This is a genomic window from Syntrophomonas sp. DTU019 (assembly GCA_913757435.1).
Lineage (GTDB): Bacteria > Bacillota > Syntrophomonadia > Syntrophomonadales > Syntrophomonadaceae > DTU019.
Window position 1 is genome coordinate 748,109 of the sequence record CAJYDM010000001.1, and the last position, 57,671, is coordinate 805,779.

49 protein-coding genes, 3 tRNA genes and 2 pseudogenes (2 of these 54 running past the window's edge) are annotated in these 57,671 nt (G+C 50.8%); 49 read left to right on the forward strand and 5 right to left on the reverse strand.

All coding sequences use genetic code 11. The features are described 5' to 3' along the window. From AC15IQ_RS03800 to msrA, 28 genes and pseudogenes are all read left to right on the forward strand, one after another. A protein-coding gene (locus tag AC15IQ_RS03800; RefSeq protein WP_483177360.1) for an adenylosuccinate synthase crosses the window boundary here: on the forward strand, positions 1-525 show its 3' end. The gene continues 753 nt to the left of window position 1, outside the view; the window shows 525 of its 1,278 coding nt (coding positions 754-1,278); its start codon lies off the left edge, out of view; it ends in the stop codon at positions 523-525. A 51-nt stretch (positions 526-576) separates the two neighbouring features. Next, positions 577-651 (forward strand) — tRNA-Val (locus AC15IQ_RS03805). Between the two features lie 248 nt (positions 652-899). Beyond that, positions 900-1,187: a hypothetical protein gene (locus AC15IQ_RS03810; protein WP_483177361.1), complete on the forward strand. Its 288-nt coding sequence runs from the start codon at positions 900-902 to the stop codon at positions 1,185-1,187. A 503-nt stretch (positions 1,188-1,690) separates the two neighbouring features. Beyond that, positions 1,691-2,437 (forward strand): phosphatase, encoded by a 747-nt coding sequence (locus tag AC15IQ_RS03815; RefSeq protein ID WP_483177362.1) that lies wholly within the window; start codon positions 1,691-1,693, stop codon positions 2,435-2,437. 201 nt (positions 2,438-2,638) lie between these two features. Beyond that, a tRNA-Asp gene (locus AC15IQ_RS03820) sits at positions 2,639-2,714 on the forward strand. A 30-nt stretch (positions 2,715-2,744) separates the two neighbouring features. Further along, positions 2,745-2,819 (forward strand) — tRNA-Gly (locus AC15IQ_RS03825). A 390-nt stretch (positions 2,820-3,209) separates the two neighbouring features. Continuing rightward, the gene (locus AC15IQ_RS03830) at positions 3,210-3,716 is read left to right on the forward strand and encodes a DUF6431 domain-containing protein (RefSeq protein WP_483176943.1); all 507 of its coding nucleotides are present in this window, start codon (positions 3,210-3,212) and stop codon (positions 3,714-3,716) included. Between the two features lie 49 nt (positions 3,717-3,765). Then, positions 3,766-5,121 (forward strand): DDE-type integrase/transposase/recombinase, encoded by a 1,356-nt coding sequence (locus AC15IQ_RS03835; RefSeq protein ID WP_483176942.1) that lies wholly within the window; start codon positions 3,766-3,768, stop codon positions 5,119-5,121. Continuing rightward, a complete protein-coding gene (locus AC15IQ_RS03840; RefSeq protein ID WP_483176941.1) occupies positions 5,114-5,914 on the forward strand; it encodes an ExeA family protein in 801 nt (266 codons plus the stop codon). The genes AC15IQ_RS03835 and AC15IQ_RS03840 overlap by 8 nt, the downstream gene beginning before the upstream one ends. Before the next feature lie 341 nt (positions 5,915-6,255). Further along, positions 6,256-8,721: a sigma 54-interacting transcriptional regulator gene (locus tag AC15IQ_RS03845; RefSeq protein WP_483177363.1), complete on the forward strand. Its 2,466-nt coding sequence runs from the start codon at positions 6,256-6,258 to the stop codon at positions 8,719-8,721. A gap of 495 nt (positions 8,722-9,216) precedes the next feature. Continuing rightward, positions 9,217-9,981, forward strand: a complete 765-nt coding sequence (locus tag AC15IQ_RS03850; protein WP_483177364.1) for an SDR family NAD(P)-dependent oxidoreductase — start codon at positions 9,217-9,219, stop codon at positions 9,979-9,981. Between the two features lie 84 nt (positions 9,982-10,065). Further along, positions 10,066-11,499, forward strand: a complete 1,434-nt coding sequence (locus AC15IQ_RS03855; protein ID WP_483177365.1) for an MFS transporter — start codon at positions 10,066-10,068, stop codon at positions 11,497-11,499. 67 nt (positions 11,500-11,566) lie between these two features. Next, on the forward strand, positions 11,567-12,325 hold the full coding sequence (locus tag AC15IQ_RS03860; RefSeq protein WP_483177366.1) for a cyclase family protein: 759 nt from the start codon (positions 11,567-11,569) through the stop codon (positions 12,323-12,325). A 184-nt stretch (positions 12,326-12,509) separates the two neighbouring features. Then, positions 12,510-13,809, forward strand: a pseudogene (locus tag AC15IQ_RS03865) (acetyl-CoA hydrolase/transferase family protein). A gap of 45 nt (positions 13,810-13,854) precedes the next feature. Beyond that, positions 13,855-14,993 (forward strand): annotated as a pseudogene (locus AC15IQ_RS03870) (acyl-CoA dehydrogenase). Between the two features lie 17 nt (positions 14,994-15,010). Then, entirely contained in the window at positions 15,011-15,436 is a 426-nt protein-coding gene (locus AC15IQ_RS03875) for a MaoC family dehydratase (RefSeq protein WP_483177367.1), read from the forward strand. Between the two features lie 27 nt (positions 15,437-15,463). Continuing rightward, on the forward strand, positions 15,464-16,933 hold the full coding sequence (locus AC15IQ_RS03880; RefSeq protein WP_483177368.1) for a 4-hydroxyphenylacetate 3-hydroxylase family protein: 1,470 nt from the start codon (positions 15,464-15,466) through the stop codon (positions 16,931-16,933). A gap of 106 nt (positions 16,934-17,039) precedes the next feature. After that, positions 17,040-17,375: a hypothetical protein gene (locus tag AC15IQ_RS03885; protein WP_483177369.1), complete on the forward strand. Its 336-nt coding sequence runs from the start codon at positions 17,040-17,042 to the stop codon at positions 17,373-17,375. Positions 17,376-17,583: 208 nt separating this feature from the next. Then, entirely contained in the window at positions 17,584-17,730 is a 147-nt protein-coding gene (gene scfA, locus AC15IQ_RS03890) for a six-cysteine ranthipeptide SCIFF (RefSeq protein ID WP_483177370.1), read from the forward strand. 48 nt (positions 17,731-17,778) lie between these two features. Further along, entirely contained in the window at positions 17,779-19,185 is a 1,407-nt protein-coding gene (scfB, locus tag AC15IQ_RS03895; protein ID WP_483177371.1) for a thioether cross-link-forming SCIFF peptide maturase, read from the forward strand. 153 nt (positions 19,186-19,338) lie between these two features. Beyond that, complete coding sequence (locus AC15IQ_RS03900; RefSeq protein WP_483177372.1) at positions 19,339-20,610, forward strand: peptidoglycan DD-metalloendopeptidase family protein; 1,272 nt, start codon at positions 19,339-19,341, stop codon at positions 20,608-20,610. 70 nt (positions 20,611-20,680) lie between these two features. Continuing rightward, the gene (gene trxB / locus AC15IQ_RS03905; protein WP_483177373.1) at positions 20,681-21,589 is read left to right on the forward strand and encodes a thioredoxin-disulfide reductase; all 909 of its coding nucleotides are present in this window, start codon (positions 20,681-20,683) and stop codon (positions 21,587-21,589) included. A gap of 70 nt (positions 21,590-21,659) precedes the next feature. Then, on the forward strand, positions 21,660-22,511 hold the full coding sequence (locus tag AC15IQ_RS03910) for a peptidase MA family metallohydrolase (protein WP_483177374.1): 852 nt from the start codon (positions 21,660-21,662) through the stop codon (positions 22,509-22,511). 8 nt (positions 22,512-22,519) lie between these two features. Further along, positions 22,520-23,767: a UDP-N-acetylglucosamine 1-carboxyvinyltransferase gene (gene murA, locus AC15IQ_RS03915; RefSeq protein WP_483177751.1), complete on the forward strand. Its 1,248-nt coding sequence runs from the start codon at positions 22,520-22,522 to the stop codon at positions 23,765-23,767. A gap of 146 nt (positions 23,768-23,913) precedes the next feature. Further along, positions 23,914-24,984, forward strand: coding sequence for a S1C family serine protease (locus tag AC15IQ_RS03920; protein WP_483177375.1), 1,071 nt, complete (start codon positions 23,914-23,916; stop codon positions 24,982-24,984). A gap of 50 nt (positions 24,985-25,034) precedes the next feature. Then, positions 25,035-25,514 (forward strand): 23S rRNA (pseudouridine(1915)-N(3))-methyltransferase RlmH, encoded by a 480-nt coding sequence (gene rlmH, locus AC15IQ_RS03925; RefSeq protein ID WP_483177376.1) that lies wholly within the window; start codon positions 25,035-25,037, stop codon positions 25,512-25,514. A gap of 117 nt (positions 25,515-25,631) precedes the next feature. Continuing rightward, entirely contained in the window at positions 25,632-27,116 is a 1,485-nt protein-coding gene (locus tag AC15IQ_RS03930) for a methyl-accepting chemotaxis protein (RefSeq protein ID WP_483177377.1), read from the forward strand. A gap of 114 nt (positions 27,117-27,230) precedes the next feature. Further along, positions 27,231-27,773 (forward strand): peptide-methionine (S)-S-oxide reductase MsrA, encoded by a 543-nt coding sequence (gene msrA / locus AC15IQ_RS03935; protein WP_483177378.1) that lies wholly within the window; start codon positions 27,231-27,233, stop codon positions 27,771-27,773. A gap of 169 nt (positions 27,774-27,942) precedes the next feature. On the opposite strand, the gene AC15IQ_RS03940 is transcribed toward msrA, so the two are convergent. After that, on the reverse strand, positions 27,943-28,221 hold the full coding sequence (locus tag AC15IQ_RS03940; protein WP_483177379.1) for a hypothetical protein: 279 nt from the start codon (positions 28,219-28,221) through the stop codon (positions 27,943-27,945). A 188-nt stretch (positions 28,222-28,409) separates the two neighbouring features. Between AC15IQ_RS03940 and AC15IQ_RS03945 the strand changes: the two genes are divergently transcribed. After that, entirely contained in the window at positions 28,410-29,000 is a 591-nt protein-coding gene (locus tag AC15IQ_RS03945; RefSeq protein ID WP_483177380.1) for an RDD family protein, read from the forward strand. A 46-nt stretch (positions 29,001-29,046) separates the two neighbouring features. On the opposite strand, the gene AC15IQ_RS03950 is transcribed toward AC15IQ_RS03945, so the two are convergent. Next, complete coding sequence (locus AC15IQ_RS03950; protein ID WP_483177381.1) at positions 29,047-29,580, reverse strand: hypothetical protein; 534 nt, start codon at positions 29,578-29,580, stop codon at positions 29,047-29,049. 303 nt (positions 29,581-29,883) lie between these two features. On the opposite strand from AC15IQ_RS03950, the gene AC15IQ_RS03955 reads away from it, so the two are divergent. After that, positions 29,884-30,663, forward strand: coding sequence for an MBL fold metallo-hydrolase (locus AC15IQ_RS03955; RefSeq protein WP_483177382.1), 780 nt, complete (start codon positions 29,884-29,886; stop codon positions 30,661-30,663). A 40-nt stretch (positions 30,664-30,703) separates the two neighbouring features. Here the strand turns inward: AC15IQ_RS03955 and AC15IQ_RS03960 are convergent, their stop codons facing one another. Together AC15IQ_RS03960 and AC15IQ_RS03965 are read right to left on the reverse strand one after the other, a co-directional pair. Then, positions 30,704-31,177, reverse strand: coding sequence for a PaaI family thioesterase (locus tag AC15IQ_RS03960; protein ID WP_483177383.1), 474 nt, complete (start codon positions 31,175-31,177; stop codon positions 30,704-30,706). 91 nt (positions 31,178-31,268) lie between these two features. Beyond that, a complete protein-coding gene (locus AC15IQ_RS03965; RefSeq protein ID WP_483177384.1) occupies positions 31,269-31,790 on the reverse strand; it encodes a peptidylprolyl isomerase in 522 nt (173 codons plus the stop codon). 155 nt (positions 31,791-31,945) lie between these two features. Between AC15IQ_RS03965 and AC15IQ_RS03970 the strand changes: the two genes are divergently transcribed. From AC15IQ_RS03970 to AC15IQ_RS03990, 5 genes are all read left to right on the forward strand, one after another. Beyond that, complete coding sequence (locus AC15IQ_RS03970) at positions 31,946-33,079, forward strand: HD-GYP domain-containing protein (protein WP_483177385.1); 1,134 nt, start codon at positions 31,946-31,948, stop codon at positions 33,077-33,079. A 120-nt stretch (positions 33,080-33,199) separates the two neighbouring features. After that, a complete protein-coding gene (locus tag AC15IQ_RS03975; protein WP_483177386.1) occupies positions 33,200-39,403 on the forward strand; it encodes an IPT/TIG domain-containing protein in 6,204 nt (2,067 codons plus the stop codon). 4 nt (positions 39,404-39,407) lie between these two features. Continuing rightward, entirely contained in the window at positions 39,408-41,072 is a 1,665-nt protein-coding gene (locus AC15IQ_RS03980) for a hypothetical protein (protein WP_483177387.1), read from the forward strand. Between the two features lie 52 nt (positions 41,073-41,124). Next, the gene (locus AC15IQ_RS03985; RefSeq protein ID WP_483177388.1) at positions 41,125-42,615 is read left to right on the forward strand and encodes an S-layer homology domain-containing protein; all 1,491 of its coding nucleotides are present in this window, start codon (positions 41,125-41,127) and stop codon (positions 42,613-42,615) included. A 36-nt stretch (positions 42,616-42,651) separates the two neighbouring features. After that, a complete protein-coding gene (locus tag AC15IQ_RS03990; protein WP_483177389.1) occupies positions 42,652-44,118 on the forward strand; it encodes a M1 family metallopeptidase in 1,467 nt (488 codons plus the stop codon). Here AC15IQ_RS03990 and AC15IQ_RS03995 read toward each other — a convergent pair whose 3' ends face one another. Beyond that, positions 44,119-44,484: a hypothetical protein gene (locus AC15IQ_RS03995; protein ID WP_483177390.1), complete on the reverse strand. Its 366-nt coding sequence runs from the start codon at positions 44,482-44,484 to the stop codon at positions 44,119-44,121. Positions 44,485-44,604: 120 nt separating this feature from the next. Here AC15IQ_RS03995 and argS point away from each other — a divergent pair, with 120 nt between their 5' ends. The 14 genes from argS to AC15IQ_RS04065 all read left to right on the forward strand — a co-directional run. Next, a complete protein-coding gene (argS, locus tag AC15IQ_RS04000) occupies positions 44,605-46,287 on the forward strand; it encodes an arginine--tRNA ligase (protein ID WP_483177391.1) in 1,683 nt (560 codons plus the stop codon). Positions 46,288-46,297: 10 nt separating this feature from the next. Next, positions 46,298-46,531 (forward strand): DNA-directed RNA polymerase subunit delta, encoded by a 234-nt coding sequence (gene rpoE, locus AC15IQ_RS04005; protein ID WP_483177392.1) that lies wholly within the window; start codon positions 46,298-46,300, stop codon positions 46,529-46,531. A 2-nt stretch (positions 46,532-46,533) separates the two neighbouring features. Then, entirely contained in the window at positions 46,534-47,169 is a 636-nt protein-coding gene (locus AC15IQ_RS04010; protein WP_483177393.1) for an MBL fold metallo-hydrolase, read from the forward strand. Positions 47,170-47,242: 73 nt separating this feature from the next. Beyond that, positions 47,243-48,868 carry a CTP synthase gene (locus AC15IQ_RS04015; protein WP_483177752.1) on the forward strand — a complete coding sequence of 542 codons (1,626 nt, stop codon included), beginning with the start codon at positions 47,243-47,245 and terminating at the stop codon, positions 48,866-48,868. Positions 48,869-48,944: 76 nt separating this feature from the next. Beyond that, entirely contained in the window at positions 48,945-50,021 is a 1,077-nt protein-coding gene (locus AC15IQ_RS04020; RefSeq protein ID WP_483177394.1) for a lipid II:glycine glycyltransferase FemX, read from the forward strand. A gap of 8 nt (positions 50,022-50,029) precedes the next feature. After that, the gene (alr, locus tag AC15IQ_RS04025) at positions 50,030-51,184 is read left to right on the forward strand and encodes an alanine racemase (RefSeq protein ID WP_483177395.1); all 1,155 of its coding nucleotides are present in this window, start codon (positions 50,030-50,032) and stop codon (positions 51,182-51,184) included. Positions 51,185-51,199: 15 nt separating this feature from the next. Then, entirely contained in the window at positions 51,200-52,096 is an 897-nt protein-coding gene (gene sppA, locus AC15IQ_RS04030; protein ID WP_483177396.1) for a signal peptide peptidase SppA, read from the forward strand. 15 nt (positions 52,097-52,111) lie between these two features. Beyond that, on the forward strand, positions 52,112-52,696 hold the full coding sequence (locus AC15IQ_RS04035) for a YIP1 family protein (RefSeq protein ID WP_483177397.1): 585 nt from the start codon (positions 52,112-52,114) through the stop codon (positions 52,694-52,696). A 71-nt stretch (positions 52,697-52,767) separates the two neighbouring features. Beyond that, on the forward strand, positions 52,768-53,142 hold the full coding sequence (locus tag AC15IQ_RS04040) for a response regulator (protein ID WP_483177398.1): 375 nt from the start codon (positions 52,768-52,770) through the stop codon (positions 53,140-53,142). A 20-nt stretch (positions 53,143-53,162) separates the two neighbouring features. Beyond that, the gene (locus AC15IQ_RS04045) at positions 53,163-54,017 is read left to right on the forward strand and encodes a class II fructose-1,6-bisphosphate aldolase (protein WP_483177399.1); all 855 of its coding nucleotides are present in this window, start codon (positions 53,163-53,165) and stop codon (positions 54,015-54,017) included. Between the two features lie 15 nt (positions 54,018-54,032). Then, a complete protein-coding gene (gene fsa, locus AC15IQ_RS04050) occupies positions 54,033-54,674 on the forward strand; it encodes a fructose-6-phosphate aldolase (RefSeq protein ID WP_483177400.1) in 642 nt (213 codons plus the stop codon). Between the two features lie 25 nt (positions 54,675-54,699). Then, entirely contained in the window at positions 54,700-55,695 is a 996-nt protein-coding gene (gene glpX / locus AC15IQ_RS04055) for a class II fructose-bisphosphatase (RefSeq protein WP_483177401.1), read from the forward strand. Positions 55,696-55,962: 267 nt separating this feature from the next. After that, positions 55,963-57,267, forward strand: a complete 1,305-nt coding sequence (rho, locus tag AC15IQ_RS04060; protein ID WP_483177402.1) for a transcription termination factor Rho — start codon at positions 55,963-55,965, stop codon at positions 57,265-57,267. A 116-nt stretch (positions 57,268-57,383) separates the two neighbouring features. After that, positions 57,384-57,671 carry the 5' portion of a M23 family metallopeptidase gene (locus AC15IQ_RS04065; RefSeq protein ID WP_483177403.1) on the forward strand. Its footprint extends 567 nt past the window's final position, so the window shows 288 of its 855 coding nt (coding positions 1-288); the start codon lies at positions 57,384-57,386; the stop codon falls past the right edge of the window.

The following is a 57,671-nucleotide window of genomic DNA, read 5'->3' on the forward strand; positions in this document are numbered from 1 at the left end:
GGCCCGACCTGCATCGACCGGGTAATCGGGGTGGCCAAAGCGTATACAACCAGGGTAGGGGAAGGGCCATTCCCCACCGAATTGCACGATGCTGATGGGGATATGCTACAGCGGCGGGGCATGGAATTCGGAACTACTACCGGCAGAAAACGCCGTTGTGGCTGGCTGGATGCGGTGATACTACGCTATGCGGTGCGTTTGAACGGATTGACTGACCTGGCCATCACCAAGCTGGATGTTCTGGATGAATTTGCGCTGGTGAAGATTTGCACCGGATATAAATACAAAGGAACCCTTATTAACGAGTTCCCTGAAAGCATAGAGGTTCTGGAAGGCTGTGAACCGGTATATATGGAGCTGCCCGGCTGGCAACAGGACATCACCGGGGCGACGGAATATGAACAGTTACCACCTAACGCACGCCGCTACCTGGATGTGATCTACGATCTCACCGGAGTTAAGCAGACCCTGATCGCGGTAGGGCCCAAACGGAGTCAAACCATCGTGCAGGAACAGATTTTCTGATTATGGTACAGATTTGAAAAAACAGTGCAGAAATGATAAACTATCTAATGCGGGCGCATAACTCAGCGGGAGAGTGCTACCTTCACACGGTAGAAGTCGCAGGTTCGAAACCTGCTGCGCCCACCATAAAAGATTAGCTATACCGGGGTTTTAAAGCCCCGGTATTTGGTTATGGGGGGGAGTAGTTTTCTCTATACCAGGTGCTGTTTAATAGTGTGAATGTTTAGCCTGAGCGGACTTTTTAAAAGCAATATTTAGCGCCATTAGGTATCTGTCCCAGGAGAAAGCAATAATTTGGAGCAAGTGATGATCGGGTTGTTGGGAAATATCCCCGGGCTTGCCAAAGCTGGGTGGGAAAATCGGGGAGGTGGAGTATGCGCAGTGCAATTGGGGAAATCAGCCTTTTAATTGCTTTTTTCATCTTCGGCTGGCTTATCGCCGGATGGAACAGTTTTTTCTATATCGCGGTGGGGCTTATCGTGTTTTACATTGTGCTTATGATAATTTATATGGTGAGCAAGCGCGCAGAAATCGCGGGGTTGGATATGTTGCTGGCGATAATTGCCATGGTGGGGAGGCTGGCTATTGCCTGGGCCATGGTAATGGAAAAGCAATATAATCTCTGGGGTCTCTACAATAGCTCAGCCTTCAAGGGCTTTTAATTTTGGGAGATAACAGGGCAACAATGGGGACGAGGCGGGCTCTAGCTAGGAAATCTAAAGGTCGGACGGCTAAGATTGGTAAAGGAGTCTACGGGCGTTACCAAGCTGGGTTGGGGACATACTGGTGCCAAATGAACGCCGATTAAGCTATAATATAATGAAGCTCAAAATCACATACACTTCAATTGTTATAATCGCTTGTAGTTTAAGAAGATGAATTCATAAGTCACACAATAGAAGCAGCAGGTTCGAACCTGTTGCACTATATTAAGCAAGTATTGCCGGGGTTTTTAAGCCCCGGTATTCTAGTTGCCATGCCCGCGAAGTTGACCGATCTATCAAATTATCCGCTAGTGGTTAAGCTCCATAAAATCCAGGTGCAACAGCCAGCGCTCAGGCTGTCAATACGGTATTTACGGGCGCATATAGGCCATCTTATAAATGAATTACTTTGATATATAAAAAATTAAAAGTGTACGGTAATCGAAAGGAGGTGAAGAAAAATGATGAAAATGGAGGCGGACTTGCACATTCATACTACCGCCAGCGGGCACGGATACAGCACTATAAAGGAAATCGTTATGGCCGCTCGTGAAAAGGGGCTAAAGACCATAGCGATCACCGATCATGGTCCACGAATGCCTGGCGCCCCGCACTTGTATCATTTCACCAACCTGATGTCTATTCCTCGTGTAATGGAGGGAGTTGAGGTTCTGAGGGGTGTGGAGGCTAATATACTGGACTCGCAAGGCAATGTTGATATGCCGGAGCTAGTAATGTCAGATTACCTGGATATCGTTTTGGCCGGATTTCATGATGGCACTGGATACACCGGAACCACTGCAGAGGAAAATACCGCAGCAATGGTGGCCGCAATTAAGAATCCCTTTATACACGTTATAAGCCATCCGGGGAATCCTCAATACCCGGTGGATATGGAAACAATAGTACGGACCGCCAAAGATTATAACAAAGCTCTGGAGCTGAACAACAGTTCCTTTGTAGTGCGGCCGGGCAGTTTCCGGGTATGCAGCCAGCTGGCTAAGCTGGCCAAGAAGTATAAGGTTTTGGTAAGCATCAACAGTGATGCTCACATTTGCTACAATGTTGGAGAAAACGCCCAGGCTATTGCCCTGGCGTCAAGAGCCGACATACGGAAAAGCCAAATTATCAATTCTTCCGCAGGCATTCTCAGCGAATATCTCAACTGGCACAAGCGGCAATCCAACCTGGTTTTGAAAAAGGCGTAGGATGGTGGGCTGGGGACGATTAATATCTGCCTTACCCAGCCCGAAGGGCATCTCGGACTTTTATTGCGATTTTTCATAGGCCACTTCTGAAAGAACTTTTTACGGTGTTGAAATCCCCAGCGGTTGGTTTTTAAGAGCAATGGGCAGGGCTTGAATTTTAATCGGGATTCTGCTAATATATCTATGCGATTGAAAAAATGCGGAGCCGTGGTGTAGCGGTTAACATGCCGGCCTGTCACGCCGGAGATCGTGGGTTCAAATCCCATCGGCTTCGCCAAATTCAAGTACAGCGCATATAATTAAGCAGGCGGGAGTAGCTCAGTGGCAGAGCACCGGCTTCCCAAGCCGGGTGTCGAGGGTTCGAACCCCTTTTCCCGCTCCAGAAAAACCCGGCACTTTCTAAGTTTTTGAAAGTGCCTTTTATTTTATATTCTTTCCACTAGCTGCGCACTTCCGGCTGTGCTGCTTCAGCCATTACCTTACCGAAGCAATTTCCCCGTAAGATTGTAACGGAAGTAGCTATGCTTCCGACTGTGAGCCCAGATAGGCTGGAAAGTCACCGAGACAGCCTAAATGTTAAAGCCAACCTAACCCGTCCAAAAGCTGACGGAGTTGCCTGACCAAAAATAGCTGGATATAATGACCATATTATACAGAAAGGAAAGACGCCTCTGTATAAATGTGCTAATGCGACCAACAGAAGCACCAGAGACGTCCACACCAAGTATGGTTATTGTATCAAAATATGAGCTGATAGAGAACCCTTCCAAGGGTGTTTTCTGTTAGGAGCTTGGAGCAGATTCCTTGTCCCTGCTGCAGCGGGGGATTAAAGGTGATAGGCAGCCGCAAAAGAAGCTGTATCAATACCCATGGAAACAAGATAGTTTTGAGTATTCGTAGACTGAGATGTGTTGACTGCAAAAGGATTCATCATGAACTTCCGGATATATTAGTTCCTTACAAACACCATGTGCGGGAGAGTATAGAAACTACAATTACCGAGGAAAGACAGATGAGTGTAATTGCAGATGAGTCTACCCTTAAGCGGTGGCAGAACTGGTTTTTTGAAAGAGCTGACTACTTCCAGAGTTGCCTGACATCAATAATCCTAAGGTATGATCTAAAGGAATCTGTGGGAGGTTTATCCAGCCTTCCCCCGTCCAAGCTCCACAGGATCTGGCAGCATGTAGGAGATGCACCCGGTTGGCTGGCCAGAGTTGTCAAACCCATAGCCAATTTAAATTTATGGTCACATACCCGTTCAGCGTTTTGTCCATAAAAGTGTAAAGGTAAACTCAATGTTAAAGCTTAAAAAGGAGGCTTGAGCATTGAGAAATGACAAGAAGGCAGAAGAGATAGCGGCCCAGCGGGTGCATATGCTGGCCCCACTCCTTGCTGAAGGCCTGGATGCCGGACAGGCTAAGGTAATCAAAACCCGGATATGTGAACAGACCGGGATATCCGAGCGCACCTTACGCAGGTATCTAGACCTGTACAGGAAAGAAGGATTTAACGGACTAAAGCCCAAAGGCAGAGGCAAACGGTGTAGCGAAGAAGCAGTTCCCATTAACGTCCTGGAGCAGGCCATATTGCTGCGCCGCCAAGTACCCAGTCGCAGCATATCCCAAATCATTCAGATCATGGAGTGGGAGGGCTTAGTTCAGCCAGGACAGATCAAGCGTAGCACCCTGCAGGAAAAGTTAGCCCAGAGAGGTTACAGTAGTCGGCAAATGCGCATGTATACCGGTACCGGTGTAGCTGCCAGACGTTATCAGCAGAAATACCGTAACCAGCTCTGGCATTCTGACATAAAATACGGGCCCTACCTGCCCATCGGCAAGGAAGGTAAAAAGAAGCAAGTCTACCTGGTTACATTTGTGGATGACGCTACTCGCTTCATTCTGCATGGTGAGTTCTACCCGGTATTAGACCAAATAATTGTTGAAGACTGTTTCAAGAAAGCCATCCTAAAATACGGCGTTCCGGAAAAAGTATACTTTGATAACGGCGGTCAGTACCGCAACAAATGGATGAATCGAGCCTGTGCCAAGATGGGAATCAGGCTACTGTTTGCAAAACCCTATTCCCCCGAAGCCACTGGCAAAGTTGAACGTTTTAACCGGGTGGTTGACTCATTTTTAGCAGAGGCCAGATTAGAGGAACCACAAACCTTAGACAGATTAAATCAGTTGTTCACAGTCTGGCTGGAGGAATGCTACCAGCACAAGCCTCATTCCGGAATAGAGGGTGAGCTTAGTCCGGCAGTGGCATACCAGAGTGACCGTAAGACCTTGAAATACCTTGATCCGGAAATACTAGCCAGTGCATTTATGCACTGTGAGGAAAGAAAGGTAGATAAATCAGGCTGTATCAGCTTTGAAAGCAGAAAATACGAAGTAGGTCTGACTTTTATCGGCTGCAAAGTCGATGTCATCTTCGATCCGGCAGATATTAGTGAACTTACCATCGAATATGAAGGACACCAGCCCTTTAAAGCCCGGCAACTGGTGATTGGAGAACGGGCGGGTAAGAGACCGCCCTTACCCGAATTCATGCAGAAAGAACCCACTGATTCATCAAGGCTGCTCCAAGCAGCAGCTATTAAGCACCAGGAGCGCAAAGACAACTATACCCCCGCCGTTTCCTATCGTTCAGTAAGCAAGGAGGGCGAAGGGCATGTTTGAAAGTTTCTATGGTCTCCAAAAGACACCTTTTTCCAGGGATATACCCACTGATCAGTTGTATCAGTCACACCTGCTGGAAGAAACCCTGGGGAGGCTTGAGTACACCGCCCAGCGGCAGATGTTTGCAGTATTAACCGGAGACTGTGGAACCGGTAAGACCACTACCATAAGGTGCTTTAAAGAAATCCTGGACACATCTCGGTATATGGTGATGTACTTGGCTGATTCCAAGTTAACACCTCGGCATTTCTACAAAGGCCTATTAGAGCAATTGGGCTGTGAGGCTAAATTCTACCGGGGAGACGCTAAACGGCAACTACATAAAGAGATCGAACTGATGCAGGGTATCCACCACCTGCAGCCCGTGGTTATCGTGGATGAAGCCCATCTATTGGACAAAGAGATGTTGGAAGAAGTCAGGTTCCTGTTGAATTTCAAAATGGACGCCAAAAGCCCGATGGCTTTGATTCTGGTAGGCCAGAATGAACTCTGGGATAGGCTTAAGCTTCAGTCCTATTCGGCCATCAGGCAACGCATCGACATACAATGCAAGCTGCCTCACCTGGATCGCTCTCAGGTTGGCGAATATGTAAAAAGACACCTGGCTTATGCCGGTGCCGAACATGATATTTTCTCTGATAACGCTGTTGATGAGATATTCAAGTTTTCAAGTGGAGCAGCGCGAATGGTTAACAAGGTCTGCACTCATTGTCTGCTTTATGGAGCTCAGAACAAACGTAACATTATTGATGATCATATGGTTAAGCTAGTTGTTCAGGGAGAATTGAGTTAGTTCTCCCTGCCCCTTAAGGGGCTGCCCAAACGGTCAGCACATCCGTCAACTTTTGGCCAAATTACACCGTCTATCACCGGACATTATGGGGTGGCAGTAACACCTAAATCCTTTCGCCAGCATGCTGGCAAGTCCTACATGATGGGAATTATTACATATTATTACAGATACCTGGGCCAAATATTTGTTGTATTATAAAGGGTGCTTAAGCGTAATACACGTCTGCTTTCTATGGTAGCGCTGGATTGACCAGGCAGCACTGGTTTAGGCAGACATGAATGGGCGATTTTGATTTAGTGCACAATTGCCTATGGACAGGTTAAGAGGGGAGGCATTTTTCAATGCGGATAATGGATGTAATGTCCCATCATCCCATTACCATCAAGCCCAATAACTCAATCCAGGATACTGCCGCGGTTTTTTTGCGGCACGGCATAGATGGTGCGCCGGTTGTCGATGAGAATCAGCGGCTCTTGGGGCTGGTCACAGAATTGCATCTGTATCAGGCCCTTGCCGGGTGTCAGCCCTTGAATGTGCCGGTTAAGGAGATTATGAGTACCACGGTCAATACCCTGGAGGAGGAGATGCCTGCCGAGATCATTCATAGGCTGACCTTTGGCCGTTATCCTGTAGTGAGCCAGGGCAGAGTAACCGGTATGCTGACTAAATCTGATGTCAACCGGGTTTATACCCGGGAGCTGAAGGATATAACCAAGCGTATGCATGCTGTACTGGATGCCGCCTATAATTCTATAGTCAGCATTGATGAAGACAGAATTATCCGCATATTTAACCGGGCCGCCGAAGAACTGTTTGAGATGAAAAAAGAAGAAGTTCTGGGGGCATTGTATACTGATATATTTCCAGATGGGGCTTTAATCGATATCCTGGAAAGTGGAATGGTGGTAAAGGGCGAAAAATTCAGCTATAAGGACAAAACCATACTAAGCAACCGTACTCCAATTATTGGTTCCGATGGCAGTATCATAGGTGCAGTTGCGGTTGCCCAAGATATATCAGACATGGAGAGCATCACCCGAGAATTAAACATTGCCCGCGAAATGAAAGAGAGCATGGACTATTTTTTAAATGAATCTCTGGACAGCTTTTTCGTGGCGGACAAAGAAGGCAAGGTCATAAATGTCAACAAGGCTTACACCCGGATGACCGGGATCGAGGCTGAAGATATCGTTGGCAAGTCTATGTATGACCTGGTTGAGCAGGGCTATTACAATAAGGCGGCTACCCTGATGGTCCTGGAAAGCAAACAGCGGGTGATGTACAAAGAGACAACCTCAACCGGGAAAGTAGCCTTATTTACGGGTCTGCCTATTTTTAATCAAGAAGGCGAACTAACCAATGTGTTGGTTAACATCAAGGATATAACCGACCTGGAATCAGTAGCCGGGGAACTCGAAAAGACCCAGGATATGAAAGACGAATTGCAGGCGGTTATAGAAGCCTCTTTTGACGGCATAAGCCAGACTGACGCACAGGCTAACATAATCCGGGTAAATGATGCCTATGTGCGCATAACCGGGATGTCCCGTGAAGAACTGGTTGGAAGAAATATGCAAGATTTGGTCGACCAAGGGTATTATGATCATTCGGTTTCGTTAATGGTAATAGAACAGAAGAGGCCGGTGACGATTGAGCAGAAGCTGAAAACCGGCAAACGACTTCTGGTAACCGGCAACCCGGTATTCAATGATAGCGGTGAACTGATCAGGGTGATAACCAATGCCAGGGATTTGACGGAATTAGAACAGCTTCGCCAGGAAATGGAGCAAGCCCAGGAATTAAGCCGCCATTACCAACAGGAGCTGCAAAAGATGAGGATTAGTGAGGATAGCAATTTTGTGGCTGAATCCCGACAATCCAAGGATATCATCGATTTGATCGTTAGGTTAGGCCGGGTTGACTCCACCGTATTAATCCAGGGGGAATCCGGGGTTGGCAAGGAAATCATCGCCAGGGAACTGCACAAGAACAGTACTCGTGGTGAAAAGCCTTATATCAAAATAAATTGTGCGGCTATACCCGAAAGCCTCTTGGAATCTGAACTGTTTGGCTATGAATCGGGGGCCTTCACCGGTGCCAAAAAGGGCGGCAAGAGCGGTCTATTTGAGGTGGCCAATACCGGCTCATTGTTCCTGGATGAGGTAGGGGAAATCCCCATGCATTTGCAGGTCAAGCTGCTGAGAGTCTTACAGGAGGGCGAATTTACCAGGGTGGGAGGATCACACCCCATCAAGGTGGATGTCAGGGTAATTGCTGCCACCAACCGAGACTTGTCTAAAATGGTGGCTGAAGGCAGGTTTAGAGAAGACCTTTTTTATAGATTGAACGTAATTCCGATCAATGTCCCGCCTCTGCGGGAAAGAAAAGAGGAGATCGCTCCTTTGGTGAGGCATTTCCTGCAAATGTTTAACGAAAAGTATGGATTCAGCAAGACAATAACCGCTTCAGCCCTGGGATTATTGATTGATTATGACTGGCCTGGCAATATAAGAGAACTGCGCAACGTGATTGAGAGAGCAGTGGTCACCAGCGCTGACACGGTAATTGATGATTTCAGTTTCCTGAATCATGGTCGGGCTGTAATAAGGACTGTGGCCGATAGTGGCTTCCAGCCTGTTAACCTTAAGCAAGAGGTTGAAGAATTCGAAAAAAACCTGATAAAAAAGCATTTGCTGATGTATGGTAGCCTGCGCAAAGCTGCACGATCTCTTGGCGCCAGCCAAACCACCATTTGGCGGAAAGCATCCCAGTACGGAATTAAGCTGGATGATAAGTCGTCAGGATAGGTTATTTTTAAGGGCGTAACAAAAGTGGAACGGCTGCCCCATTAATGGGTCAGCCGCTTTTTGTCGGTCTAAATGGGCTTGTGCCCAAACAGAAAGCAACCCTTTTCAAAGGGCGATTCAATAATGGGTCAGATACAAGTGAAAAAGGTAACGTGAACAAGGGGGATTATTGGAGGTAATCATAGGGAAAAAATAAAAACCGCTTAAATGCTCATCGACATAATACTCCATCGCTTCCAGCCCATGATGCCCTGATAAGGCCTGATTTATGGGCTCTTGAATAGAGGCTTACTAGAGGTGGATGGCTAAAAAATAATATTTCATCACTCTATACTGCAGAAGTTTCATGGTTAAAGACTATCTGGCATGAAGGTTGCACAAGTAAGACAACGAGATTCATCTGGAAGTACTTGCGGCTGACGAGCTTCAGGGAACAGGGGATCAGACCTTGCAAGGCAGAGCTTTAATTGTGGAGTGGAAAAAGAGGTGAGTAGAATGTCAAACATCACTGTTGACCTAAGCGGAAAAGTTGCAGCAGTAACCGGTGCTGGCAACGGTATCGGAAAAGCCTGTGCACTGGCCTTGGCGTCCAGCGGGGCACAGGTGGCATTAATTGATATTTCGCCAGCAGCAGCAGAACAGACTCAGGCAGAAATCGCTGCTCTGAGCGGTATTAGCAACGTTTATGTATGTGATGTCAGAGATGTGCCAGCTATAAATACAACTTATCAGGCCATAGCAGAGCAGTACGGCAAGCTCGATATAGCCATCAACTCAGCAGGGGTTAATGTCCAGCAGCGTGGCGAGGATGTCACCGAGGAAGCCTGGGACAAAGTCCTGGGAATCAATGCCAAAGGTTCTTTCTTCTGCAGCCAGGCAGCTGGACGCATTATGATGCAGCAAAACAAAGGCAAAATAATCAACATAGGTTCGGCCATGTCAGTGGTGGGCTATGTTAAGCGTTCAGCCTACTGTGCCAGCAAGGGAGCAGTAGCGCAATTTTCCAAGGTATTAGCAGGGGAGTGGGCCCCTTACAACATCACAGTCAATACTGTTGCTCCGACCTTTATCAATACGCCTTTTACTGAACCAATGTTTAAGGATGTGGAATTCAAGGCAGACGTTGAGCGCAGGATATTGTTAAACCGCATCGGTGAGGTCAGTGATGTCACCGGAACGGTGTTGTTTTTGGCTTCAGATGCGGCCGATTTTATAACCGGATCAATCGTGATGGTCGATGGAGGATGGACGGCCTGGTAACAGGCCTTAGTGGCAGAGTATTTGGTTTTACACCCCTTAATACAAGTGGATGCTTAATTTGACATTTAGGGAGGACGAGAAAACATGGCAAGATCAGCATCGGGTTTGATAACCCAGCTTGATAAATCCCATTTAACCAAGAATCACTATAAAGTTATCAGTGCCGCCGTCCTGGGAGACATGCTGGAGTTTTTTGATTTTACCATCATCAGCTTCGTTATCGCTTTTATCATGGTTCCCTGGGGCCTGACCTATAGCCATTCAGCAGCTATTCTACTGGCTTCCGGGTTCGGGGCTATTATAGGTGCGGCTGCTTTTGGTTATATCGCAGACAAAATCGGACGCAGGCCGGTATTTATCTTTACTATATTGTTTAGCGCTGTAATGACCGGTCTGATGTACTTTGTTCCGGAAGGGAACTGGATATTCCTGGTGGTGCTGCGTTTCCTGACCGGTTTGGCCCTGGGCGGTCTGTACTGTGTTGACCTGCCCCTGGTGCAGGAGTTTGTGCCTTCTCAGTTCCGCGGCCGGGTCAGCGGCATAGTGACTTCCTTTATTCCCATAGGAACCATGATCGCCAGCAGCAGTGCGGCCTTTTTAACCCCGACTATTGGTTGGAGGGGACTGTTCCTGGTAGGATTGGTTCCTGCTCTGTTATGCCTGTTGATCAGAATTTGGGTTCCGGAATCTCCCCGCTGGCTTATCGGCAACAAGCGCTTTGATGAGGCTGAGGCAGCAGTCGATTGGGTTACCGGACAACACCATGACTTCCGCCAGGCTACTGGCAAAAAGGACCAATGGGTCGACGACCTGCCACCGATGGCCAAGCAAAGCTGGAGTGAGCTCTTCAAATATCCCCGCAGTGTTATCACTACCTGGGGAACCAACATTGCCCAGCAGTGCGGCTACTATTGTTTCACCATGTGGGGTCCGGCTTTGTTAGCTTTGGTTATAGGCAGGACACCTCAAGAAGCCGCCAAGCTGTATATATTCGTTACCTTGGGCGGTTTTGTAGGCAGATGGTTCTGGGCATTTATGTCCGACTTGCTGGGGCGCCGTACCAGTGGCATGGTCTTGGGTGCCGGTGCCGCTATCATGCTGGTGTTCGCTATTTTCAACACCGGCAACTATATCGGCGGGATCTCAGTATTCTGGCTGTGCATGATCGGCATCTACTTCTTTGCTGACGGCGGTTTCGCCCTGGTCGGGCCATATGGTTCCGAAGTATGGCCTTCACAGTTGCGCGCTGCCGGTATGGGATCTGCCTATGGCATGGGCGGCATCGGCAAGTTGATCGGCCCCATGGTAGTGGCCTTCTTTGCCGGTTCATCCAACCTGGTCAGCCCCAAGGCTACCAGTGATGCCATCGGATCTGTGTACCTCTTCCTGGCGGTATGTTTTATTATCCAGGGCGTGTTGTTCTACTTCGCCCGTGAAACCAAGGGCAAGACCATGGAACAGATTGACAGTGAACTGGAAGCGGAAAGAAAAGCCAAGCTGCTGCCGCAAACGGCTTAATAACTGTCAATACGTGATCAACCGAGAGATTCTTAACTTTTAATATATCTAATCGGAGGGTTTAATCATGAGTGAAAATAACGTGAAAATCGATGTAATAGAATTCATGGGCAAAAAACTGAACTTCATGGACTTAGGTAAAGATGTAGCCCCGGAAATCCCGGTTTATCCCGGTCATATGAAAACAGCCTTCTGGTGGCACAAAACCCATGAAGAGACTAAATTCAGCCTTGGCGAAGCCAGCAATTACCCCTACGGTTTTGGTGTAAAAGGAATCATAACCTGTGATCACACCTCAACCCATGTGGATGCAGTTTATCATTTTGATCCCAATAAATCACACCTATCAGTGGATAAGATCACGCTGAAAGAACTGATCGCCCCCGCGGCCTGGATTGACCTGTCCTTTGTTCAAGGTCGGGTTCATATTACCAAGGATGCTATCAAGAGAGGCCTGGATGAGGCCCAGGTCACCTTAAAACCAGGTATGATCCTCTTGTACTGGACTGGTATCGAACCTTACAGCGATACCGACCCCCAACGTTATTTAAGCCAATATCCGGGTCTGGATAAGGAAGCCACCACTTGGCTCTTAGATCAGGGACTGGTAAATATTGGAACGGACGCTCCCAGCCTGGATACTCCGGCTGATCTTGATTATCCCAACCATACCGTGCACGCGGAAAGAGAAGTTGTCCATACCGAGAGTTTGATCAATATCACTCGGATTCCGCGCCATGACAATTTCTATGTTGCCATGTTCCCGCTGAAATTCCGCGGCCTTACCGGCAGCCCGGTAAGAGCCTTCGCTATTTGGGAAGATTAACAGTCCATGAACTGAACTATTGCGAGTACCAATGGGGGGGCCCGGCAGCCCTGGAAGGCTATTCCCCCCCTCTTCTCCGGGGATGAATTGCAGCAAAGATTATTGTCTGGACCGGGCCCCCAATTTATTTCATTATTAAAATTTACCTTAAATGAGTATTTCCTTTTGCACTGGAGGGTGAGGTATGAAATGGCAGGAGCATTATAAGGACAAAAGCTGTACAGCAGCAGAAGCTGTACGTTGCATAAAGTCTGGCGATACAGTAGTAGTTGCCCACGCTTGTGGTGAACCGCGGTCATTGACTAAGGCTATGAGCGACAGGTATACCGAATTGGAAAATGTCAAAGTCGTACACAGAATCGGGATGGGTGAGTGCAGATATGCTCAACCTGGGATGGAATCGAGTTTCCGTCATGTGTCTCTGTTTGGCGGACCCAATACCAGGCAAGCTATCAACAGCGGTCGGGCTGATTATTTACCCAGATTCATTTCAGAGATCCCCGCGTTGTTTATAGATGGTATTTTACCGGTAGATGTAGCCTTGATAACAGTATGCCCGCCGGACCAACATGGTTATTGCAGTCTGGGTATATCAGTGGACTACACCTTGCCAGCGGCAAGATGTGCCAAAATAGTTGTTGCCGAGGTAAATGAAAACATGCCCAGGACCCACGGGGATTCCTTTATGCATGTTAGGGAGATCGATTACTTTGTTCATAGCGACCGTGAATTGATGGGTATAGAACGCGCTCAATTCACCGAGGTGGAGGACGCCATAGGAAGCTATGTCAATACCTTGATCAAAGATGGAGATACCTTACAGATGGGAATAGGGGCTATTCCTGATGCAATATTGTCTTATCTCAAAGAAAAGCATGATCTGGGGATTCACACCGAAATGTTCTCGGACGGGGTCATGGAATTGACCGAATTGGGAGTAATAAACGGCTCCCGGAAAACCCTGCATAAAAACAAAATCATCTCCACCTTTATGATGGGCAGCAAAGAGCTTTATGCCTGGGTAAATGACAATCCCTTTATTGAGATGCACTCGGAAGATTACGTAAACAATCCCTATATTATCGGCCAGAACGACAACATGGTATCGATAAACTCTGCTCTGCAGGTGGATGTTCTCGGGCAGGTAGCGGCTGATCAGTTGGCAGGCCAACAATTCAGCGGGGTGGGTGGACAGGTGGATTTCATCCGCGGTATTCATCTCAGCAGGGGCGGCAGATCTATCATCGCCATGCCCTCAACCGCTGCCAAAGGCACCGTCAGCCGTATCGTACCCGCTCTTTCCAGGGGGAACCGCAGTAACTACCAGCCGCAATGAAGTAAGCTGCATTGTAACCGAATATGGCATTGCTATGCTGGAGGGCAAAACCAATCTGGAAAGGCTGAAAGCCTTGATATCAATCAGCCACCCTGATTTTAGAGATGAAATAATGGCAGAAGCTAAAAAACTGTACTACGGTGCCTAAAGACCAATTGCAAATGACCAGCATATAGAAAGGGATGAAAATTAAATGAATTTCAAACTGGGTGAAGAGTATGAAATGCTTAGACAATCAGTTAAATTTCGCCGAAGGAGTCCTGGCTCCCGGTGTTGTTGATAGAGATGAAAAGGAATACTTTGACCGCAGTCTTTTTTGAAAAGATGGGCGAATTGGGCTTGACCGCGATTCCGTTTGAAGAAAAATACAGCGGAGCCGGTATGGACTATCTGGCCTATGCTATTGCAGTGGAAGAACTGGGCCGGGTAGATGCCTCGGCGGCGGATACCCTTTCCTCCCATCTTAGCCTGGGGGCCTGGCCTATATGGAGATGGGGCACCGAAGAACAAAAGCAGAAATACCTGATTCCTCTGGTTGAAGGTAAGAAACTGGCATCATTCGGCCTTACCGAAGCTGGGGCTGGTTCTGATGCCATCGCCATGTCCTGTAAAGCGGTCTTAGATGGAGACAGCTATGTTTTAAACGGCAGGAAAATCTTCATAACCAATGCCGAAGCCGCAGATACCTATGTAGTGTTTGCCCGCACCGGACCCAAAGAAATGAGAAGCAAAGCGTTCAGCGCCTTCATAGTTGAAAAAGGAACCCCGGATTCACCTTCGGCAAATTTGAAAGAAGATGGGACTCCGGGGCACACAGAACTGCGACCTGGTATTTGAAGACTGCGGATACCCAAAGAGAACCTGTTAGGCAAGGAAGGCGATGGCTTCAAGATGTCCATGGAAACACTGGATGGCGGCAGAATTGGTATCGCTGCCCAGTCAGTGGGAATAGCCCAAGGCGCCTATGAGATAGCTTTGGCTTACGCCAAGCAGAGGGTGCAATTTGGCAAACCTATTGCAGCTTTGCAGGCGATACAGTTCAAACTGGCCGATATGGCCCTGGAAGTCAAGGCATCTCGCCTCTTAACCTACGACGCCGCCTGGCGCAAGAGCCAAGGTCTTGACTTCGGAACCGATGCCGCCATGGCTAAGCTCAAGGCTTCTGAAACCGCCAACAAAGTAGCCAACCAGGCGGTGCAGATTCATGGAGGCTATGGATACACCCGCGATTATCCTGTGGAAAGAATCATGCGGGATGCTAAGATATGCGAAATCTATGAGGGAACCAGCGAGATTCAGAGAGTGGTCATAGGCAACGCCATTTTGCGCTAAGCGGAAGGGAGCAGGACATGAATTACAGTGACAAAATCAAGCATTGGGAAGATATGCAGGTGGGCGATTCCGCTTCATTTACCAAAACCATAACCGAGACCGATGTTATCCTCTGGGTTGGCTTAACCGGGGATTTGAACCCCATTCACATTGACAAGGAATATAGCAAGACTACCCGCTTTGGCGATGTTATCGTGCCTGGATTGATGGTGGCCGGACTTATTTCCACAACGGTGACTATGGCTACCTTTGGCAATGTTTATGCCAATCAGAGCATCAAATTCCTCAAGCCGGTATATATGGGCGATACCATAACCGCCACCGCAACCATTGTAGAAAAACTGGAAGAGAAACACATGGTCAAGCTGGAGACCAAGTGCGTTAACCAAAAGGGCGAAGCGGTTATGATCGGCGAAGGCATGGAGTATATCCTGAAAGAATAATGCAAAATGGGGAGGGTTTGACTAAATATGGCCTTGAAGACAGCGCAACAATACCTGGATGATCTTAGATCAAGAGACATTGAGTTATATATGTTTGGTGAAAAGGTTGAGAACTATGTGGATAATCCTATCATAAGACCATCGATCAATTCTGTGGCAATGACTTACAAACTGGCCCTGGATCCTGAATATGAGGATATTATGACTGCAACCTCAAGCTTAACCGGTCAGAAAATCAATCGTTTTACCCATTTGCACCAGAGTACTGAGGATTTGATCAAGAAAGTTAAAATGCAGAGACTTATGGGACAGAAGACCGGGGCCTGCTTCCAGCGCTGCGTGGGTATGGATGCATTTAATGCCGTTTACAGCACCACTTTTGAAATTGACCAGGCTCATGGAACTCAGTATCATCAGCGCTTCGTAAAATTCCTGGAATACGTGCAGGAGAACGATCTGGTGGTAGATGGGTGTATGACCGATGCCCGGGGCGACCGCAGCAAATCACCCGCACAGCAGCCTGACCCCGACGCTTACCTGCATGTGGTGGAAAGACGGGAAGACGGCCTGGTAGTACGCGGCTGCAAACTGCATCAGACCGGAATGGTAAACTCGCATGAGATACTGGTAATGCCCAATAACAGCCTCAAAGCAGATGAAAAAGATTGGGCTGTATGCTTTGCAGTTCCAGTCGATGCGCCGGGCATGATATATGTTTACGGCCGACAGGCCAGCGATACCCGCAAACTGGAAGGCGGGAACGTGGATATCGGCAACCTCCATTTTGGCGGCCAGGAAGTTTTGACAATATTCAATAATGTCTTTGTACCCTGGGAAAGGGTTTTTATGGATGGAGAAACCGATTTTTCGACTATGGTGGTGGAGCGCTTCGCCGGCTACCATCGCCAGAGTTATGGCGGATGCAAGGTCGGGGTAGGCGATACTTTGATCGGTGCCGCTAAAGCTATTGCTGATTATCAGGGAGCCGCCAAAGCATCCCATATCAAAGATAAGCTGGTGGAGATGTGCCACCTCAATGAAACCTTGTATGGTTGCGGGATTGCTTGTTCAGCCGAGGGCAGAAAGACTGCGGCAGGCAACTATTTGATTGACCAGCTCTTGGCCAATATCTGCAAGCAGAATGTGACCCGTTTCCCTTATGAGATCGCCCGCTTAGCCCAGGATATAGCCGGCGGCTACTTTGTTACCATGCCTTCTGAGAAGGATTTCAACCATCCGGATATCGGGCCACTGGTCAAGAAATACTCTACTACCCGGAATGATGTGCCGGTCGAACACCGGCAGCGTATGGCCCGGCTGATTGAGAACCTGACCCAGGGAGCGGCTGCGGTAGGCTACCTGACCGAGTCCATGCACGGGGCTGGGTCTCCTCAAGCCCAGAGAATTATGATCACCAGGCTGGTGGATCTGGAACACCGTAAAGAGCTGGCTGAAAATCTATGCGGGGTAAGGGAAAATCCTGACATAGATTGGTAAACCCTGGGGCCTTTTACACGCTGACGGCGTAAAACAGGAGGGAAGGGGCATGCCCCTTCCCCTTTTGTACCTTTTGAAATCGTAGCCTATTCTAGGGGTGGAGATTATGAAGCTATATATCAAGTATTGCGGCGGCTGTAATCCGGTTATTAATCGTAAAAAGCTAGTCAATGATGTCGTCAGTAAACTCAAAGAGCGCACAGAACTTGAAGTGGAAGGTGAAAAGGCCGATGTAGGGCTTATCGTAGGTGGGTGTCCGGTATGCTGCGTCAATGCAGAGGAGATAAAGGCAAAAGCCAGTTGTTTCGTAGTGGTGGGCGGAGATTTGGTCAACTGTATTCAGGTGCCTTCCCAAGAACAGAGTGACATTATTGTGCAACAGCTATTGCAGTGTCATCAGGAAACAATTGATAAAGCAATACGAAAGGGTGGTGTGTGTTGAACGGGAACCCTTGTTAATAATACCCGACTCGGATGGCAGGTTGAGCATAATTGACTAAACCCGGCCATATATTATAGAATATCCCTGTCAGTATGGTTTCAGAGGGAGAGCCGGTTTCGATTAACGCCGACATTTGCACATGTCATATAAGCCATTTGTCGGCAACTAGGAGAGGTTATTCCCTTGTAAAAAGGGGAGGGTTTCATTAATGAAAAAACATATCAATACCATCATTAAGCCCAATATGAAAAAGTCTGAAAACACCACCAACTGCCGCGAATGTGCGACTTCTTGCCAGTCTGCCTGCAAAACCTCTTGCACCGTGGGCAATCAGGTGTGTCGCCAAGAAGCATAACCTTCTGAATTAAAGGGGGCCTATGGCCCCTATTTTGGCCTGCCTATAGTGTCCTGGCGGTGGGGGAGGGATTATGCGCTGCTTCTGCAAGATTTTGATTTTAAGGCCAATCTGCATGTTTTTTCCTGTAAAGACGAATATTTTGCCATTGATGTGAATAGTGGAGCGGTTCACGTGCTGGATCAGCCCGCCTACCTGTTGTTGTCCGCCCTGATAGATTCCGGCGGGGATTATCAAATCGCCCGGGACAGTCTGGCCGACAAACTGCCTCTAGCTATTATGGACGATATCTGGCAGGAATTAGCCCAGCTGTATCAACAGGGTTCGCTTTTTAGCACTCCTCAGACTATGCGCGTGGACACCAGCCAGATGGTCCTTAAAGCCTTGTGCCTCAATGCAGCCCATCTGTGCAATATGAATTGCCGCTACTGTTTCGCCGCCCAGGGTGATTTTGGTATGAAACCAGGCTTGATGGGATTGGATGTAGCTAAAAAAGCGGTTGATTTCCTGATTGCGCACAGCCAGGGACGCAGGAATTTAGAGATTGATTTCTTCGGCGGGGAGCCGTTGCTGGCGGCAGATATGCTGCAGCAACTAGTCGTTTATTGCCGCTCACTGGAACCGATTCACGATAAGCAATTCGCTTTTACCTTAACTACCAATGCTCTGCTGCTGGATCAAGACATTATAAAGTGGGTCATAGCCAATAATATCGCGGTGATATTAAGCCTGGACGGCCGGCCAACGGTGCATGACCGCTACCGCCCCCTTAAAAACGACTCCAACAGTTATGAAACAGTCTTGCCCAAAATCAAGGCCATGGTGGAAGCCAACCCGGTGAGTTACTATGTTCGCGGCACTTTCACCAGGCAGAACCTGGACTTTGCTGAAGATTGCCGGCACTTGCTCGATCTGGGATTTTCTTCTATTTCACTGGAGCCGGCGGTAGGGCCCGATAATGGCTATTCCATCCAGGAGGACGACTTGCCCAGGGTAAAACAGGAGTATGAGAGCCTCGCCGAGGTGTTGATACACCATTATGCCGCGGGCAATAAACCCCATTTTTACCATTTTAATCTGGACATGCAGAAAGGTCCCTGTCTGGCTAAGCGCCTTACCGGCTGCGGTGCCGGGGTGGAATACCTAACCGTAACCCCGGAAGGCGACCTATACGCATGTCACCAGCTAGTAGGCGAGGAGGGGTTTTTGATGGGCAGCGTGGTGAGCGGGACTTTGGATTCGACGATCAGACAGCGGTTTACCCGAGCTCAGGTCCATGACAAGGAATGCACCCGGTGCTGGGCCAGGTATTATTGCGGGGGAGGCTGTTTGGCACAGGCCTACCTGCAGAATGGGGACTTGAACAAGCCTTACCAGGTGAGCTGTGAAATGCACCGCAAACGGGTCGAAGTTTCGGTTTTCCTGGATTATTATAGGCAAATAGGAAAAATATGATCCAATAAGCAGGAAAATCTGTACCAGGCATAGAATATTATTAAGGCTAAAAAAACAGGAGATGGAGATTTAGTCATGATAACATACTTGCGACATAGAGATCAGCTTGCACCGGCCAGTTTTTTAGTACTGGCTTTAATGATTTTTTCTTGTATGTGGTTGCTCGCTCAAAATGCCTCCGCCGTGGCCGTTAACATTGATGGACAAACCCAATTCCTGGCATCCTCTGTCCAAGAGGTACAAGAGGCTTTGCAACAATTAGAAGCGGAACAAGAAGCCCAGGCCAATACCGACCTTAAACTTAGTAATGAAGTGGAATATCAAAATGTCTTCGCCCTGAGCGGCAGAGTACTGCCCAGTGATCAGATATCAGTTAAGCTGGCACAGTGCGTCAGGTTTGAGGCTGCTGCAGCCACTATAGTGATAAATGGCAAGGCGGTGGCCAGCCTGGTCGATCAATCCCAAGCCCAGCAGCTGGTGGAGCGGTTCAAAACCGAGTACGGTAAGTTGGCTGAAGGCGAAAATCTTATTCAGTTAGACTTCGAAGAACAGGTGGAGATAATCGAAGACAGTGTTCCGCTGGAACAGATCTGTACCCCCGAGCAAGCCTACGACCTGATCGCCACCGGCACATTGAATCCGGAGAAATACGTGGTCCAAGAAGGCGACAATCTATGGTTGATTGCGCGGCGCAATGATACTTATGTAGATGATATAAAACAAGCCAACCATCTTACCTCTGAGCTCCTGAGCCTAGGCCAGGAATTGATCGTAGTAAAAAGCAAGCCGCTTTTGACCGCAGTGGCAAAAGTAGAGGGATCCAAGCTGGAAGCCATCCCTTTTGAGACCCAGGTGGTGGTGGATCCAAGTGCGGCGGCCACAGTCAGAGTGAGAGAGCCTGGCCAGGATGGTGAAAGAAAGATCACTTACCAGGCGATCAAAAAGAATGGCGTTGTAGCTGAAAGAACCATAACCAGCGAGGAAATCATTAAGAATCCGGTGGCACGGGTTTTAGTCAAAGGCAATCAGGTAGTGCAGGTGGCTTCCCGCGGCAGCACCGGCATCAGCAAAGGGGTTCTGGACTGGCCGGTTTATGGACCTATCAGCCAGTATTACCGGTCTGGACACCCGGCCATCGATATAACCGGTAAAGTCGGCACCGCACTCCAGGCTTCCGGAAGCGGCTATGTGGTGGAAGCAGGCTGGAACGGTGGGTATGGCAGAACCATAGTCATAGACCACGGCAATGGTTATTCCACTCGTTATGCTCACTGCAACAGCCTTAGTGTAAGTGTGGGACAAAAGGTCTCCCGTGGCCAGACCATCGCCACCCTGGGCAGTACCGGCCGCAGTACTGGACCTCATTGTCATTATGAAGTATTGTATAATGGATCGGCCGTTAACCCGTTAAGTGTCTTGAAATAATGATAATCATACCACCCTGGCCGATTTAGGCCGGGGTTTTTATATTTCTGTAATAAAGGAGGTATATGCAATGTATGATGTAATAATCCTCGGAGCCGGACCAGCCGGCTTATCTGCAGCCATATATACCGGGCGGGCTAAACTGTCCACCCTGGTTTTAGAATCTGCTATGGTGGGTGGTAACGCCGGGATTACAGACCTGATTGAAAACTATCCGGGATTTCCTCAAGGCATCAATGGCAGTGAACTGATGACCCTTTTCATGAGACAGGCGGAGAATTGCGGCGCGGAAATACGCTATGACGAAGCCCTGGATCTGGAAGCAGTGGCAGAGGGCATCAAGGTCAAGACCAGTTCTGGCGAACTCCAGGCCAGAGCGGTACTGGTGGCTACCGGCGCCCGACGCAAAGCCCTGGAGGTCGCAGGGGAACAGGAGTATTTGGGGCGGGGGGTCTCGTATTGTGCCACCTGTGATGGAGCCTTTTTTAAGAACTGCCCGGTAGCGGTGGTGGGCGGCGGAGATTCCGCAGTCAAGGAAGCCCTGTATCTGTCGGACATCGCTTCACAGGTATATCTGATACATCGCCGTGAGGGCTTCAGAGCCAATCAGACTGCTGTCGAAAGAATGCGGGCTAATGATCGTATTACACTTAAACTGAACAAAGTGGTTGATTCTATTGAAGGCGATCCTGGCGGGGTGAAAAGAGTACTCTTAAAGGATGTAGTCAATGGCGGCATTGAAGCCCTGTCTGTGGAGGGCATATTTGTCAGCGTGGGGATGGTGCCGGCCATCGGCTTCCTGGGGAACCGCCTGGCAACCGATAACGGTTACATTGTGGTCGATGATCGCTTAATGACATCAATGCCCGGGGTTTTCGCAGCCGGCGACATCTGTTCCAAAAAGGTCAGGCAGGTTGCTACCGCAGTTGGGGATGGTGCTCTGGCAGGGGTAACAATAACTGAGTATTTAAAGGAGTAACCCCAGGATTTGACTTGCCATTCCCCGATGCTGGCATAGTATAATGGGATGCGGAGGGGGAGTGGGAGTTTTGTCAGCCATTAAGTATGATGGGGTCAAAGTACCCCTGCTTCTGATTACGATATTTATCATCGTTATGCTTTTGATCAAAAACGGCCAGGCCTTGCAAAGGTTTATGGTCAGACAGGAAATTCGTTTAAGCACCGCCAATTATGCTGTGACCAGCACCGAACACTTCGATATAAAATATCTCCCCATAGATGCGGACTATGCTCCTATGGTAGCCGGGGTGGCGGAAGAAGCCCGCCAGTCGGTGAGCGAGATGTTTGGGGAAAAAGCCCCGGAGCGCACCACTATCATCATTTATCCCGACAGCGCCAGTCTGGCCAAAAGCTTTGGCTGGAACAAAAATGCCAAGGCGATGGGTGTATACTGGGGAGGTTCGATTCGGGTATTGTCTCCGGGAGAATGGCTTAAAGAACCGAGTCAGGAGGCATTTTCCAAAGAAGGACCGGTGTATCATGAATATGCCCATCTGATGGTGGATGAAATCACCGGGGGTAATTATTCGCGCTGGCTTACCGAAGGTGTAGCCCAGTATGTGGAGAAAAACCTGACCGGGTTTGAGTTCGCCAGTCCGGCGGTCAGAAGCAGCGGGCACAGCCTGTACTCATTGCGGCAATTGGATAAGGACTTTGACAGCCTGGAAGAGAGTGTAGCTTACTGGCAGTCCTTAAAGATTGTTGAGTATATCGTTGAGCATTACGGAGAATCCACACTTTGGCAAATACTGGACGAACTGGGCGATGGCTATCAGGTGGACGGAGCGGTAGAAAAGACTTTGAGCATCAGCTATGATCGATTTGAAGATGAATTATTCGCAGCTCTGGAACAAGAATGGATTAGAGGGTGTAAAGTTTGAACAACAGGATGATCATAAATGGCGGCAATCCGCTTTTCGGCACGGTGCGCATCAGCGGAGCAAAAAATGCCGGCCTGGTCTTGATGGCAGCCAGCATTCTGGCTGAAGGTGAGACCATTCTGGACAATTTGCCCCGCATCCGTGACGTAGAGGTGATGACACAGATTCTTAATGAAATCGGAGTCGGCACCAGATGGAATCATGACAACAGCTTATCTATACTGGTTCCCGGGGGACTTTTAAGCCGCACTACCTCATACGAACTGGCTAAAAAACTGCGCGCTTCCAACCTGTTAATGGGAGCCTTGCTAGGCCGTCAGGGGGAGGCGGTCATTTCTCTGCCCGGTGGGTGTGATATCGGCTCTCGTCCTATGGACCTGCACCTTAAAGGTGTACAGGCCCTGGGTGCGGTCACTCAGATTGAGCATGGATTTATTTATGCTCAAACCCATAAACCGGGAGGATCACGGGTATACCTGGACTTTCCCAGCGTAGGAGCTACGGAGAACATTATCATGATGGCCAGCCGCACCCCGGGTTTGAGCGTGATCGAGAATGTGGCCAAAGAACCCGAGATAGTCGACCTGGCCAATTTCCTTAATTCAATGGGAGCCCGTATCAGAGGAGCGGGAACCGATGTCATCAAAGTGGAGGGGGTTTCTCAGCTGAAGCCCTGCCGCTATGCGATCATACCCGACCGCATCGAGGCCGGGACTTATATGGTGGCTGCGGCCATTTCGGGAGGGGAAGTGAAAGTACAAAACGTTATCCCCACCCACTTGCATCCGGTTATAGCCAAGCTGCAGGAGGCCGGGGCTTATGTACAGGAATGTGATGAGGGTATATTGGTAAGGGCCGGGGAGACTATTCTCCCGATCGACATCAAAACTCTGCCCTATCCAGGCTTCCCTACTGATATGCAGTCCCAGATGATGGCTTTATTGTGTCTCAGCCGGGGCTCCAGTATGATTGTGGAGAATGTTTTCGAAAATCGTTTTCAAATCGTGGATGAATTAAAACGGATGGGGGCCAACATCAAGGTTGAAGGGCATACCGCTATAGTTGAGGGGCAGCCTTTGCTTTGTGGAGCGCGGGTCAAGGCTACCGACCTGCGGGCTGGTGCAGCCCTGGTTTTGGCCGCCTTGGCGGCCCGGGGTGAGACTATCATCGATGATGCCTGCCATATCTTCAGGGGTTATGAAAAGATGCCAGAAAAATTAGCCGTTCTGGGGGCTGAGGTGCAATCGGTGCTATAAATCTTCGGTTCTTCCCCAAAATTGTGATAAGTGTGCTGTACAAGAGGCCTATGAGGCCTCTTTTTCTATGGGCTTACCGTGCAGAATAATCTATCCTCAAGCCTCACAAGCTAAGTGGAAATAGCGAAAGAACGGATGTGGTGAGAGTGAAAGAGGTAGGCGTAAAAATCTGGTTGGTATTCAGCGGTTGTTTTTGCACTGGACTGCTTTTATTTGCTTTGCTATATAACGGGTTGGGACCAGGGCAGCCGACGGTGGTACCGCAGCAAACGGAGCGCAGTATTAGCGAGGTAGCGGCAGCGGTAAGTCCCTCCATTGTAGGAGTCAATAATTTTCAACAACAGGGCGATACCTACGATCAAATGCAGGTGAAGGGCACTGGTTCCGGTGTGATATTAGATGCCGAAGGCCATATCGTAACCAACTACCATGTGATCAAAGACGCCGCCCGCATAACCGTCACCCTGGCCGACGGGGTGGAAGAGGAGGCCCGGCTAATAGGCAACGATGCTCTAACCGACCTGGCCTTGATAAAGATCCAGGTTGACCGTAAAGTCTCACCGATCAGCTTCGGGGATTCGGAAAAATTGGTAGTGGGGCAGGAAGTAGTCGCCATCGGCAACCCTCTGGGGATGCGTTTTGCCCGTTCAGTTACAGCGGGGATCATCAGCGGATTAAACCGCCTCCTGGCTACCCAGGAAGGCAACGCCTTCCGCCTGATACAGACCGATGCGGCAATAAATCCCGGCAATAGCGGCGGCGCATTGGTGAGTCTGGATGGTAGACTGGTCGGCATCAACACTGTTAAAATAGCCGAAGCCGGTTTTGAAGGAATGGGCTTCGCCATTCCCTCCAACCAGGTGCAACATGTAGTCAGTCAGCTCAAGAGCCATGGCCGGGTGATCCGTCCAACTCTGGGGATAAAAATATTGGGGGAGGTAAATGGCCAGCAAGCGCGCCATTTCAATCTGCCCCGTGACCACGGGGTAGTAGTCGAACCAATCCCTGACGGCGCGGCTGCTAAAGCCGGGATTAAATCCTACGATATAGTTATTAGCATCGATAATGAGGACGTAACCACCAGCCTGGAACTGCAGGAGAAGATCTTAACCCGCAAGGTTGGGCAGAGCATAGAAATAAAGCTGCTGAGGTTGCTGGGCAGCAATCTGTCCCAGGCAGAGATGGTGAGCGTAACGGCGGTGCTGCAGGATGGTTAGCAGGCTTGTAACCCGATGAAACTATATAGAGCCATGAGGGATCGAACAAGATGAAGATACGGGTCATATCGGTAGGAAAAATCCGGGAGCCATTCTATCAGGCTGGAATTCAAGAGTATGTCAAACGCCTTACCCCCTACAGCCCGATTGAATTGGTGAGCGGACTAGAGGAAAAAGCCCCCAGCAGACCTTCTAAGCAGGATATATTGCAAGTGAAATACCGGGAAGGACAGCGTATCCTGAACATTATTCCCGCAGGAGAGAACATGGTATTGTGCGATGTGGAGGGACAGGCCGGAAGTTCACTGGATTTTTCCCAATGGGTGCACAATTGGATGTTGGATGGCTGGTCGCGTATTAATATCGTGGTGGGCGGGGCTTATGGGCTGGACACCGAGGTTAAAAAGGCCGCTCATGAAATGATTTCGCTCTCCAGGCTGACCTTTCCACACCAGATGGCGGTGATGATACTGATGGAACAGATCTACCGGGCTTTTAAAATAATTCGCGGGGAGCCTTATCACCATTGATGGCAGTCGGTTGAATACTGTCAACCGCGGTAGATCAGATTCATTGTACATGCTGCACCGGGAACAGTAATGCGAGTTGGCTTGCAAAGGCCAGGAGAAAGCGGGAGGAGGACTACAATGACCAATATAGTGATTGTTGGCGGAGGTATGGGAGGAAGTACAGTTCTCAGGGCTATTCACAGTATCAACACTTTGCGAGTTCTGGGCATATGTGATGTTAATCCTGCAGCCCCAGGTATTAATCTGGCTAAGCAACTGGGAGTGGCAACTTTCAGTGATATCGGGGAGATGTTGCGCCTGCCGGGTTTAGACATCATTATTGAAGCTACCGGCAATGGTAAGGTAAGGGAACAGGTTATGGCTGTTAAACCGCCCCAAGCTACCTTGATGGATTCCGCCGCCGCAAACCTGATGATGAGCCTTGTCGAGGAACAGGAGAAGGTATTGACTCACGCACGCAGCAAGAAAGAAGCCTTCCGCACCACGGCACCATTTCTGGTGCAGACCTATGGCCGCGATGGGGTCATCTATTTTACCGCTGATTTAGAGCGTTTCGATTTTGTGGAAAACCATAACATCAATGTGGCCGGCATTCAAGTCGGAGAGAGGTTGATACCGGGGGGACCGATTCAACGCTGCATGAACCAAGGCCGGCCGATTTCCGAAGCGGTTGATGAAAAGGTTTTCGGTTTGCGCCTTTACGTCTGGGTGATGCCCATCTTTGAAGCTGACGATGAACATAAGAGAGTTATCGGGGCTTGCGGGGTATTCGCTCCCAAAATGCATCCGGTAGCCAAAGCATTTGATATTTTTGCCCCCATCATAATCGAATCCCAACCTGAGGGGGCCTGGGTAGGGGTGACCGATATGGAGAAGGTTACCCACCGCATGGGTTCGGAAAAATTCGACCTGCGTGAATTCGTGGTGGGAACCCCGTTGCGAGATGGCGATACCGGCAGTGCAACTATAAGGGCCCGGCGCAAGACACAGATCGATTTATCCACCAAGAAGTACGGCAATATGCGCATGATAGGCATACCTTTGTTTGATGAGGACAGCGGCGAATTGATCGGCACCTTTGGCATCACTACCCCCCGCAATCTGGCCCGCGATCTGCAGGAAATGGCGTCCAAGCTCAGCCTGACTACCGGGGAGATCGCGGAAGCCATGCAGGGCATAGCCGAATCAGCCGGGGAGATCACTCATACTGAAGGCAAGCTGGCCTTGCATATAAGAGAGGTTCAGGAAAACGCCGCCAGCATTAGCGAGATATTGGGATTCATTAAGAGCGTCGCCGACCAGACCAAAATGTTGGGTTTAAATGCCGCCATAGAGGCAGCCCGGGCGGGAGAACACGGGCGCGGCTTCGGAGTGGTAGCTGAGGAAATCCGCAAACTCTCCGATCAGTCCAAACAGACTGCCGATGAAATTGGCAAGTTGATCAAAGAAATAGATAGCACCGTCAAAGAAGCGGTTGCGGCTTCAGAGGGGACTGTGCAGCAGAGCCAGGAACAGGCAGCTGCAACTGAGGAGATCACCGCTTCGGTGATGGAAATGGCACAGATGGCGGAGAAGCTCACCGGAGTAGCCAAGACGTTGTAGAATTGCTGCAATCAATGCGCTGAAAGAGGGCCTTAGTCAGGCCTCTCTTTTTATGTATAAGGGGATTAATCATCTGTGGGCTTGGGGTATGATAACTTGAAAGGAGGTGTAGTTTTGCCAGCAGAAAATGTCAAAGGTGTGGCTACCTTTGCCGGAGGATGTTTCTGGTGTATGGTGCCACCGTTTCAAAACCTGCCGGGTGTAACCAAAGTAGTCGCCGGGTATACTGGAGGACATCTGCAAGACCCCAGTTATGAGGCGGTATGCAGCGGAGGAACTGGTCATTATGAAGCGGTACAAGTTTACTTCGATCCGCAACAGATCAGCTACCAAAGACTGTTGCAGGTATTCTGGCAGCAAGTCGACCCCACTGATGCCGGAGGGCAGTTCTATGACCGGGGTGAATCCTACCGCACGGCTATTTTTTACCACGATGAGGCCCAGAAGAAGGAGGCTCTGGATTCGGTTGAGCATCTGGCTGCCAGCGGCCGCTTCCAATCGGCAGTGGTGACTAAAGTCTTACCCGCGATGAAATTTTACCCGGCTGAAGATTATCATCAGTTGTATCATGAAAAGAATCCTCAGCACTACAAAAGCTATCGCCTGGCATCGGGCCGGGATGCCTTCATCCGCCGCTACTGGGAGGGTTCTGAGTAATGCCATAGGTGAGGTAAGGCGCAGATACAAACGCTCTTGCTGAGACGAGCGTGAGCACATCCGCAATAAATACGAAACAAATGGAGTCGTACCACAACTGTGGTATTATAAATGGTAAGACCTGCACTCTGCCGGGCACGTTTACGCCAGGTCCGATGGATCTGGTGATTTACAGGAATAGCTGGTATTCCTTTATCAACATTTCTTGGGCGGCTTGCAGTTGCGCGCTCAACTGCGGGTTTTCCGGGCTCACCAACTGCTGGGCTTGGTAGATGTGGTGCAGCGCACTATGGACCTGGCTCTGAGCATGCTCGATTTCCTGCATGGTCAGTCCGATCTGAGCCTGAATCACACTTTGATGGGCGGACTGGGCTAACTCTAGAGCTTCCCGTATAGATTGTTCTGCCTGAGCCTGATATTTGTTGCTGCGATCAAGCTGATTAAGCATTGAAAGCCTCCTTGCACATAATGTCCTTGCTAACAATATCTCCCAAATAGGTGAGTTTTATTAAAATAATTATAAATATAGCGGCATATAGCTGAATAAAGAGAGGGAGGGGTAGAAGGATGCGCTGTCCATACTGTAGGGAGAAGATCCCCCCAGGGTGCTCTGAATGCCCTGAATGTTATGAATCTTTGCAGTTTCCGCAACCTGAATACTGTGGCGTCTGCGGAGCGGTATGGGTCGAAGGCAATTTCTATTGCCGCTTTTGTAACTCGCGGCTGATGCAGATGTTGAATGATCACATGTTAGACCAGCCGATGCACCAGGACGATTTGAAGCAGACCGAACAGGGATTGATCCTGGTAGGGGCGGTGCATCGTGCTGTGGCCGCAGTCCTGGACACGGTGGTGATACTGGCGATCATTGGCTTCTGGTTCCCACAGGCGGCCAATCTCAGTATCACCTGGGAAAGCCTGATTTCGGGGGCATTCTGGGTGGGCCAGAGCCAGGCCTGGTTGACTGCCGTTGCGGTTATGATCCTGTATTACACGATTTTTGAAACCCTGTTTGGCTTCACCCCCGGTAAACTGATGGCCCAAATTAAAGTGGTGCGCCAGGACGGCTCCAAGCTGGGGCCCGGTGGAGCCTTGCTGCGCAATCTGCTGCGCATCGTGGATTTGCAGTTGTTCGGCCTGGTGGGGGCGGTAGTGATATGGAGAACACCACTGCAGCAGCGCTGTGGGGATTTAGCGGCCAAGACCATAGTCGTCAGATTAATATAAAAAATCGGCTTTGAACGCAGCGGGTCAAAGCCGATTTGGATGGTAATTATTCCTTGTGCTCGGTAACCCCGATCATCCCGTTGCCCTCCTTGACGTTAAAGGTGGCGGCCAGTTCCCATCCGGTTTTTTCAGCCATGAAGTATGTGCCATCAGGGGTGCTGGTGGTAGCGGCTATGGTCCAGCCATTAGATTCCAGGCTGCTTTTATATTGGTCGACTTGGTCACTGTTTTTTAGGCCTTCATACCAGACCACTACGGACTTTCCATCTGCTGTGCTGGATTCGCTAACATTGACGATCTTGGCATCTTTAAGCTGAGGCACATCAGTCGGCATACTCTTTGGCCAGGTTATATCCCCGCCGCTTTGAAACGAAGAACTGCCATCCTTCGAATCCACCTTGACTCCATCATTGCTCAAATCGACTTTGACCTCTCCGCCGGAGGCTGATTCGATGGCCTTCTCAGCCGCTTTCTCAGCGGCCATTTCGCTGGCCTTGCCGCAGCCCGATGCCAGGACTGAGAGGGCTAAAACCATAATCAATAAACATATCCAACCCGAGTGCAGCCGCTTTTTTATCATTATTACTCTCCTCTGCGCAATTTTAGCCCCGAAATACTTCGGACTCCCTCCTTCCTGCCACGACGCTTAGTCAGATCCAGGGCCGGCATTTCTGACCACGGCGATTTTTTTACAGTTTATCATAACGAAGGCAATCTTTTCCGGCACGCCAACTTTTTTCAATGGTATAACCACCTCCAGCGATTAACAAAGTGAACCCATGGCAGGATGGGCAAAGTGGAGTGATTATGTTACCATAAGGTTGTTGTCGACTGCAGGTGCTGTCGGGATAGCGGGAATCGAGTCTGAAGTGGGGTTGAGCAGATGATCAGGGTACATATACTGGCCAGCGGCAGTACTGGCAATGCGGCATTGTTTCAATTCGGTGCCACCTCTATTCTGGTGGATGCCGGCATCAGCGCCCGGCGCATCGCCAACGGGCTGAAAGCGGTAGGGAGTGATGTCAAGGCCATTGATGCCATTCTGCTCACCCATGAACACAGCGATCACATCAAAGGGGTGGAAGTGCTGGCACGCCGCTGCCAGATACCGGTATATGGTCGGCCCAGGACCTGGGAGCAGCTGTCCTTCAGGGATAAAATTCCCCATAACTGCTGTCGGGTGTTGGATGATGATTTGACTATAGGCCGGGTGGATATAGAATGTTTCAGCATCTCGCATGATGCCGCAGATCCAGTGGGCTTCACTTTCCATTACCGCCAGCGCAAACTGGCCTTCGCCACCGATGTGGGCAAAGTAACTAGAACAGTTGTCAACGCGCTCTCGGAATCCGACCTGGCGGTGTTGGAAGCCAATCATGACCGGCATCTGCTGGCCACCGGGCCATATCCGCGCTTTCTTAAAGAACGCATCAGCGGTGGCCGGGGCCATCTATCCAATGACCACAGTGCCCGGCTTTTGGCCCAACTCAAACTAAAACCAGGTTTACGCGTCTTTCTGGCTCATCTCAGCCAGCACAACAACCGCCCTGAACTAGCTCAGGCCACTATTGCCAACTATCTTGGCCAACAGGGCTATAAAGTGGGGCAGGATATCATTCTATGCCAGACCCATCCCGGGCAGGCGGTAGGATGTCAGTTGTGATTATTGCATCACCGGCTGTGGTGGTAGTGCCGGTCCCATCTCAATCCTCGGGGACCTTCCAGTAGCAGGCCTCCTGCTGCCAATTCCATAATTCGTAATACTGTTGCGGAGGCCTTAATACCGTGGCTTTACAGGAGGCCAGGCATTTCCCGTTCTCCAGGCAGATTTCCGCCGCCACCCGGGAGCGATTATTGCCTCCCTTGACTACCCAGCCGCTCACCATTAGCGGAGTACTGGTCGGCACCGGATGCCGGTATTTCACTTCTAGGCTGGCAGTGACAAAGAGGCGTTCATTGTCACCTTCCAACATCACCGCCCTACCCGAGGTTTCATCCAATATGGCAGCCACGATGCCCCCGTGAACAAAACCGGGGTAGCCGTTGAAATGGTCGGGGATCTCCACTGTAGCCCGGATTTTTCCTTCATCAGGACAATTGACCCAGGTCATTTTCAAACCGATGTCATTCTCCCGGCCGCATACAAAACAGGTCCGGGAAACGGGTTGTTTACTCATCGCTATCCTCCTCGTAAACCAGCTGAAAAGATGGGGAAATATGGTAAAGGGGCCGGTCAGGTAAGTCCCGATAGCCCCTTTTCGGCAGTTATCACATCTTTTCAACCGGGGGGTATTCCACCCCAAAAGTGTTTACAGTGACTGTTTTGATGCGCTGCTCATTGAGGGGTTTATCCATGCGGTCCCGCTTTTGGGATACGATTTGATCCACCGCCTCCATGCCCTCGATCACCTTGCCAAAGGCTGCGTACTGTCCGTCCAGGTGAGGAGCCTTTTCCACCATGATGAAAAACTGTGAACCCGCGCTATCGGGGCGCTGACTGCGGGCCATCGACAACACCCCGCGGTCGTGTTGGAGGTCGTTTTTAAAACGATTGGCAGAGAATTCACCGCGAATCACGTAACCCGGACCGCCCATGCCGGTCCCTTGGGGACATCCGCCTTGAATCATGAAACCGGGTATGACCCGGTGAAAAGTGAGCCCATCGTAGAAGCCGCTTTGAATCAGAGAGATGAAGTTGTTGACAGTATTGGGGGCAACTTCAGGATACAGTTCGGCTTTGATTACGGAGCCGCTATCCATTTCAATTGTGACAACCGGGTTGGTCTTCATAACATCTTCCTTTCATGTTTGCTAGGGCTATTATACCAGATGTGCAGATGAATTCCATTTTTCCCGGCAGTCGAGATGTGGCCCGGGCTATATCCGCATAGAATTGTGGATTATAATAGGAATTGGCAGCATTACTATAGAGAAGAGTGAGATAGATGAATATGTCCAAATCCTACATCCTGGCAGGCCTGGCCGGAACCGCTTTGCTAAGCGCCATAGCCCTGACGGTACCGTTTCCGCAGTTTCTTCAAGCGGCGCTGTTTTTACTATTGGGACTGGTGTTAACAGTGTTGACGGCGGCCTATGTAAAAAACCTGGATACCCTCAATATGCAGGGCAGAATCATCAGCGCTCTGGCTGAATTCCATGCTCAGAGCAGTGCCAATCAGGCGGTGCAGGTGGTTGAAAGCACCTTGGGCCGACTGTTCCCCCAGACACCACTCTACAGGTATCCGCCTCGGGAAGAAGATGAGGCTATGCCGTGGGGGTGGGAAGTGGCCCAGGAAGTAACCAGTCAGAGCCTGGCCCGAGGCCAAGCCATTATGCTTAGCCGCTCCCAGGGAGAAACCGCTCTGCCCGCAGGAGTGGAGAACCTGGCGGTTCTGCCGGTGGGCGGAAGATATCAGGCATTGATTTTAGCCAACCTGCCTGCGCACATCAGCCGACGCAACCTGCAATTGGTTTTGGCAACTTTGCATAATCATTTACAGGTGGTGCAGAGCCGAATAGACCGGCAGAAGCAGGAGCAGGAGTTATGGGAGGAACTGCTCGGTGCTGCGGTAACAGCTATGGAAAGCCATGATCCGGTTTTTTGCGGACACGCCCGAAGGGTAGCTAGGATGAGCCGACTTATCGGGCAGCGCCTGGGAATGAGCGGGGAGGAATTGCACCAACTGGTCGGAGCGGCCTGGCTACATGATCTAGGGCGATGGGCAGCCCCTGACCCGGAATCGCCGGAGCTGGACCACGCTTCCTGCGGGGCACAGACCATTACCGAATCCCTGACGGAGGTGCGATCAGCGGTGTGTCATCATCATGAGCGCTATGATGGCAGCGGTTACCCCTTGGGCTTAAAATATACTGAAATACCTCTGGCAGCTCGGATCATAGCTGTGGCTGATGTGTATGACGCCCTCACCAGTCTGGAAGGCGAAACAGAACGGTGTGAGCATCAAGCCGCTCTGGGGGTAATCAAAAAGTCCATCGGCACACAATTCGACCCGCTGGTGGTGGTGGCCTTCGAAGAGGTTGCCCCGGAGCTTGAAGAGACGGCCATGGATCCAGAGTAGTAATGGCCGTGAGTTAGTCGGCACCAGTCCCCACCTAAACTTAAAGTCGGTCCCTGCTGTAATCGATAAGATTAGGGAAGGGATTTTCGGCCATATAGCCTGATGCTTTAGGAGGGGACCATGGAATATAAAACTTGGAGCAGTCTGATCTCGACTAAGACCCTGGCCCGATTGCTGTTGGGGATGTTGATTTTCAGCGGTTTCTTTTGCTGCGCTGCAGAACCGGTACAAGCCTTTGATGCGCAGAATTATAAAATCGAATCAATAACTATCTTCAAAATCTATAACAGTGAGCGGCAGCTGGAAGAGCGCCGTGTCCTGATCACCGGTCAATACCTTAAGGATGCCGCAGTAGGCATGATCACCAGCAGCGGTTACGAAGAATTGAAAAAGCGCCTTAACAATTCTGAGGGATTGCTGCAATTTGAAATCGACCAGGAGCAAACCGGGAGTTTTTTAGTCGTTGAAGGGGTCTTGATAGCGCTCCACGAAGGCGCCATGCCCGCGCTGGCAGGGGTGGACCGCCGGGTCCGGGTCGGTGTCGATGATCTTTACCTGACTGGCACCAACCTCGACGCGGTCAGCCAGATCCCGGGCATCACGGCGGGTTACGAGCATGAAGGCGCTTATACCGCCGTAGATAAAAGCTATTTCAACAAGCCAGACCGGGTCTGTATTCCCCAACCGAGCGGAGCCCTGGGGTGGCAGAACCTGATATTTGAAAAGACTGAAACCTCATCCTATGAACGCCAGCCAGGGGTTGCCCAACCGGTGGTCATAACTATCAAACACACCTACCAAAAGCAATTCCGATTGGTACAGGATCTGCTCGCCGAAGGCCTGGAGATGTATCCCAACCGTGGGCAGGCCGGCTCCAAACTGATCTTTCAAGCCCCGCACAAGCAGCTCAATACCTACGATGTGTTCTTTCTTAAGCACATCGATGGGACTGACCCTTACACTGCTTTGAATCAAGGTAAAAACCGCACTTATCAAAGCAATGTCAATAACATGGATATCCTTACCGTGGAAGTCCCTAATTTGCCGGTGGGTGAATACTATGTGATACTCACCAATCCGGTTGCAGCTGGATATGACCCCATGGAACAGGTCTTCCAGGAGCTGATCGTCGGCAGCCCAATGTATCAGAAATTCACAGTTATTGATGCTGAGATCCAGGCCGTTATCCTCGGGATACAGCCTTCCTCGGGGCCCGATAGCGGCTCTCCCGTCACCATCAGCGGGCAATATTTAGGGACTCTTAATATACCGGAATTCCTTCCTGAGCAAAGCACTATCCTCACCCCTGAGCCCGCAGTGAGCTGTAAGGAATTGCTGCTCAGCTACGGCCCCGGTACTTACCGGGGAACCGAGGTGGTTCAATCCCAGCGACGGATCAAGGTGATCATCGGAGATCAGGCCAGCTTCGTCCCCAAGAATGATAATTCCGGATATGACCTCAGTTTTGACCTCGACTTGGATGTGATCAAGGTAAACACTGCCCCGGTGGCGGATGCCAACACCGACCCGCGCAAGGATGTGGTGGTGGAGACTGAAACTACTCTTACCAGGGTTGACGGCAAGACCATTGTGTTTCGCGAGCGGGCTGAGTTGAAGTCGGGCTACACTTACATACCCAGCAAGATCGCGCCTCAGATCACTGCCATTACCCCGGATAAAATACAGGTGGTAGCTAAGGACGGAGCTTGGGTACTGCCTGAGGCGCGCCTGGCGGCCATCACTGGCAGTAATTTTGCGGTCACCCGGTTTACCACGAGCCAGGGAGAGGAGAGGGTGCGTTATCCCATCATCGAACTTGGAGCAGATATCATTTTAGATAAGAACACCGAGCCCGGGCTTGATTTACAGGTTTTTGATAAATCTGGGCGAGAAGTTGACGGTACCGCTAGCAATGAATTGGGCAGCCGGATTCGTTTCGTCATTCCGGCCGACGCCAGTCCCGGCATGTTGGGAAAAACCTATGTCAAGGTAACCAACCCCATTAAGCATTCCACTGTTCCCGGACTGTCCGCCCAACGTAACGACTTCATCAGCTTTGTAAATCCAGAAGCCGACCGGCAGCCGCTTATCAGCGCGGTCAACCCTGATGTAGTGACGGTGGAAGGCGGAGAAAACATCATTATCGAAGGCAGCAACTTCATGATCGGTGTCAAGGTATTCATAGACGGATGCGAAGTCAGCCCCATCTCCCGCCAGGAAGACGGCAAGCGTATAACCTTGAAGGCTCCGGCTTGCCGCGAGGGACAAACTCAGTTGCAGGTCATGAACCCTGAAGGGGCCATGGATACGGCTGTATTCAACTATGTGCTCACCTATACCAATCCCCGCATATTAGGCTTTTCACCTAAAATGGGCAATACCGGCACTCTGGTTATGGTGCGGGGAGAGAATTTCCTGAAGCCGGAAGCAGTTGCTGCCGAGGTCAGTCCCTGGAAGCTGATCGGTACCCGCATCCTTTTAGAAGGGCAGGAAATCAACCAATATAACCGCAATTCCCAGAGCGGGCAGATCGAATTGCAAGATTACAGCAACGCGGCGCGCCCCCTGATGGAGATTCATAATGATTCAGGCCAATTCAGGCTTGAGTTGGCGGATTACTATCGGTCTGTTTTCTTCCAGGACACCACTGCCAGCGGAGAGATATTCACTGTGGACAAAAGCTATGACGGCAATATCACCCTGAGCAACGGTGCAAGCCGAACCTATCAGTTGGAAGTGAGCCCGGAGGGCGTTTTGAACGCAGTCGGCGCTGATGGTAAGAGAGTACTCTGCTCGCTTTCTGCAGAGGGGATGGAGATCTTCTTCAGCACGCCGCTTCGGCTGGCCCTCAAGACCCCTTACCTGGTGGACGGCAGCAACAACATCAGAGGCCACCGGGTAAAGGTGTTGGATAGCAATACCATCCTGTTTACCGTGCCAATACTGGAGGCGGACGGATACTATGACCTGACTGTGGTAAATCCTGATACTAAAAGGGACAGCCGTTTGGACCAACAGGGCTTCTATTATTTCAAGATGCCTCTTTCCCAGCCGACCATAGCCATGCTGAAGCCTGAGCAGGGTTCGGTGCAAGGCGGCTACAGCATTGACATCCTCGGCGCCCAATTCGAGGATAACGGCATCACCAAGTCCAGGGTGTATATAAATGGCATTGAAGTAGGTTTGGCTGATACGCAGGTTAGCACTGGCGGTGATACCATCACCGTCAAAGTCCCGCCCTATCCGGGGGACCTGCGCCGCGACAAGGGCACTGACCGCTTTAAAGTGCCGGTGGTAATAGTTAATCCCGACGGAGCCAGTGCCGGGCGGGAAGATGGTTTCACCTATGTGGTGCCGGCCAGTCACCCTCATATCACCAGGCTCAGTTCAGTCAGGGGCAGCGGCGCCGGCGGCGAGGTGGTGGAGATCATAGGCAGCGATTTTCGCTATTTTGAGCCTTATGATGACGCCAACCGCAATCAAGTCAGAGACCCGAATGAAGCCTACAGCGACCTCAACCACAATCAGCGCTGGGACAGTGAGGCTGATTTGGCTGACCCCCTCACCGATTGGCGGGAGCCGATGGAGATACAGCACAGCCAGTATAATCATTATTATGACTCACCGATTTTACCCCAAATATATTTCGGGCAGGAAAAGGCGCAGATAGTCGAGTTTAGCCGCGGCTATATAAAAGTGCTCACACCGCCAGCCAGTGCTGGCTCAGTCAAGGTTTACCTGCTCAACAATGATGCCGGTATCAGTAATACCGTGAACTACAGTTATGAATCCTTAAATCCGGTCATTACCAGCATCATCCCGGGAGTGGGGCCCAAACAGGGCCGACAATATACGGAGATTATGGGCAGTGGTTTCGCTGCCGACAGCATAACCATTCTGCACCGTAACAGCAGCGAGACGGTTACCATGCCGGTGCTGCGCTTTGGCGAGACCGACAACCGCAGCATCCCCCGCGACCAGCCTGGTGCTGGAAGGATAGACAATGGTGTGGCCCGGGTGGAACTTGCCGGAGGTCTGCTGGTTGAATACCAGGCCAGCGGAACTCTGAGGCTGAAATTGCAGGATCGTGGCCAGATCTTCGCAGGCGTTTTTCCCTACAATGATGCCCCGGTTTATATCCCCTTAGATGAACTGCTGCTGCAGGACGATGACAGCACGCCATACCAGGGCTATGAGTTGTGCCGGGTGAGCGTAGAGGAGCGCCGCCTGATAGTGGAGCGCGGTTATGCCCCTCAGGCCGAACTTCTATCCAGCCGACAAATGACGGCAAAAACACCCAGCCACTATACCATAGGGGTGGTTCCGGTCAGGCTTTATAATCCGGATGGCAGTCAGGCTCAGGGGAGATATGAATATATGAATCCTGACAGCCATCCACAGATCGTGAATATCACTCGTGATGGCAGTGAGCCCAGCGAGATCAGCATAGAGGATCATTCTTACCGCATCCTGAAAATGAATCACTTATCCCGGCCATTGATCAGCGTATTAGGACAGGATTTCCGCGAAGCGGCCAGGATACAGGTGGGCGATCTGTTCACTATCGACCCCAGGGATATACGCTATGAACTGCCTGGTAAACTGAGCTTTGTTATGCCAGAGGCACCGCAGCAGGCCATTGGCAGATTATTCCGAGTAGTGGTGGTCAATGCGGACGGAGGCACGGCGGCATCGGACCAGATTCCCGGTGAGAAGAGTATTTATATTCAATTCACCAGCGGGGAGAGCAGCCCTAAGCTCACCAGCATCACCCCGACCAAGGGGCCGGCTGGAGGCGGAACCGTAATAAATCTTTCCGGAAGCGACTTCCGCTATAGTATTGATGGTTATGATGATACTCTGGAGGTATATTTTGGCCCGAGCCAAATACCCGCAGAGGATGTCAGCGTGGTGGACTACAAAACCTGCCGGGTTATAACATCTCCGCAAAGTCCGGGAATAATCGATGTGAAAGTTGAAAACCCCGACGGGGTCCAGGCCCGCATGGAAAAGGGATACACTTTTATAAGTGAACCGCACCTTACATCGTTGTGGGACGCCGCTGAGGGCGTTGCAGAAACGCCTCTTACTGAGATCTCAGTGCTGGGAGGGCAGAAATTAAAGATCAAGGGTGAGGGGTTTTTGCCCGGCGCAGTGGTGGTGTTCGATCCTGTTTTGACAGCTACGACTGCCTCAGCAAGCGGGAATACACTTTACCGTACCGTAAACCGTTTGGTGGAGGGGGTAAACAGCCGCGAAAGCCAGCCCTATTACTTGCAGTCGGGGCAGGTGGTGGCCGCTGAAGTGCTTGACGGTAGAACTCTTTTGGTAACAACTCCTGCCGGCGTATTAGGCAGTGGCGGGATCTTGGTGAAAAACCCTGACGGTGGTGCCAGCAATACAGCGGAGCTGACATACTCCCTGCCCCACTTACCCAGGCCAGATGGAGTGACTGCAGAGATCATTCATGATCACTATGCTGATTGTGACCGTTATATAAAAGTGCATTGGGCCCCTGTGGACGGAGCCATAAGTTATGAGACTTACGTTCTGGACGACAATGAGACAAAATATATCGGCACTACGCAGTTGACCACCTTTGTTTATGAGAATATCCAACCCAGGCACAGATACCAGTTCGTAGTCGCTGCGGTGGGGGATTTTGGCTCCTCGCCTCCCTCCCTGAAGAGCAACCTGGTACGCACCGGCCCTCGGGCCGGAATCCCGGACATAGATGGTGCACCGGGACAGAGCAGCAGTATAGTGCGCAGCGGAGCGAAGGTGTTTTACAGCATGGGCACCCGGGATAGTAGTCAGCCGTGGTCTTTAGACCTTACCCAGGGTGAATTGGCTGGGACCAGCGAGGTCGAGGTGGCTATCCCCGCAGCGCTGATAAGAGCAGATGACAATTCCAGCCTGAAGATCCGCGGTAAAGACTTCGAGATCATCATCAGTCCGCGGGTGTTCAATAATCAGCAATTCAGGGCATCAGGCCAAGAGCTTGATGGGGTGCGCTTGCGCATAGCCCCTGCAGACATTTCCTCCGGGCTGATGCCGGCCAACTCATTGTCATGTCCATACCTGTTGCAAGCCCAGGCATATAAAGGATCCAACCGCAGCAATATCGATCAGCTGGCAGGGAGCTTCGCTCTCTTCCTGTCCCATGATCATTTGAAAGCACAGCTGCGCCAATTGAAACAGATCTCGCCCTGCCGATTGGATGTGCATGCAGGTACCTGGGTGCCATTGCCGGGAGGCAGTGCAGCAGGATGGAATCAAGTGAATCAGCTAGGGACCTATTGCGTTATTGGGAACAGGGGGTAGAGATGTGGCCAAGAAGATTATGGCGTGTGTACTGGTCTTAATGCTGCTTGCCGCAGGTGGAGTGCAAAGTCCTGCCTGGGGTGCAGATACTGCAGTTATCGAGGGTTATCTTCTGGAAATGATCCCGCAGTCGGAAGCGACCGGGGTCAGCTTAATGATAGAAGGATACCCTGGAACGGTCTATCTTCTCTCTGTAACAGAGCCAGCGTCATTTTTCATCGATGGTAGACCGGTCGCCTGGTCTGACCTGCAACCCGGTCTGGAGGTAGTGGCAGTCGTACGAGGTGAGCAATTGGTCAGTCTGGAGGCTTACTCCACTCCGCATCCCGGCTATATCGCTCCGGGCAGTCTGATTGCAAAAGGTCTGGTTACCGCCATCAACCAGGATGAAATCAGCATTCTTTCAGATAACGGAATTGAGCAACGTTATATTGTTGCGCCTTTCACCACCGCCATCAGAGGAGGGCTGGCGGTGCCAATTGACAACCTCTATGCGGGCGACCGGGTAATATTGTACTTTGACGACATTGACAGCCACCTCATAAGTCGTATGGAGATTCAGGGCGATTCCATACTGGTCAACTTATACCGGGCTTCACTTCAATTGGTCAATCCATTGGAAGAGACTATATCCTGTGCACAGGTGGAAACGTTTAAAGATGGCCGTTGGCAGAAATACGGCTCTACCATGTCTTTCGCCTATGATGGCAGTCTGGAGGCATATATCAGCGGACACCAGGTACAGACCGCCAACCTTAAATATTATCGCGGCAAAACCGTCTACCTTCTGACCAGACAGATGATGGGCCGGGAAATGGTCGACCGCTTGATAATTAAAGCCCAGACCGAATACACCTACCAGGGTTGTGCAGATAATATCAACTTTTTGGCCGGACAGTTCGAATTGAACCAGAAAAACTTTTCATTTGATAACGGCACTATAGTAATCAAGGACGGACGCAAGCAGAGCACCGGAGTGATCAGCAACGGCAGCAGTCTCGTGGTCATAGCCGATAATTGGCTGGGGCAGGCCTACAGCAATATCGTATGGGTGCTCGATCAGGGCTTGAACAATTCCACTTTGGGGCAGCAACAACTTTACTATGGAAGAATAGACCTTATCACCGCCGATAGCATGTGGCTAAAGGATGCACAGCGGTTGCAGAACCATCTCTTTGCCGATTTCGGGGGTGAAGTGCAACTATATTACGGCAGTGACAGTAGAATTTACGACGGCTCGGCCGGCAAGTGGCTCAATAATGCGGAAATACTGGCTGGATCCTACGCCGTAGATGAGGATAGTGATTTCAGTGACAGACAGGATCTAGAAGACTGGTACGGATATGTGTACTGTAATCAGGACCACGTCCTGGGTATGGTAGTATGGCCTGAAGAGAGCGACCTGGACAAGCTGCGGGTCGTCACCGGAACCATCACCACGGCGGAAGAGGATCCGCTGGTAGGCTGGACTGTGACCCTAAAAGACAGCTACGACTGGAGCCATCACAATCGGCAATGGATGTTGAAAGGCTCCGCATTACGGCTCGGCTCAAGCGATGCCCTGATAATCAAGAACGGGCAGGCCGTATCACCTGCCGCGCTCAAGCCCGGAGATCGCCTTTACCTGCTGCGGGACAATTTTCATATTTGCTTTGCAGTGGTCAAGTAGTGAAGGCTTAATCACGATACACTAAGATATAACCTCCTAAAGGAGCGGTAGTATGAGATGGATCGCACTTTTGACGGCCTTGTTGTTCCTGCTGCCGGCGCAGCCGACTTGGGCCGCGCCTGCTGATTACTGCGGCGGGGTACATAATGAATATGAATACCAAGAAGTAGTATTCCTCTCCGGGCAGCCGGTGCTGTTTAAGGGGTCTTTCACCCTTTCAGAAAAGAATAGCGCTACTAAGGGAACAGTAAGCTACAAGTTCGATCTCAAACCAGCCGACCCCGGCCTAAAAGGCAGCCTGGACCGTCGGGTAACCTATGAATCAGCTTATACTAATTTCAGCCCCCAGGGACAGACCACCGCGACAACAGTGGTTAAAAGCTATCGGGAAACCGTGGTCCTGGGAAAGGACCGCTACACTCTGGAGGACTATCAATTATCCCGTTCCGATGTAATTGACCGGCGGCCGACGGCGGATTTCTTTTCCGGTACCATTGCAGCCCGCAAAGTATATAAACTCAACAAGAATGAAGGATCTTTGATAGTAGATATCAGCGGAGGAACGGTGGGTTACAGTAATTTCTGGGGCCGCACTGAGACCCAGGTGCTGGATTATATGCTGCGCTCGCAGGGCCGGGTCGTATCCGATGAGGAAGAGGCGGTCCCAACCTCCTGGTCTGGTACGGTTAGAATACTGGCTTCGGACAGCCTGCGCAAGTCCCTATCTTACTCTCCCAACGAGGTGTCTCTGTCCAGTTTCCCGGGCGGCCATATGACGGTATCTAAACAAGAGATGACTTCCAGCTGCCAATATGACCTGCCGGTCATGGAGGAGGGGATGCCAGCAGAGTATGAGCGGAACAACGGGCGGATCGAACTCCATCAGGGTATGCTCCCCGCCATACAGCGGCTGATATTGCCGAAATTCCGTGATCTTGGTGGGCACTGGGCCGAGGAGGATATCAAAAAACTATACTCACTCAATGTTTTTCAGGATACTTCAGCCTTTTTCCTGCCCGATGCTCCCATGACCCGTATGGATTTTGTGCGGGCGGTAATGCGCTCTTGTAATATACAACCTCAGCAGGACCAGACTGGCAGTCTGGTGCGTACCCGCAAGACCGCGCCCCAGCCCTCTCTGGTCAAGGATGTAGCGGAGAGCGACCCCGATTATGTTTATGTCAAAGCAGCTATCGAGCGGGGACTGGTTCATGGAACCAGTGGTTACTTCATGCCAGACTCCCCTTTGACCCGGGCTCAGGCTGTGACCATTCTGATCCGGGGATTGGGTTTTGAGAATAATGCTCCTGCACCAGGGTTCTTTACTTCATTCCGAGATGATGCGGATATACCAGCCTGGAGCAAAGATAGCATTTATATGGCAGGCCAGATCGGACTATTGAGCGGCGACAGCACAGGACGCTGCTTCCCTAATCAGGTCATGACCCGAGCTGAAGCCTCTGCCATGCTGATCCGTTTTTTGAATTTCCTGGAGAAGGATCTGCAGCAGGATTATCGGGACAATATTGTTCTTTACAAATAGCCCCGTCGTGTAGTCAATAGGCCTTTAGAGAAACATATGAAGCAGAAAAATATTTTAATTGTAATATTTATAGGGATCTTTTGCCTGCTGGGGGCGTGTTACCTCTGGCCAGAAGGAGTGCGCGCCGCTCTGTCTCAAAGCGCTCGCTCCGACCTGCGCAAACCCGGCCTGACAACACCAGAAATGGGGTATCCTTTTCCTCGCGCGGACAAGACCACTTATCAGATGGATCTGTATCTGGACACCATAAATCGCATCGTATATGGGCAGTCACAGATTAGGACCACCAACACTTCGGGACGGGTTTTGGGGGAGTTGTGGTTCTCCATATATCCGCAGGCCTTCCAGAATGTCAGTACTAGTCCGGCTCCGGCAGTTGCGTATACTCAAGGCTTTTCCCCGGGCAGCCTGCAGATTAAAGAGATCAAGTTCAATGGGCACAGTTGTGATTTCTTGACCGAAGGCATCGCTTTAAAGGTTATGCTGCCCCGGGATATGCTGCCTGAAGAGGAGTTCCACGTAGACATTTCCTGGCAGGCTCAGGTGCCTCGGGTGGCATATCGCTACGGCACTCAAGATGGGATCTTCATGCTGGGGCACATCTATCCCACCCTCAATGCCATGAGCGATGAAGGCTGGTGCCTGCCCCAAAATAGCCCTTTCGGAGATCCGTTCTGCCTTAGTGCAGCCAGTTATCTGGTGCGCATCAATGTGCCTCAGCATTACCGGCTGGTTACCAGTGGGGAATTGATAGCCAGCCTGGCTCTGGACAACGGGCGGGAAAACCATCTCATCAAGGCGGAGATGGTGCGCGATTTCGCGCTTACAGCCTGTTCTGGCTATGAGCAGGCAAAGCAGGTGGGAAAAAATTTGACCTTAAAATGTATCCTGCCGTCTGAAATGAGAACTGAAAGCAGTCAGGTACTTAAGGAAAGCAGACAAATACTGGAGTATTTCAACTGCCTGTGGGGATCATATCCTTATCCGGAGTTGAGTGTAGTAGTAGTGCCTATGCAAGGTTTTGTCGGTATGGAATATGCCGGGGTGGTTTATGTGAGCGAGGACCAGCTGAAACGCTCCGGACTCACCATGCTCCTGGCGCATGAAATCGCACATCAATGGTGGTATGGTCTAGTAGGCAATGACCAATACGATGAGCCCTGGTTAGACGAGGGACTGGCTGCATACAGTGCCGCTCTTTATCTGAACCATTTGCAGGGCAGGTCGCAACTCCCGGCGGTTGCGGTAAGACAGGTCAGCTTAAATCGAGCCCTGCCTGATTTCGCCGCCGACGAACCGTACCGGCAGGCTATTTATCAAGGTGGAGAAGGCTTCTGGCGCGCATTGGAACAGGAACTGGGTGCCGACAAAGTGCAGAAGATTCTGCGCAGCTACCTGTCCAATTACAGATATCAACTGGCATCTGGTGAAGATCTGAAACAGGTTATTAACCAGGAGGCCCACCGCGATATGAGTCGATTTTTCGCCGCCTGGTCGTTGTGATCACACCAGAGCGCCGCAGCTTTTAAGCACCCTGACGGCTCTGTCTGCCTGGTCGCTGTCGACGGCCATAGCGAGCAGGTGAGTATACCCAAGCCCATCACCTGACCTGCCTGCCATTCCGCTGACATCCGGGTCTGCACCCAGGAGCACTTGGCTATCTCCACGCTGCCCTGGACCTGCTCCCAGTACCATTGCCGTCAGACTGGTAGCCGGACTGCTGTATACCGCTCGCCCAGGCACCGAGACGATGGTGTCCACGGAGATATCCTGGAAACCAAGTTGAGTCAAAGTCTGTGCGGCCTGCGCAGCTCCGGCTTCATCGCGGAAATAGGCCAGAATTGACCGGGTACCACTTTCCAAACGCATTTCCCAGCCTCCTCAGTGATATTTCGGACATTTGCTCAAAATTTGGCCATGTCACCTGTTTATAGTTTGCCCCCATATAAGGTAGAATATATGTGGTAAATAAAGACCGAGGAGGACAACATGAACCCCATTGAGGAAATCAAATCCGCTTTACGAGGCGTCATCATATCGTCTTTGCACAAAGCCCGGGCTGAACAAGCCCTGGTGTTCGAGGAGATTCCCCCTTTCGTTATCGAAGTGCCCCGTGAAAAAGGGCACGGAGATTTTGCCTGTAATGTGGCTATGCTGATGGCCAAGTCAGCCCGCCGCAAGCCGCGCGAAATCGCCGCCATCATAGTAGACCATTTGGACCGGGAGGGCCTGGATTATTTACAGCAGGTGGAAGTAGCTGGAGCGGGCTTTATCAACATATTCCTGCATCCTCAATGGCTGTACAACATCCCCAGGCTAGTTTTACAGATGAAAGAGGCCTATGGCTCAGCCCCCCGCAATGGCAAACGGGTGCAGGTGGAATTCGTCAGTGCCAACCCTACCGGCAACTTGCACATGGGCAACGCCCGTGGGGGAGCCATAGGGGACTCTCTGGCTAATGTGCTTCATTATGCGGGTTATGACGTGAAGCGGGAATTCTACATCAATGATGCCGGCAATCAGATCGAGATTTTTGCGGAATCACTGGAAGCCCGATATCTGCAGCTTAGCGGACAGCACGTGCCTTTTCCTGAAAACGGCTATGCCGGCCAGGATGTGGTGGATACCGTAAAAGGCATCCTGGCTCGGGAGGGAGATCGGTTCTTGAATATGGATTCAGCCCAGCGACGGCAACTTCTGGTTGCCATGGCATTAGAGGAAAAGCTGGCCTATATAAGACGGACCCTGGAGAGCTTTGGCATCCACTATGATGTCTGGTACAGCGAAAAAACCTTGCATGAGAGTGGCCAGGTAAATGCAGTCATCGAAGAGCTGAGGCAGAAGGGCTATATATATGAGAAAGAAGGAGCACAATGGTTTAAGACTACTCAGTTCGGTGATGAAAAGGACGAAGTGGTCATCCGCGCCAATGGGCTGCCCACCTATTTTGCCGCTGACATAGCCTATCACAAGGAAAAATTTCAGCGCGGTTTCGATTGGGTCATAGATGTGTGGGGCGCCGACCATCACGGTCATGTGGCCCGCATGAAAGGAGCCATGACTGCACTGGGATTAGACCCTGCTGGGCTGGATGTGATATTAATGCAACTGGTGCGGCTTTATCGGGGCGGACAGATCGTTCGCATGTCCAAACGGACCGGCACTACGGTGTCATTAGACGAACTCATCGAAGAAGTGGGCCGGGATGCGGCGCGTTTTTCCTTTGTTATGCGCAACCCAGACAGCCACCTGGACTTCGATTTGGAACTGGCCAAACAGCAGAGCCTGGAAAATCCGGTCTATTATGTGCAGTATGCTCATGCCCGCATCTGCAGTATTTTCCGCCAGGCCCAGGCCGGGGGCATACAATGGCATCCGGGCAGTGAAGTTGATATGTCGGTCTTAAAGGCCACAGAGGAGATAGCTATACTCAGGAAGGTTGCGGAATTCCCCATGGAAGTGGAGATTTCCGCCAAGACCCTGGCCCCGCACCGCATCGCCCGTTATGCCCTTGATCTGGCAGGTTTGTTTCACAGTTACTACAATCATTTCCGGGTGCTCCAGGATGACCTAATTTTGCAACAGGCCCGCTTGAATTTGATGAAAGTAATACAAATCGTTATTGCTAATGCTTTGGCCATCATTGGGGTCAGTGCCCCAGAACAGATGTAGGAGGTATAAGATGCTGACACGTAAAAAGAGCGAAGCTGACTGGGCAGTTGATATCCTCACCGTAAACGGTGAACCGATGCATTATATGCAGCTCATCACTGAAATCGCAGAAAAGATGGGTAGAAAGACTGATACCAACACTTTGACATCCATCTATACCCGGATAAATTTAGACAACCGCCTGCTCTACCAGGGAGAAGGCTACTGGTTCTACCATGTTAATCGAGCCACAAGGAGGGAATAAGCATGATAATAAACTGGTTGGGGCATGCCTGTTTTGTGATCGAGAGTTCTGCCGGTAAGATCATCACCGATCCTTTTGACAGCCAACTTGGTTATCAGCAATATCGGCAGCCAGTCGATATTGCTACCGTGAGCCATCAGCACTGGGACCATAATGCCGTACAGACACTGCAAGGTAATCCTGCGGTGGTTTCGGAGGCAGGCCAATTTGAGTTCGGTCCATTGAAGATCACCGGGGTGGAGAGTTTCCACGATTCGCATGGAGGACAACAGAGGGGCCGTAACATCATATTTAAGCTGATGGTGGAAGATCTTAACCTGGTGCATCTGGGTGATCTGGGCCATGTCCTGGAGCCTTCCCAGATAGAGGCTATCGGACCGGTGGATATCCTTTTGCTCCCGGTAGGAGGGGTTTATACCATTGACGCTAATCAGGCCAAGACCGTAGCCGAACAATTACAACCTGCGGTCATCATTCCCATGCATTATAAGACCAGGCACCTCAGCTTCGAACTGCAGCCCCTGGAGAAGTTTACCGGGCAGTTCGACAAAACCGTTAAAAAACCTAGCCTAAAGGTAACCCGCAGTGACCTGCGGGAGGCGGCGGGAGTAGTGGTATTGGACTATCCGGGTGGTTGACCTGTTTAGACAAAGAGGTTACAATTCAAAAGAATGGGTAAACTGAACCAGATCTGGGAAAGCGGGGAACGGAATAGTGACTAAGTATATTTTCGTAACCGGAGGCGTTGTTTCTTCGCTGGGCAAAGGAATCACCGCTGCTTCATTGGGGCGGTTATTGAAAAGCAGAGGTCTTAAGGTAGCTCTGCAGAAATTTGATCCTTACATAAATGTGGATCCCGGCACCATGAGCCCGTATCAGCACGGTGAGGTGTACGTCACTGAGGATGGAGCTGAAACTGACCTCGACGTGGGCCATTATGAACGCTTCGTAGATGAGAACCTGACCCGCCTTTCCAACTGTACCACTGGACGCATCTACCAGGCAGTTATTGATAAGGAACGACGCGGGGATTATCTGGGACAAACCGTGCAAGTCATCCCCCATATCACCAACGAAATCAAAGAAAGAGCCCTCCTGATTGAAAAAGCCGAGCATCCCGATGTGGTTATCACCGAAATCGGCGGTACTGTCGGTGATATCGAATCCTTGCCTTTCCTGGAAGCCATACGCCAACTGAAATTTGACCTGGGCCGTGACCGGGTCTTATATATACATGTGACGCTGGTCCCGCATATTCGGGCTGCCGGTGAATTAAAGACTAAGCCTACCCAGCATAGTGTCAAAGAATTGAGGAGTATCGGTATTCAACCCGACATACTGGTGTGCCGTACCGAGATGGAACTTTCCATGGATCTTAAGGCCAAAGTAGCCCTGTTCTGTGACGTAGATCGTGAAGCGGTCATCCAGCTTACCGATGCGGACTCTATCTATGAGGTTCCCTTGATGTTAGCCAAAGAGGGGCTGGACCGGCAGGTCATCAAGCGCCTCGGCCTGCAATGCGGCGAGCTGGACCTGGCCGAATGGGAAACCATAGTGGAGCAGATCCATCATGTGGATAAACAGGTGGTCATCGGGCTGGTGGGCAAATATGTGGAATTGCCGGACGCTTATCTGAGCGTGGTCGAATCCTTGAAACATGCCGGCTTCCAATTCAAATGCGATGTGCGCATTAAGTGGATCTATGCAGAGCAATTGGAGAAAGATGGCCCGGAGTCATTGCTGGCTGATGTGGACGGCATTCTTATCCCGGGAGGCTTCGGAGAGCGGGGCATTGAGGGTAAAATAATGTCAGCCCAATATGCCCGCCAAAGGCAGATCCCGTTTCTGGGGATATGCCTGGGAATGCAATGCGCGGTGATTGAATTCGCGCGCAATGTGTGCGGCTTGAAAGGGGCTAACAGCTCCGAATTCGATGTCCTCAGTCCCCATCCCGTGGTGCACTTGATGCCCGATCAGGAACTTATCGAAGCCAAAGGCGGCACCATGCGACTGGGAGTTTACCCGTGCAAATTAGCTGACCATACGGTTGTCTCCCGCTATTACCAGCAAGCGGTAATTCAGGAACGGCACCGCCATCGTTACGAGATAAACAATGACTACCGGGATGTTTTGGTCAGGCATGGCATGACCATTAGCGGACTGTCGCCTGATGAACGCCTGGTGGAAATAATCGAAATCAGCGATCACATCTATTTTGTGGCCTGTCAATTCCACCCTGAATTTAAATCCAGGCCCAACCGGCCCCATCCGTTGTTTACCGGATTGATCGAAAACAGCATCAAGTACCGTCAATCCCGGCAAAGCCTGGAAGGCTGATCCCTGACCACACCCAAGGGATACCTGCCGGCCAGCATGGCAAGAATAGTGATGAGCATCTCTGAAGGGGAAAGCCATGTATAAAACCAGAATTATCGAGGCCAAGGACAAGGCTCGCTATAATAAATTCATCGCCAGCCATCCCAAAGGACACTTCCTGCAACTCTGGGAATGGGGGCAGGTCAAGAACTTGACCGGATGGAAGCCCATAGCATTGGCCTTGGAAAAAGATGGAGAAATATGTGCGGCGATGTTGATTCTCAAGCGCAGTCTGCAGGTACCGTTGCTCAACCGCTGCATATTCTACGCACCGCGGGGTCCGGTGGCGGATGCCGACAATCGTCAGGAGCACTGCTTGTTATTTGAATTTGCCCGACAGATTGCCCGCCGTGAGGGGGCAATTTTCTTGAAGATCGATCCTGATGTGGCAGTGCCCAATCAAGCCTATGCAGAGATACTCAAAGCCTGTGGATTCAGGCATCGGGAAGCCGGGCTGAATTTTGAAGGAGTGCAGCCGAATTATGTCATGCGTCTGGACCTAAATCCTGAGTCTGAACAACTGCTGGCCAATATGCATCAGAAATGGCGTTACAACATCAAACTGGCCGCCAGAAAGGGAGTCACTATAACCCAGAACCAGGAACAGGATGATCTTAAAGTATTTTACACCATATTGGAAGAAACCGCTGAGCGTGACCATTTTCTCATCCGCGGTTATGAATACTTCGAATCCATCTGGGAACATATGATAAAAAACGGCTATGCGCGTCTATTCCTGGCCTACTACAAAGACGAGGTCGTGGCCGGCACACTGGCTTTTATTCTGGGGGATAAGGCCTGGTACCTTTATGGTGCATCAAGCAACCGGCACCGCAATGTCATGCCCAATTACCTCCTGCAATGGGAGATGATAAGCTGGGCTAAAGCGCAGGGCTGTAAGCTCTATGACTTCAGGGGAGTTTCCGGGGACATGGATGAGAACAATCCATTGTACGGCTTGTATCGTTTCAAAAAGGGTTTTAACGGGGTATTGACCGAATTCATCGGTGAATGGGATTGTGTTTACCAGTCTGCCTGGTATTGGCTGTGGACCAGGGTCTTGCCGGTTTATTTGGGGCGCAGGCGCAGCGGCGCAGGTCAGGGAGGCGACTAGCTTAATCCATGTATGACAAATGGGTGGAGATCGATGATGATGCTATACTGAGCAACCTTGACGGGGTGCGTTCCCTGTTGTCAGAGCCGACCCTACTGATTGCGGTGGTCAAGGCCAACGCTTATGGGCACGGCATGGTGCCAACCGCCCTTCTACTGGAGAAAAACGGGGTAGATCATTTTGCGGTCACCTTTTTGTGGGAAGCTATGGAATTGCGCCGGGCAGGACTTAAAGGGGATATTTTACTGCTCAGCCCGCTGGTGGAGGAGGAGGCTGTCAGCCAGGCCATAGAAATGGGAATAACGGCGATGATATCCGCCCCTCGAGATGCTGTCCTGGCTGACCGGGTCAGCCGGAGCCAACAGCAGCAGTTTAAGGTACATCTCAAGATAGAGACCGGTCTGAACCGTTTTGGACTATCCTGCGAGGAGGCCTTGCAGGTTTGCCAGTCATTAAGTCAGAATCCCTTCATATACATTGAAGGGATATATACTCATATGGCTCATGCGGGAGACCGCGACCCAAGCTATACTAAACAGCAGTTTCAAAGCTTCAACCGAACCGTCGACCGCTTAAAGGCCGAAGGCTATCACATCCCTATCCGGCACTGTGCCAATAGCACCGCCACCTTGCGTTTTCCTGAGATGCATCTGGACGCGGTGCGCGTCGGAACCCTGCTCTCCGGGCAGTACCCTGTGGGGGAGATGCCCCGGCCGTTCACATTGCAGGATCCGTTTCAGTTTAAAGCCAGGGTGATTTCTATTCAGCATCGTCCGGCTGGAAGTTCGGTGGGCTACTTCAGAACCTACAGCCTGAGAACAGCAGCCCGCATCGCAGTGTTGCCGGCGGGTTTTATCGATGGGGTGGCGGTGGAGGTTGCCAACCCTCCGAGCGGGGGATTGGACGCGATCAAGCGGGCTTTAAAGATGTTTCTGGCCTGGCGGCGCTTCTCCAGGTTCACCGCTCGAGTGTATATTGAAGGCCAGCCTTGCAACGTAGTCGGCAAGGTTTATATGCAGTTCACCCTGGTGGAACTGCCTGACCATCTAGAGGCAAAAGTGGGCAGTGAGGCCTCACTGCCAGCCAAAAAAACCCTGGTTCCCCCTGCGGTGGTCCGGGTGCACCGCCAGCAGCGCGATCGGACCAAAGCTGAAGGCCATTAAAAGAGGAGGTCGACCGTGAAAAAAAGGATTATTATAGGATTAATACTGGTGTTTCTGCTTATTCTGCTGATAATGGCAGTGCAGAGTGTGAGCCAGCCTCGAGCCGGTGCAAGCTTAAAAGGCGGTGACAAAATCGGGGTGATAGATGTTTCCGGGACCATTACCGGCACCAGCACCACCAGCCTCCTCACTGGCACCACCAACAGCGCCCGGGATATTATGGCTATTATTCGTCAAGCCGCTTCGCGCCCCGATATCAAAGCCGTAGTGTTGCGGGTGGATAGTCCGGGAGGGACTTCGGTAGCCTCGCAGGAAATTGGCATGGAACTGGATAAACTTCGGGCAACTGGCAAGCCGGTGGTTACCTCCATGGGAGATGTGTGCGCTTCGGGTGGCTATTGGATTGCTTGCAGCACCGATCATATTATGGCCAATCCGGCCACCTTGACCGGCAGCATTGGGGTTATAATGGAACTGCAGAATGTGCAGGGACTTTACGAAAAGATTGGGGTCCAATCGATTGTCATCAAGAGCGGTGAACACAAAGATATGGGATCTCCCTTCCGGGAACTCACCGCAGCCGAACAACAACTATTGCAGGGCATCGTGAACGATTCTTATCAGCAGTTTATCGATCAGGTGGTGAAAGGACGAGAGGGAAAAATAACCCGGGAACAGTTGCTGCCCCTGGCTGACGGGCGCATTTTTACCGGAGCCCAAGCCAAAGAGCTGGGATTGGTGGATAGCCTGGGCGATTATTATGACGCAGTGGACCAGGCTAGGGTCATGGCCGGCATGTCAGGGGAGGCCCCCATCGAGGTGCTAAATCAGCAGGACATGTGGAAACGCTTGTTTACCAGCTTGGATTCTGTCCTGGGAGGTAATCAGCCTCAAGCCAGGTTATATTATTAACTGGAGGATCTGGGTTTGACCTTATTGGATATCCTATACGGATTGATTTTTCAACCACAGGCAACCATGCGCGAATTGGCCCGTACCAAACCGCTATTGGCAGCTTCGTTGGTGTTTGTGGCGGTTTACCTGGCTAATATGTTATTACAGCAGGCCAGCCGCTCTATCACTGAGACTGGTCTAGGACTCTTACCGGCATCCCTGGCTGGGCTTTTAGGAGCAGTGGGAGCGGCTGTGTCAGTAGCCATATGGTTTATTGTGGCGGGACTGTTTTCTCTGCTGGCGGAAATAATATATGGGTATGGCAATGGCAAGGGGGTACTGACCTGTCTGGGATTTGCCGCTTTCCCCGGCATCTTCGGACCGGCCCTGTATTATGCGTCTATTCTGGTCAATCTGGAGCCCCTGGGCATGGTGTTCTATGTCATCTCCATTTTGTGGGTTATTGGGTTGCAGGTGCTGGCCTTGCGCGAAGCTCTCACTCTGACTACCACACAGGCAATTTTAGTATATTTGCTGCCTGTGGTCATGTTGCTGGGTATATTGGTCTTGCTGCTGGTCATGGGGGGGCTGGCCTTGTCTTCTTTGCCCCTGCCTTAGCAGGATGTTTATAAACCTATGCAGAAATGTAAATATATGTGATATATTTGACGCGGGGGAGGAGTAATAAAATGCGCCCTGAAATACTAATTGTAGATGATCAGAAGGGTGTACGGCGCTTGTTGGAGGAATTGTTCAAAAAGGACAATTGGATTGTTCATACTGCCTCTGACGGCCTGGAGGCCGTAGATAAAATCGAGCAGATTTCACCCCATATTATATTGATGGATATGAAGATGCCCAATATGAACGGCCTGGAGGCTTCACAGAAAATTCTCCAGAACCATCCCCAATTGACCATCGTGATGATGACTGCCTATGGGGAGATGGACGTTATCAAGAAAGCCCTTGATGCCGGGGTCAAAAGGTGCATCACCAAACCGTTTGATATAATGAACCTGCGCCAGGTGGTGCAGGAAATGGTAAGCGTTGATACGCTTCAATAAAATTTGACGAGGTGATCGATATGCCGCTAGTAGGGGTTGACGCCCTGTTGGAGCAGGCTCAGAGGGAAGGCTATGCCGTAGGGGCCTTCAATGCCAACAATATGGAGATAGTTCAGGCCATCATTCAGGCTGCAGAATTAGAGCAGTCCCCGGTGATTATGCAGGCCAGCCAGGGCGCCATCAAATATGCCGGACTGGAGTTTATTACTGGCATGGTGAGAATTGCAGCGGAGAACAGCCCGGTCCCGGTAGCCCTGCACTTGGACCACGGCACTGATTTCGGCCAGGTGGTCAGGTGCATCCGCAGCGGGTTCACGTCAGTCATGTTCGACGGCTCCAAACTCAGCCTGGAAGACAACATCGCCACCACTCGCAAGATTCTGGAGATCGCCAACCCTATCGGGGTATCCGTGGAAGCCGAATTGGGAAAGATAGGGGGAACCGAGGATGATGTCCATGTGAGTATGCGTGAAGCCTCTTTTACAGACCCTGAAGAAGCACGCTATTTCGTTGCCCAAACCGGCATCAAGAGTCTGGCCATAGCCATCGGCACAGCTCATGGACAATACAAGGGTGAACCCCGCCTCGATTTTGAACGCCTGGCCACTATTAAAAGCCTGGTCAACATCCCCATCGTCTTGCATGGATCTTCCGGGGTTCCGGATGAAGCGGTGCGTAAAGCCATATCGCTGGGGGTATGCAAGGTCAATATTGATACCAACATCAGAGAGGCTTTTGTGGGAGCGATGAGGAAAGTCATGCAGTCTAAACCAGATGAGATCGACCCGAGGCAGATTCTGGGACCGGCCCGGCAAGCCGCCGTTGAGATAATCCGCGACAAAATGCGGGTATTCGGCAGCAGCGGCAGACTTTAGAAAAAGGAGATAATAGTGCGCATCTTTATCGATTCAGCCAACATTGAAGAAATCCGGGAAATAAACGCTATGGGATTCCTGGAAGGAGTAACTACCAACCCCACTCTGGTCGCCAAAGAAGGGCGCGATTACCATCAGGTGATCAAGGAAATCTGTGAACTGGTTGAGGGGCCTGTTAGCGCGGAAGTGATTTCTCTGGAATATCAGGGGATGATGAATGAAGCCCGCCAGTTGTCAGCTATTCACCCTAATGTAGTGATCAAGGTCCCCATAACCGAAACCGGTCTGAGGGTCATATCCAGTCTGGCTAAAGACGGCATCAAAACCAATGCCACTTTAATATTTTCCAGCAACCAGGCGATATTGGCAGCCCGTGCCGGAGCTGCCTATGTGAGCCCCTTTATCGGCCGCATTGACGACATCAGCTATGATGGCGTGGCATTGCTGACGGATTTGATCGAGATCTTGGACCAATATCTGTTGGATACCGAAGTGATCGCGGCCAGCATAAGGCATCCGCTGCACGTTACCGCCGCCGCCCGAGCTGGCAGTCACATAGCCACGGTGCCTTTTACGGTACTTAAACAGATTATCAAGCATCCTTTGACCGATGCAGGCATTGAGAAGTTTTTAAACGACTGGAGGCAGGTTTATTAAAACCTTGAAGTAGGGGGTATTTACTGTGGAGAGGGAATTGGCGCTGGAGTTTGCCCGGGTCACTGAGGCCGCTGCCCTGGCTGCGTCTCGTTGGGTTGGCAAAGGTAATAAGGATGCTGCTGATGATGCAGCCGTAACTGCTATGCGAGTCATGTTCGATACGGTTGCTATTGACGGCATTGTTAAAATAGGCGAGGGGGAAATGGACGAAGCTCCCATGCTGTACATAGGTGAGCGGGTAGGTATGGGGGTGCCTCCGGCAGTGGACATCGCGGTGGATCCACTGGAGGGGACCAATATCGTAGCCAAAGGAGGAGTAGGCGCGATAGCCGTGCTAGCCGCCGCCCCGCGTGGGTGTCTGCTGCACGCCCCGGACATGTATATGGATAAAATCGCTGTAGGCCCGGAATGCAAGGGCCGCGTACACCTGGATGCACCGGTCAAAGAAAACCTCAAAGAGGTGGCCCGGGCACTTCATAAGCTCATAAGTGAAGTAACCGTAGTCATTTTGGACCGCCCTCGCCATGACCACATTGTGGAAGAGGTGCGCCGTGCCGGGGCACGCATCCGGCTGATCACTGATGGTGATATCTCTCCGGCAGTAGCCGCCGCTTATGATGACTCCGGAGTAGATATATTGATGGGCATAGGGGGAGCGCCTGAAGGGGTCATCAGTGCCGCTGCGCTCAAATGCCTGGGGGGCGATTTCCAGGCCCGCCTGTTTCCAGAAGGTCCAGAAGCGGACGAAGAGGTTCGACGCTGCGCTGAAATGGGCATCGACGATACCAGCAGACTGTTCACCATTGATGATCTGGTCAAGTCCGAGGATGTTATTTTTGTTGCTACCGGCATAACTGGCTCGTTTTTGCTCAAAGGCGTTCGTTACCATAAGCGGCGGGCGACCACCGACACTCTGGTCATGAGAAGTATGTCCGGAACCATTCGCCGCATAATTGCTGATCATCATCTTGATAAAAAGCCCTTATTCAGAGATAATCGTATTAAGCTCAGAATGGACTGAGCCCGTTGATTTTGCGTATTATTAGGATTAAACGATCCGAAAATATGAGATAATACCTGGCAGAGGCTTTTTACGGTGTTGTCTACCCCCTCCCAGTCAAACTGGCTGGGACATCAATCTGATGAAGCAACCCTCATAAATAAGCATGTCGGTCGTCCAACGGCAATAAACCGATCTGAACAACACTCTCCCGGTTAATTCATTAACTATGACTTAATAGCGGCTGCACCGCTAAGTAAAAGACTAATATAACGAAAGGATGTTGGTATGAAGGGAGGACAACGGGAAGACAAGGTAAATATCTCTGAACTGGAAAACAAGAATATGCTGGAGCTGTACCAGATCGCACGGGAACTGAATCTGGCCGGATATTCCAAGCTGCGCAAAAAAGAGCTGGTATTCGAGATCACTAAAGCCTTAACCCATTCCGATCAGCTCTTGCAAGCTCAGGGCATTCTGGAAATAATGCCGGATGGATACGGCTTTTTGAGGCCGTTCGGCTATCTGCCCAGCCAGGACGATATTTATGTTTCACCTTCCCAGATAAGAAAATTTGAATTACGGACTGGTGACCATGTTAATGGTCAGGTGCGTTCTCCTAAGGACAATGAGCGCTTTTTTGCTCTGCTCAAAGTAGAGGGTGTCAATGGTTTCCCTCCTGAAGACTCTATCAAAAGGATTCATTTCGACGCTCTAACCCCCTTGTATCCCACGGAGAAAATACACCTGGAGACCAGCCAGCGTGAGTTGTCTACTCGCATCATCGATTTGATAGCTCCTATCGGCAAAGGGCAGCGGGGCCTGATCGTGGCGCCTCCCAAGGCAGGTAAGACCATTCTCTTGCAGAAGATCGCTCAGGGGATCAGCGAGAATCACCCCGATATCGTGTTGATCATTCTGCTGGTCGACGAGCGGCCTGAGGAAGTCACCGATATGCAGCGTTCCACCAAAGCCGAGGTGGTGGCCTCAACCTTCGATGAACCCCCAGAGAACCATGTTAAAGTAACCGATATGGTTCTGGAACGTGCCAAGCGGCTGGTGGAACACAAGAAAGATGTGGTCATTCTCATGGACAGCGTCACCAGGCTGGCTCGTGCTCATAACCTGGTGGTACCACCCAGCGGCCGTACTCTGTCCGGAGGAATTGATCCGGCTTCATTGGATAAGCCCAAACGCTTCTTCGGTGCGGCACGCAACATTGAGGAAGGGGGCAGCCTTACCATCTGCGCCACAGCCCTGGTAGAGACTGGCTCCCGGATGGACGAGGTAATTTTCGAGGAATTCAAAGGCCGCGGCAATATGGAACTGGTCCTGGAAAGGAAGCTGGCCGAGCGGCGTATCTTCCCGGCCATCGATGTCAAACGCTCCGGCACCAGGAAAGAGGAACTGCTTTTAAGCGGCGAAGAGCTAGAACTCATGTGGAATCTGCGCAATATGTTCAGCGATTATAACCCGGTGGAAACCATGCAGATGATTCTGGATACCATGAAAAAGACCAAGAGTAATCAAGACCTGTTACGGGCAGCACCACTGGTATTCGGCAAAACTGATCATGCTCGTAAATCCTACTAGAAATAAGAATAATTCCCATCTGTGCTGCAGTTTCTCAAATATGGATGAATAAATGCCTTGGCTTATGTGGAGACTATGGTAGAAGTTGACTATTGGTCTCTAAAGCGAGGTGTACTATGAGAAACAAATGGATCAGCTCACTGCTGGTTGGCTGTATCCTTCTGGGTACTGTGGCGGGACCGGTCTCGGCTGCGCTATGCCCGGGAGATTTCTTGCCCTGGGTTTCTGCAGTGATAGAGGAACCGCAAAACCGGCTTGTCACCAGCAGGGAGTATGTGGTAAGAGAAGGCGATACCCTGTGGGGCTTGTCCAGGGAATACCATGTTGATCTGGAAACATTCCTGTTGATGAACAATCTGGACGAAGATACATTGCTGACTATAGGCAAAACCCTAAAAATACCA

Bases quoted from the DNA above. Each gene is read 5' to 3' on its own strand.
- AC15IQ_RS04040 (WP_483177398.1), top strand. From the start codon at position 52,768: ATGCGCCCTGAAATACTAATTGTAGATGATCAGAAGGGTGTACGGCGC.
- AC15IQ_RS03845 (WP_483177363.1), top strand. From the start codon at position 6,256: ATGCGGATAATGGATGTAATGTCCCATCATCCCATTACCATCAAGCCC.
- AC15IQ_RS03940 (WP_483177379.1), bottom strand. From the start codon at position 28,221: ATGCTTAATCAGCTTGATCGCAGCAACAAATATCAGGCTCAGGCAGAA.
- AC15IQ_RS03900 (WP_483177372.1), top strand. From the start codon at position 19,339: ATGTGGTTGCTCGCTCAAAATGCCTCCGCCGTGGCCGTTAACATTGAT.
- AC15IQ_RS03970 (WP_483177385.1), top strand. From the start codon at position 31,946: ATGAATATGTCCAAATCCTACATCCTGGCAGGCCTGGCCGGAACCGCT.
- AC15IQ_RS04045 (WP_483177399.1), top strand. From the start codon at position 53,163: ATGCCGCTAGTAGGGGTTGACGCCCTGTTGGAGCAGGCTCAGAGGGAA.
- AC15IQ_RS03990 (WP_483177389.1), top strand. From the start codon at position 42,652: ATGAAGCAGAAAAATATTTTAATTGTAATATTTATAGGGATCTTTTGC.
- AC15IQ_RS03875 (WP_483177367.1), top strand. From the start codon at position 15,011: ATGAATTACAGTGACAAAATCAAGCATTGGGAAGATATGCAGGTGGGC.
- AC15IQ_RS03885 (WP_483177369.1), top strand. From the start codon at position 17,040: ATGAAGCTATATATCAAGTATTGCGGCGGCTGTAATCCGGTTATTAAT.
- AC15IQ_RS03975 (WP_483177386.1), top strand. From the start codon at position 33,200: ATGGAATATAAAACTTGGAGCAGTCTGATCTCGACTAAGACCCTGGCC.
- alr (WP_483177395.1), top strand. From the start codon at position 50,030: ATGTATGACAAATGGGTGGAGATCGATGATGATGCTATACTGAGCAAC.
- rpoE (WP_483177392.1), top strand. From the start codon at position 46,298: ATGCTGACACGTAAAAAGAGCGAAGCTGACTGGGCAGTTGATATCCTC.
- AC15IQ_RS03815 (WP_483177362.1), top strand. From the start codon at position 1,691: ATGATGAAAATGGAGGCGGACTTGCACATTCATACTACCGCCAGCGGG.
- AC15IQ_RS03810 (WP_483177361.1), top strand. From the start codon at position 900: ATGCGCAGTGCAATTGGGGAAATCAGCCTTTTAATTGCTTTTTTCATC.
- AC15IQ_RS03860 (WP_483177366.1), top strand. From the start codon at position 11,567: ATGAGTGAAAATAACGTGAAAATCGATGTAATAGAATTCATGGGCAAA.
- AC15IQ_RS03930 (WP_483177377.1), top strand. From the start codon at position 25,632: ATGACCAATATAGTGATTGTTGGCGGAGGTATGGGAGGAAGTACAGTT.
- AC15IQ_RS03960 (WP_483177383.1), bottom strand. From the start codon at position 31,177: ATGAGTAAACAACCCGTTTCCCGGACCTGTTTTGTATGCGGCCGGGAG.
- AC15IQ_RS03840 (WP_483176941.1), top strand. From the start codon at position 5,114: ATGTTTGAAAGTTTCTATGGTCTCCAAAAGACACCTTTTTCCAGGGAT.
- argS (WP_483177391.1), top strand. From the start codon at position 44,605: ATGAACCCCATTGAGGAAATCAAATCCGCTTTACGAGGCGTCATCATA.
- rho (WP_483177402.1), top strand. From the start codon at position 55,963: ATGAAGGGAGGACAACGGGAAGACAAGGTAAATATCTCTGAACTGGAA.
- AC15IQ_RS03955 (WP_483177382.1), top strand. From the start codon at position 29,884: ATGATCAGGGTACATATACTGGCCAGCGGCAGTACTGGCAATGCGGCA.
- AC15IQ_RS04020 (WP_483177394.1), top strand. From the start codon at position 48,945: ATGTATAAAACCAGAATTATCGAGGCCAAGGACAAGGCTCGCTATAAT.
- AC15IQ_RS03985 (WP_483177388.1), top strand. From the start codon at position 41,125: ATGAGATGGATCGCACTTTTGACGGCCTTGTTGTTCCTGCTGCCGGCG.
- AC15IQ_RS03995 (WP_483177390.1), bottom strand. From the start codon at position 44,484: ATGCGTTTGGAAAGTGGTACCCGGTCAATTCTGGCCTATTTCCGCGAT.
- AC15IQ_RS03965 (WP_483177384.1), bottom strand. From the start codon at position 31,790: ATGAAGACCAACCCGGTTGTCACAATTGAAATGGATAGCGGCTCCGTA.
- AC15IQ_RS03950 (WP_483177381.1), bottom strand. From the start codon at position 29,580: ATGATAAAAAAGCGGCTGCACTCGGGTTGGATATGTTTATTGATTATG.
- AC15IQ_RS03850 (WP_483177364.1), top strand. From the start codon at position 9,217: ATGTCAAACATCACTGTTGACCTAAGCGGAAAAGTTGCAGCAGTAACC.
- scfA (WP_483177370.1), top strand. From the start codon at position 17,584: ATGAAAAAACATATCAATACCATCATTAAGCCCAATATGAAAAAGTCT.
- murA (WP_483177751.1), top strand. From the start codon at position 22,520: ATGATCATAAATGGCGGCAATCCGCTTTTCGGCACGGTGCGCATCAGC.
- trxB (WP_483177373.1), top strand. From the start codon at position 20,681: ATGTATGATGTAATAATCCTCGGAGCCGGACCAGCCGGCTTATCTGCA.
- AC15IQ_RS04010 (WP_483177393.1), top strand. From the start codon at position 46,534: ATGATAATAAACTGGTTGGGGCATGCCTGTTTTGTGATCGAGAGTTCT.
- AC15IQ_RS03855 (WP_483177365.1), top strand. From the start codon at position 10,066: ATGGCAAGATCAGCATCGGGTTTGATAACCCAGCTTGATAAATCCCAT.
- AC15IQ_RS03880 (WP_483177368.1), top strand. From the start codon at position 15,464: ATGGCCTTGAAGACAGCGCAACAATACCTGGATGATCTTAGATCAAGA.
- rlmH (WP_483177376.1), top strand. From the start codon at position 25,035: ATGAAGATACGGGTCATATCGGTAGGAAAAATCCGGGAGCCATTCTAT.